The sequence below is a fragment of the Streptomyces europaeiscabiei genome (genome assembly GCF_001550375.1).
GTDB classification, from domain to species: Bacteria; Actinomycetota; Actinomycetes; order Streptomycetales; family Streptomycetaceae; genus Streptomyces; species Streptomyces europaeiscabiei.
Genome location: NZ_LRTR01000606.1, coordinates 1 through 50,677, shown reverse-complemented (window position 1 = coordinate 50,677; position 50,677 = coordinate 1). Strand labels below are relative to the sequence as shown.

General features: G+C 69.8%; 37 protein-coding genes and 1 pseudogene. 22 read left to right on the top strand and 16 right to left on the bottom strand.

The window, feature by feature from the left end:
* The 4 genes and pseudogenes from AWZ10_RS53010 to istB all read left to right on the top strand — a co-directional run.
* Nucleotides 1-222 (top strand): annotated as a pseudogene (locus AWZ10_RS53010) (hypothetical protein); the annotation flags it as partial.
* Between the two features lie 109 nt (nt 223-331).
* Nucleotides 332-616 carry a transposase family protein gene (locus AWZ10_RS55825; protein WP_319326210.1) on the top strand — a complete coding sequence of 95 codons (285 nt, stop codon included), beginning with the start codon at nt 332-334 and terminating at the stop codon, nt 614-616.
* Between the two features lie 10 nt (nt 617-626).
* Nucleotides 627-2,264 carry an IS21 family transposase gene (gene istA / locus AWZ10_RS29405; RefSeq protein ID WP_060892463.1) on the top strand — a complete coding sequence of 546 codons (1,638 nt, stop codon included), beginning with the start codon at nt 627-629 and terminating at the stop codon, nt 2,262-2,264.
* Nucleotides 2,261-3,061, top strand: coding sequence for an IS21-like element helper ATPase IstB (istB, locus tag AWZ10_RS29400; protein WP_060892462.1), 801 nt, complete (start codon nt 2,261-2,263; stop codon nt 3,059-3,061). The genes istA and istB overlap by 4 nt, the downstream gene beginning before the upstream one ends.
* A 65-nt stretch (nt 3,062-3,126) precedes the next feature.
* Here the strand turns inward: istB and AWZ10_RS29395 are convergent, their stop codons facing one another.
* The 7 genes from AWZ10_RS29395 to AWZ10_RS29365 form a co-directional block, all read right to left on the bottom strand.
* Nucleotides 3,127-3,690 (bottom strand): cysteine hydrolase family protein, encoded by a 564-nt coding sequence (locus tag AWZ10_RS29395; protein ID WP_060892461.1) that lies wholly within the window; start codon nt 3,688-3,690, stop codon nt 3,127-3,129.
* A 531-nt stretch (nt 3,691-4,221) separates the two neighbouring features.
* Nucleotides 4,222-7,413, bottom strand: a complete 3,192-nt coding sequence (locus AWZ10_RS29390) for an RICIN domain-containing protein (RefSeq protein ID WP_060892460.1) — start codon at nt 7,411-7,413, stop codon at nt 4,222-4,224.
* An 85-nt stretch (nt 7,414-7,498) separates the two neighbouring features.
* On the bottom strand, nt 7,499-9,265 hold the full coding sequence (locus tag AWZ10_RS29385; RefSeq protein WP_060892459.1) for an amylo-alpha-1,6-glucosidase: 1,767 nt from the start codon (nt 9,263-9,265) through the stop codon (nt 7,499-7,501).
* A gap of 106 nt (nt 9,266-9,371) precedes the next feature.
* Entirely contained in the window at nt 9,372-10,133 is a 762-nt protein-coding gene (locus AWZ10_RS29380) for a carbohydrate ABC transporter permease (RefSeq protein WP_240439246.1), read from the bottom strand.
* Nucleotides 10,134-10,213: 80 nt separating this feature from the next.
* Nucleotides 10,214-11,200: a carbohydrate ABC transporter permease gene (locus AWZ10_RS29375; RefSeq protein WP_060892458.1), complete on the bottom strand. Its 987-nt coding sequence runs from the start codon at nt 11,198-11,200 to the stop codon at nt 10,214-10,216.
* 37 nt (nt 11,201-11,237) lie between these two features.
* On the bottom strand, nt 11,238-12,482 hold the full coding sequence (locus tag AWZ10_RS29370; RefSeq protein WP_060892457.1) for a sugar ABC transporter substrate-binding protein: 1,245 nt from the start codon (nt 12,480-12,482) through the stop codon (nt 11,238-11,240).
* Nucleotides 12,483-12,683: 201 nt separating this feature from the next.
* Nucleotides 12,684-13,739: a LacI family DNA-binding transcriptional regulator gene (locus tag AWZ10_RS29365; protein WP_060892456.1), complete on the bottom strand. Its 1,056-nt coding sequence runs from the start codon at nt 13,737-13,739 to the stop codon at nt 12,684-12,686.
* 607 nt (nt 13,740-14,346) lie between these two features.
* On the opposite strand from AWZ10_RS29365, the gene AWZ10_RS29360 reads away from it, so the two are divergent.
* Nucleotides 14,347-17,010: a carbohydrate-binding protein gene (locus tag AWZ10_RS29360; protein WP_234360743.1), complete on the top strand. Its 2,664-nt coding sequence runs from the start codon at nt 14,347-14,349 to the stop codon at nt 17,008-17,010.
* 288 nt (nt 17,011-17,298) lie between these two features.
* On the opposite strand, the gene AWZ10_RS29355 is transcribed toward AWZ10_RS29360, so the two are convergent.
* Entirely contained in the window at nt 17,299-18,018 is a 720-nt protein-coding gene (locus tag AWZ10_RS29355; RefSeq protein ID WP_079104471.1) for a class F sortase, read from the bottom strand.
* Nucleotides 18,019-18,204: 186 nt separating this feature from the next.
* On the bottom strand, nt 18,205-18,657 hold the full coding sequence (locus AWZ10_RS29350) for a sortase (protein WP_319072110.1): 453 nt from the start codon (nt 18,655-18,657) through the stop codon (nt 18,205-18,207).
* Between the two features lie 687 nt (nt 18,658-19,344).
* On the opposite strand from AWZ10_RS29350, the gene AWZ10_RS29345 reads away from it, so the two are divergent.
* The 4 genes from AWZ10_RS29345 to AWZ10_RS29335 all read left to right on the top strand — a co-directional run bounded on the left by AWZ10_RS29345 (nt 19,345) and on the right by AWZ10_RS29335 (nt 22,752).
* Nucleotides 19,345-19,914: an AMIN-like domain-containing (lipo)protein gene (locus tag AWZ10_RS29345; protein WP_060892454.1), complete on the top strand. Its 570-nt coding sequence runs from the start codon at nt 19,345-19,347 to the stop codon at nt 19,912-19,914.
* Between the two features lie 351 nt (nt 19,915-20,265).
* The gene (locus AWZ10_RS52495; protein WP_060892453.1) at nt 20,266-20,448 is read left to right on the top strand and encodes a hypothetical protein; all 183 of its coding nucleotides are present in this window, start codon (nt 20,266-20,268) and stop codon (nt 20,446-20,448) included.
* A 175-nt stretch (nt 20,449-20,623) separates the two neighbouring features.
* Nucleotides 20,624-20,899: a hypothetical protein gene (locus AWZ10_RS51635; RefSeq protein ID WP_159058380.1), complete on the top strand. Its 276-nt coding sequence runs from the start codon at nt 20,624-20,626 to the stop codon at nt 20,897-20,899.
* Between the two features lie 206 nt (nt 20,900-21,105).
* A complete protein-coding gene (locus AWZ10_RS29335) occupies nt 21,106-22,752 on the top strand; it encodes a glycoside hydrolase family 27 protein (RefSeq protein WP_060892452.1) in 1,647 nt (548 codons plus the stop codon).
* A 323-nt stretch (nt 22,753-23,075) separates the two neighbouring features.
* Here the strand turns inward: AWZ10_RS29335 and AWZ10_RS29330 are convergent, their stop codons facing one another.
* Complete coding sequence (locus tag AWZ10_RS29330; protein ID WP_060892451.1) at nt 23,076-24,710, bottom strand: PucR family transcriptional regulator; 1,635 nt, start codon at nt 24,708-24,710, stop codon at nt 23,076-23,078.
* Between the two features lie 248 nt (nt 24,711-24,958).
* Between AWZ10_RS29330 and AWZ10_RS29325 the strand changes: the two genes are divergently transcribed.
* The 5 genes from AWZ10_RS29325 to AWZ10_RS29305 all read left to right on the top strand — a co-directional run bounded on the left by AWZ10_RS29325 (nt 24,959) and on the right by AWZ10_RS29305 (nt 31,886).
* Nucleotides 24,959-26,227 (top strand): aspartate aminotransferase family protein, encoded by a 1,269-nt coding sequence (locus AWZ10_RS29325; RefSeq protein ID WP_060892467.1) that lies wholly within the window; start codon nt 24,959-24,961, stop codon nt 26,225-26,227.
* Entirely contained in the window at nt 26,224-29,127 is a 2,904-nt protein-coding gene (locus AWZ10_RS29320; RefSeq protein ID WP_060892468.1) for an FAD-binding and (Fe-S)-binding domain-containing protein, read from the top strand. The genes AWZ10_RS29325 and AWZ10_RS29320 overlap by 4 nt, the downstream gene beginning before the upstream one ends.
* Complete coding sequence (locus AWZ10_RS29315; protein WP_060892450.1) at nt 29,124-30,563, top strand: NAD-dependent succinate-semialdehyde dehydrogenase; 1,440 nt, start codon at nt 29,124-29,126, stop codon at nt 30,561-30,563. The genes AWZ10_RS29320 and AWZ10_RS29315 overlap by 4 nt, the downstream gene beginning before the upstream one ends.
* Before the next feature lie 232 nt (nt 30,564-30,795).
* A complete protein-coding gene (locus tag AWZ10_RS29310; RefSeq protein WP_208618569.1) occupies nt 30,796-31,614 on the top strand; it encodes a phytanoyl-CoA dioxygenase family protein in 819 nt (272 codons plus the stop codon).
* Nucleotides 31,611-31,886: a hypothetical protein gene (locus tag AWZ10_RS29305; RefSeq protein ID WP_060892449.1), complete on the top strand. Its 276-nt coding sequence runs from the start codon at nt 31,611-31,613 to the stop codon at nt 31,884-31,886. The genes AWZ10_RS29310 and AWZ10_RS29305 overlap by 4 nt, the downstream gene beginning before the upstream one ends.
* Nucleotides 31,887-32,162: 276 nt before the next feature.
* On the opposite strand, the gene AWZ10_RS29300 is transcribed toward AWZ10_RS29305, so the two are convergent.
* On the bottom strand, nt 32,163-33,650 hold the full coding sequence (locus AWZ10_RS29300) for an APC family permease (RefSeq protein ID WP_079104470.1): 1,488 nt from the start codon (nt 33,648-33,650) through the stop codon (nt 32,163-32,165).
* Between the two features lie 87 nt (nt 33,651-33,737).
* Nucleotides 33,738-34,262: an amidohydrolase family protein gene (locus tag AWZ10_RS29295; protein ID WP_060892448.1), complete on the bottom strand. Its 525-nt coding sequence runs from the start codon at nt 34,260-34,262 to the stop codon at nt 33,738-33,740.
* 181 nt (nt 34,263-34,443) lie between these two features.
* On the opposite strand from AWZ10_RS29295, the gene AWZ10_RS29290 reads away from it, so the two are divergent.
* On the top strand, nt 34,444-35,058 hold the full coding sequence (locus tag AWZ10_RS29290) for a TetR/AcrR family transcriptional regulator C-terminal domain-containing protein (RefSeq protein ID WP_060892447.1): 615 nt from the start codon (nt 34,444-34,446) through the stop codon (nt 35,056-35,058).
* A 55-nt stretch (nt 35,059-35,113) separates the two neighbouring features.
* Nucleotides 35,114-35,677, top strand: coding sequence for an MBL fold metallo-hydrolase (locus tag AWZ10_RS29285; protein ID WP_060892446.1), 564 nt, complete (start codon nt 35,114-35,116; stop codon nt 35,675-35,677).
* Between the two features lie 562 nt (nt 35,678-36,239).
* Here the strand turns inward: AWZ10_RS29285 and AWZ10_RS29280 are convergent.
* From AWZ10_RS29280 to AWZ10_RS29270, 3 genes are all read right to left on the bottom strand, one after another.
* On the bottom strand, nt 36,240-37,256 hold the full coding sequence (locus AWZ10_RS29280; RefSeq protein WP_079104469.1) for an HpcH/HpaI aldolase/citrate lyase family protein: 1,017 nt from the start codon (nt 37,254-37,256) through the stop codon (nt 36,240-36,242).
* A gap of 10 nt (nt 37,257-37,266) precedes the next feature.
* Entirely contained in the window at nt 37,267-38,490 is a 1,224-nt protein-coding gene (locus AWZ10_RS29275) for a CaiB/BaiF CoA transferase family protein (protein WP_060892445.1), read from the bottom strand.
* 184 nt (nt 38,491-38,674) lie between these two features.
* Complete coding sequence (locus AWZ10_RS29270; RefSeq protein ID WP_060892444.1) at nt 38,675-39,601, bottom strand: LysR family transcriptional regulator; 927 nt, start codon at nt 39,599-39,601, stop codon at nt 38,675-38,677.
* Between the two features lie 202 nt (nt 39,602-39,803).
* Between AWZ10_RS29270 and AWZ10_RS29265 the strand changes: the two genes are divergently transcribed.
* From AWZ10_RS29265 to AWZ10_RS55515, 3 genes are all read left to right on the top strand, one after another.
* Nucleotides 39,804-41,243 carry a CitMHS family transporter gene (locus AWZ10_RS29265; protein ID WP_060892443.1) on the top strand — a complete coding sequence of 480 codons (1,440 nt, stop codon included), beginning with the start codon at nt 39,804-39,806 and terminating at the stop codon, nt 41,241-41,243.
* A 237-nt stretch (nt 41,244-41,480) separates the two neighbouring features.
* Nucleotides 41,481-42,812 (top strand): prolyl oligopeptidase family serine peptidase, encoded by a 1,332-nt coding sequence (locus AWZ10_RS29260; protein WP_244172579.1) that lies wholly within the window; start codon nt 41,481-41,483, stop codon nt 42,810-42,812.
* 396 nt (nt 42,813-43,208) lie between these two features.
* Entirely contained in the window at nt 43,209-44,486 is a 1,278-nt protein-coding gene (locus AWZ10_RS55515; RefSeq protein WP_060892441.1) for a poly(ethylene terephthalate) hydrolase family protein, read from the top strand.
* A 112-nt stretch (nt 44,487-44,598) separates the two neighbouring features.
* Here the strand turns inward: AWZ10_RS55515 and AWZ10_RS29250 are convergent, their stop codons facing one another.
* Nucleotides 44,599-45,651, bottom strand: a complete 1,053-nt coding sequence (locus AWZ10_RS29250) for a LacI family DNA-binding transcriptional regulator (RefSeq protein ID WP_060892440.1) — start codon at nt 45,649-45,651, stop codon at nt 44,599-44,601.
* Between the two features lie 114 nt (nt 45,652-45,765).
* Here AWZ10_RS29250 and AWZ10_RS29245 point away from each other — a divergent pair, with 114 nt between their 5' ends.
* The 3 genes from AWZ10_RS29245 to AWZ10_RS29235 form a co-directional block, all read left to right on the top strand.
* On the top strand, nt 45,766-47,658 hold the full coding sequence (locus AWZ10_RS29245; RefSeq protein ID WP_060892439.1) for an amidohydrolase: 1,893 nt from the start codon (nt 45,766-45,768) through the stop codon (nt 47,656-47,658).
* A 342-nt stretch (nt 47,659-48,000) separates the two neighbouring features.
* Nucleotides 48,001-49,317, top strand: a complete 1,317-nt coding sequence (locus AWZ10_RS29240) for a ferredoxin reductase family protein (RefSeq protein ID WP_060892438.1) — start codon at nt 48,001-48,003, stop codon at nt 49,315-49,317.
* A gap of 334 nt (nt 49,318-49,651) precedes the next feature.
* Nucleotides 49,652-50,677: FAD-dependent monooxygenase (locus AWZ10_RS29235; protein WP_060892437.1), on the top strand; the 1,026-nt coding region annotated here is incomplete at its 3' end.

Sequence of the window (50,677 nt, the reverse complement as noted above, 5' to 3'; positions counted from 1 at the left end):
CCCGACCCCCGACCCCCGACCCCCGGCACGAAGCGCGTCGAGCGCGTCGAGGAGAACACCACCGCCGACGGCACCAGGCGCAGCGCCGAGCAGATCACCAAGCTCGGCAATCTCGCTCCGGCGTCTGGCTTTATCCGTGAGTCCTGGGTTCTGGCACAGATCTTGGGGAGCCGTCGCAGAGCGTTACCCGGTGTTCGATTGCGAGGAGACGGGTTCGCGTGAGACCGCGTACGCCTTGCGGCCTAACGCCCGGAGTTGACGCTCCCTCAGCTACCTGCCGCCCGCTGCCGCAGCCGGTTGTGGCCGGTGATGGTGCTGGTCATGCAGACCGATGCACCGTTCTGGGACTCGCTGGTGTTCGACGGGCGACGATGTGGATGTCGAGGCGGTCACAGCCGCGTTCGGCACGGTCGAGGTGGCGGCGAGAGGCCGCGCGGCTGGCTCTGCATGTCCGGACTGCGACCGCTTCTCGGACCGAGTCCACGACCGCTACCAGCGCAGGCTGAAGGACCTTCCACTCGCTGAGCAGGGCTTCGTGATCCGGCTGACGGTCCGGCGCTTCATCTGCGGAGCGGCGGACTGCCCGCGCCGGACATTCGAGTGCTCTGCGTGGTGAGGGGGCGCCGGTGCCACCGAAGACCAAGGTCGATCTGTACGCGGCGATCCGCCGCGATGCCCGGGCGGGCATGTCGAACCGGGCCCTGCAGCGCAAGTACGGGGTGGGCTTCCGGACGGTGAAGGCGGCCATGGAGTCCGTCTGGCCGGAGCCGCGCAAGCAGCTGCCACCACGCAAGACGAGGCTGGACGTGTTCAAGCCGGCCATCGACCAGATGCTGCGGGTGGATCTGGACGCGCCGCGCAAGCAGCGGCACACCGTCAAGCGGATCTACGACCGGCTGCTGGACGAGCACGGTGCGGCGGAGGTGACCTATCCGATGGTGCGGGCCTATGTCGCTGTCCGCCGCCCGCAGATACGGATCGAGGCGGGACGCGGGCCGCTGAACGCGTTCATCCCGCAGACCCACCTGCCGGGGGCGGAAGCCGAGGTCGACTTCGGGGACGTGACGATCCGTCTGGCCGGTGAGCAGGTCAAGGTGTTCCTGTTCGCGATGCGCCTGTCTTATTCCGGCAAGGCGGTGCACCGCATCTTCGCCTCGTGCGGCCAGGAGGCGTTCTTCGAAGGCCACGTCCACGCTCTCAGCGTGCTGGGCGGCGTCCCCGGCGGCAAGGTGCGCTATGACAACCTGCGGGCCGCGGTCGCCCGGGTGCTGGGACTGTCGAGAGCGAGAGTGGAGAACGAGCGGTGGACCGCGTTCCGTTCGCACTACGGCATCGAAAGCATGTACTGCCGCCCAGGACTCGAAGGAGCCCATGAGAAGGGCGGGGTGGAAGGCCAGATCGGCTGGTTCAGGCGCAACCACCTGGTCCCCGTCCCGGAAGTCGCCTCCCTCGCCGAACTCAACGCGATGGTCGAGCGGTGGGATGTCGAGGACGACGACCGCCGTATCCGGTCGCGGCCCAGGACGATCGGCGAGTACTTCGCCGTCGAACGCCCGTTGCTGCAGCCGCTGCCGGACGAGCCGTTCGAGACCGGTCGGCTGTTCAGTCTGCGGGTGGACCGATACGCGCAGGTCAGCGTCCGCACGAACCGCTACTCGGTGCCCGTGGGGCTGATCGGTCGCAGCGTCCGGGTGATGCTGCACGCCTCCGAGGTCGTCGTCTACGACGGACGCAGGGAAGTCGCCCGGCACGAGCGGCTGATTGCCAAGGGCCAGGCCCGCCTGGAGCTGGACCACTACTTGGAGGCCCTGGTCCGCAAGCCCGGCGCCTTCCCCGGCGCGACCGCTCTGGAACAGGCCCGCTCGGCGGGCAAGTTCACTCCTGTCCACGACGCGTGGTGGGCGGCGGCCTGCAAGGCCCACGGCGACCGGGACGGGACCCGGGCGCTGATCGAGGTCTTGCTGCTGGGCCGGCACCTTCACCACGAGTACCTGGTGACCGGGCTCGCCGCCGCCCTGCGAGCCGGCGCTCTGACCGCGGACGCGGTCGCGCTGGAGGCCCGCAAGGCCGCCGAGGCCGACGACGTCCCGCCCGCTGCAGCAGACCCGGAGCCGGACCGGGCGAGGGTGACGTTCCTGACCGAACGGCGGCTGGCCCACCTGCCGCCCGGCAACCGGCCGCTGCCGTCGGTCGCGGCCTACGACCAGCTGCTGCGACCGAGGCGGCCGACCGACCGTTCCGCCGTCGAGGGAGAGAGGCCATGAGTACGTTCAAACGCCACCGCGGGCTGACGGAACAGGCTGCGGATGCTGCCGTCGACCAGGCGTGCCGCATGCTGCGGCTGCCCACCATCCGGGCCCAGTTCCCAGAACTTGCCGAAGCAGCAGCCCGTGATCAGATGTCGTATCGCGGGGTTCTCGCCGAGCTGCTGATGGCCGAGTGCGACGACCGGGCCCGCCGTCGCTCGGAACGACGGATCAAGGCTGCCGCCTTCCCCCGAGAGAAATCACTGCGGGCTTTCGACTTCGAGGCGAACCCCAGCGTGGACCCGGCGGTCATCCACACGCTGGCGACCTGCGAATGGGTCAAGAAGGGCCTGCCGCTCTGCCTGATCGGCGACTCGGGCACCGGAAAGTCGCATCTGCTGATCGCGCTGGGCACCGAAGCCGCGATGGCCGGCTACCGGGTCAAGTACACACTCGCGACCAAGCTGGTCAACGAGCTGGTCGAGGCCGCGGACGAGAAGATCCTGACCAAGACCATCGCCCGCTACGGCCGCGTCGATCTTTTGTGCATCGATGAGCTGGGCTATATGGAGCTGGACCGCAGGGGCGCTGAGCTGCTGTTCCAGGTTCTGACTGAACGTGAGGAGAAGAACAGCGTCGCGATCGCCTCGAACGAGAGTTTCAGCGGCTGGACCAAGACCTTCACCGATCCCCGGCTCTGCGCGGCCATCGTCGACCGGCTCACCTTCGGCGGCAATCTGATCCAGACCGGCACCGACTCCTACCGCCTGGCCCTCACCCAAGCCCGGGCAGCAGCACAGAACGCCGCCGGCTGACCTCCCCCGGCCGGCGGGAGGCGATGCCGTCTTGCCCCGCACGCGAGGGTCCGGACGGCCTCCCGCTATTGCGGTGCGATGGCTTTGAGCCAGTCCTCGACGGCGAGGACATCTGCCCACTGCGGGAACAGCTTTTCGGTGAGCATCGTGTGCACCTCGGGGTCGGTGTCGAGGCAGGCATCCGCCAGGACGGTGAGGCCGAAGTCCAGGTCGATGGCGTGCCACAGGGTGGACAGCACTACAGCGCTGGTGGCGATGCCGGTGAGAACAAGGCTGTCGATATCGCGAGCCCTGAGTACCAAGTCGAGGTCGCTGCCCGAGAACGCGCTCCCCCGCCTCTTGGTGACAACCACGTCGCCCTGCTGGGGCGCAACGTCGTCATGAATCGCGGTGCCAGGGGCGCCCTCGGTGAACAGGCCGGCCCGCACGGCGTTTGTCATTACCCTGTTGCGAGGGCTGACTTCCGGATCGCCCGGCCGTAACCCCATCACCACGTAGATCACGGGGATGCCGGCAGCCCGGGCACCGTCGATCGCTCTGCGCAAGCGCGGCAGATATCCGGAACCGTCGTCGGCGATGGCCACGACGTCCCGTTGGACGTCCATCACCAGAAGTGCGCTGTTCGCCATGCTTGCCGTCCCTTCTCCGTTGGGAAACAAGAGCAAGTCTGGTGGATCAACCGAGCCACGGTGGAAGTTTCGGAGATCCTCATCAGCGTCGCGCCGCAGTGCGCCCATGACCGGTGTCAGTTCTCATCGACATTTTCTTGCCCTGTGATCACCAAGTGCTGTCCAAACTCAGTGATAAGCGGTGTCGCCCGTCAGTTACGAAGCCAGGCGTCCGGGCTCCGGCGACAGCCTCAACGAGGCGGGCGTGTGGCTCCCGAAGCGCTGACCCACCCACCCCCTAGCAGGCTGGATGCGGTCGGCGGACCCAACGACTTCGAGCCGGCCGGTTCCACCGAGGCCCTCGACTGACCGACAACAAGCTGCAGCGCGCGCCTCGGCGACGGTGAGGCGGGAGGGCGAAGACGTACGGGACCCCGGTCTGCGCGTGGAGAGGGCCACGACCGGGTGCCGTGGCCCTCTCACGGGGTCCTGCAGGGGAGCAGTGATGCCTCTGTCGGCGTGGCCGGGAGACTCAGCGGGAACCGCTGCTGGTCACGCCTTGCCGAGCAGTCGCCAGATCTGGTTCTTCTTGGTGGTCAGGGCGCTTGCCGCATCGCATGGCCATTGGTGGACGAGGGTGCCGACCGCCGTGGAGATTTCCTTGACATCGACGCACTTGCCGCTGTGCGCGGCGACGAGCTGGTAGTCGTGGCTGTTACCGAGTGCGGTCACCGCGCTCAGCTTGAACCGCTGGTTGCTGCCGCCGTTGCAGGTCCACTGCTGGACGGCGGCGCCATTGGCCGTCGAGACGTCCGAGACGTCCAGGCACTTGCCGCTGACGTGGTTGACGACGGTGTAGGTGTCGGTCGCGCCGGTGACGGGGTGGAAGTCGAAGATCTGCTCCTCCCCGCCTCCGCAGGTGTTCTGCCGGTACTGGGTGCCGTTGGCGGTGGACTTGGCGGGGTCTTCGAGGCAGAGCCCGCTGTGCTGGGCGACGGCCGTGGACGAGAAGCCGGTCGAGGCGCCGATGTGGAGGTTCTGCGGTGCGAAGGAGATCTCGTCGAGGTGGGGCGCCGAGCTGGAGCGCATGGGCTCTCCGATGTCGCCGCCCCCGCCGGAGTAGACCACGCCGATGGTGGTGCCGTCCCAGTTGTAGAGCTGTGAGGCGGTGAACTTGACGGCGTTGGTGCCCTTGGTGAGGGTGACGGGGACGGTGTAGTCGTGGAACTGGTTCCAGTGCAGGGTACTGGCGAAGTTGACGCGCTTGGCGGAACCGCCGTTGACGCTGACGTCGGCGTGCTGGGCGTACAGGTCGGGGTTGTAGTGGTTGGAGGGCAGTTCCTCGGCGTTGGCGTAGCGCATGGTCATGGCGTAGGTGCCGGCCTCGGGTGCGTTGGCGTTGAGGGTGAGGGAGTTGGCGGTTCCGTTGTCGATGCCCTTGACGACGCCGCCGTTGGCCTGGCTGTAGGTGGTGTCGGCGGCCGCAGTGCCGGTGAGGATGCCGTTCTCGGCCTGGTAGGTGACGACGTTGCCGGTGGTGACGGCGTCGGTGGCGCTGAACGGTGTGACGGCCAGGCGGTCCAGGACGAGGGTGCCGCTGGTGCCGGTCACCTTGACCTTGTTGATGCCGCCGTTCAGGTGGACCCGGTTGGCGGAGGTGGACCAGGCCCCGGTCGTCGCTCCGGAGAGGGTCTGGTCGTCGGCGGCCTTGCCGTTGACGGTGAGGCCGGCCTGGCCGGTGTTGCGGAAGCGGGCCGTCAGGTCCGCGTATCCGTCCCGCTCGGAGTAGACCCAGAACGTCGCGGACTTGCCTGCGGTGAGGTTCACCGCGCCCGCGCCGGACTGCCCCTGGGCGGTGTAGCCGGTGGTGCCGTTGTCGGAGAGCGTGACTTGTTCGGCCTCGTAGAGCGTGGTGCCCTGGACGTCGGCGTCCTGGTACTGGAGGTCGATCTTGTCGATGATGGCGTCGCCGTCGGTCTTCGCGCCGTTGTCGCCGGTGGTGGCCAGGGTGATGGTGTGGCTGCCCGCGGTGAGGCGCACGGTGGTGTCGTCGCGGCCCCACAGTGCCCACTGGAAGCCGACCGGTATGTCGATCCTCTTCGAGGCACCGCCGTCGACCCGCATGTACACGTCCGTGGGGCCCTTGACCTGGGCGTCCTTGGAGTAGCTGTTGCCGAACACCGACAGTTTGTAGTCGCCGGTGGTGGGGACGGAGACGGGGAAGGAGATCACCGTGGTGGAGTCGGTGCGCAGGCCTCCGACGTCCTTGGTACCCGAGGTGGCGAACTTGTCGACTTTGCTGGTGGTTCCCTCGGTGTTGATGTTGTAGCCGCTGCCGCTGAGCGTGGCGTTCTCGGCCTCGTACGTGCCCGTCCAGGTGCTGTCGGAGGCGGTAGAGCTGCCGGTGCCGCCCGGGGAGACGATCACCTGGTACGCGGACATCGCGTCGAGGGTGAGGGGGACGGTGATAGAGCCGTCGGAGCCCACGGCGACGTCGGCGTCGGAGATCCGGGTCGGGGCGGCCGCCGAGCCGAGGTAGCCGCTGTAGCGGTCCTGGAACACGCTGACGTGCACGGTGCTGCCGAAGACCGCGGGGTCGATGTTGTTGATGACCGTGTCGGAGGCACCGCTGGTGCCGCCGCCGGCGAGGATGACGCGGGCCTGCTTCTTGGCCGTGTCCAGACTCGCCAGACCCTGAGGGGTGTACGCGGCATCGGACGCGGCGCCGGTGACCTTGACGGTGTTGCCGCTCATGGAGCTGTACCAGTTGTAAAGCCACCACTGGGCGTTGGGGGTGTTCTGTGCCGCCGCGGAGTCGCCGAGGTTGCCGTTGATGTTCCAGTACGGCAGGTTGCCGTCGACCTTCTTGTCCTCGATGGCCGCGATCCACTGGACCATCTGGCCGGGGTCGGTCAGGTGGTAGCGGTGGGCGTACTCGTTGAGGTTGACGGTGATCGGGGAGGTGATCCCCACGGCGGTCTCCACCGCGCGGTAGGCGTTGACGGTTCTACGGACGTCCGCCGGGCTGCCCAGGGTGTGCCAGGTCACGACGTCCGGCAGGCAGTTGTTGGCCTTGCAGTACGCGAGGTGGCCTCTGAGGGAGGAGTCGGAGTAGCCGGCGCTGTTGGGCCCCGCCAGCCGTGCCTGGGGCCAGATGTTCTTGATGAAGTCGTGGGTCTGGCGCCACTCGGCGTTGAAGTTGGCCAACGCGGTCGCGTTGGTGCGCATGCCGTTGAACCAGCCTATGTCGGGCTCGTTGTAGGGCACGAAGACGATGTGGTCCGCGTAGGGGCTGGCCTTCGCCTGCTCGACCTGGGTCTTCATGGTCGCCTGGTAGGCCGAGTAGCTCTCACGTTCGTAGCCGGCGCGGTACACGTCCGTCATGTAGATGAAGATGTCCTTGCCGCCGCTGTCCACGAAGGGCTTGGCGATCTCCAGCGCGTCCGAGCCGGGGTGCTGCTGTCCGTCCTGGTATTTGGTGTTGGTGGTCTGGAGCCCCATCCCCTCGATGAGGTTGTTCGTCGGTACGTCCGGGCCGTACAGGCCGTACAGCGCGCCGGATGCGCCGCCGTGGAAGGCTCCGGTGGTGGTGCCGAGATCGACGGTGAGGGTGGGGGTGGCTGCGGAGGCAGGCGTCGCCATCACGGCGGTGGCGCCGGCGATGACGGTGAGTGAGAGCAGCGACGTGGTGACGCCGTGGAGAAGGCGTCTCTTGGCCGAGCGCCTTTGCCCGATTCTTCGCATGTGCTTTCGTCCTTTCAGGGGGTACCGCTGGTTGTTGTCGAGCCGGCCCCCGTGGCGGACGTGTGGGTGGGTTGTCGCTCGCTGGTCAGGCGATCGTGGTGACGGTGGTGTCTGTCCCGGCCTCCGCGCGACGGTGGTGGTCTCGGGCGAGGAGGAGGTAGCTGCTGGCGGTCCAGGTGTAGGCACGGTCGCGTAGTCCCTGACCGGTCAGGGCGTCGAAGTTCTCGGCGAAACCGGAGGTTTCGCACAGGGCGCGGAAGCGGGCGCTGATCTCGTCCGCCAGACGTTCGTGCCCGGCGCGGCGCAGTCCGTCCTCGATGAGGACGGTGGCGGGGGCCCAGATCGGGCCGCGCCAGTAGCCGTCGGGCTCGTAGTGCGGGGAGCCGGGGTGCTCGGTTGCCAGGCCGAACACGGTGAGGTGGGCTTCGATCAGTTCGGCCAGCCGGTCGCGGACCTTGAGGGGCAGGCGGTCGCCGAGCACGATCGGCATCAGGTCGAGCAGGCTGGCGCTCTGGGCGGGGGCTCCGCCGAGGGCCGGGCGGCTCAGGAACCGTTCGCCGTCCCACAGTTCCTCCAACAGGGCGGCCTGGAGGGCGTCGGCAGTCTCGGTGCGTTGCCGGGCGTCGTCCGGGAAGCCCAGTTCGGCGGCCAGCCGGGCCAGTTCGTCGAGCTGGAGGATCAGCATGGCGGCGAGGTCGGCGGTGACGGCCACGCGGTCGGGGTCGAAGGTGGTGGCGTTGTCCCAGCCGCTGTCGTTGCCGTGCTGGTAGTGGGGCAGGGCGGCTGCGGGCGCACGCCGTGAGGTGAGCCAGAAGTCCGTCCAGTGGGTCAGTCTGCGGTACGCCTCGGCCAGTTGCGCCGGGGCGAGCGGTTCGGGGAGCCGTCCGCGCAGGTGGCCGAAGGCCCAGCCGTGGATGGGCGGTTTGACGAAGTTGTAGAGGACCTCGGAGTGGGTGACGGAGTCGGGCAGAGCGCCGCTCTCGTCCTGGTGGTCGAAGGGCAGCGCGAACTGGTCCCAGGCGAGGTCGGGACAGCCGGGGGCCAGGGCGAGGGCGTTGAAGCAGTGGTCCCAGCTCCAGACCTTGTCCATCCAGTGCTTGGACATCAGCACCGCGGGCCGGGTGACCAGGCCCGCCGGACGTACGGTCGCTGACCACACCACATAGGCGGCGAGTTCGGCGGCCGGGGTGCCGGACGAGCGCCACGGGGTGACCGTCTCGACGAACTCGGCGAAAGACCGTCGCGCGGCTTCTGCGACCTCGTCGAACGTCGACCCCGAGCGGTAGGGCGGTCGCGCGCTGTCGAGTTCCTCGACCGCGATCTCCCACGAACCGCCGGCCTCGGCGGTGACCGTGAGACCGCGGTCACCGGCGCCCAGGGTCTGTGCACCGGACACGTCGGCAACCGTGCCGGACAACAGGGTGATCCGGTAGCGGCGCCCGGTCTCGTAGGAGGTGAACATGTGAGCGCCGTCCACCGGGTCGCGGTAGAAGTAGATCCCGCTGAACGGGGTCAGGGTGTGTGCCGCCGCGCTGATTCCGAACCCGAGACCGGTGCCGTGCACGCGTACGGTGTCCGGCGACTCGTAGGCGAGGTCGATGCGCCCGCCCTCACCGGTCCAGCCGAGCAGGCCCGGTGTCGCGTCGACGCGGGTCGCGGCGCGGTCGCCCGTCGCCGCGTCGAGGGGGACGAGGCGCAGGACGGCGTGCATGCCGTTCTGATGCGAGACGAGATGGAGGTCCTCGGCGCGCGTCCGTTCCGCCAGCACGGGCGAGATGCCGAACCACGATCCGTGCGCGCTGAAGGGGATGTCGTGGACGGAGAAGTCCGGGCCGGACGGGACGGCGGTCATGAAGGCGGCACTCATTTCTTGAGCGGGGGTGGTCGGCGGTCTGCCGGGCGGGGCGACGGTGCGGGCACTGCGGCTCGTGAAGAGCGCGGCTCATGCGCGCGGCGGATCAGTCCTTGACGGCACCGGCGGTCACGCCGGCGGCGACGTAGCGCTGGGCGAGGACCAGGATCACCGTGGCGGGCAGGGAGGCCACGACGGCGGTGGCCATGATGGCGTTCCACTCCTGGTTGTTGTTGCCGATGTAGTGGTAGATGCCGAGCGTGATCGGTTCGTGCGTCCCGCCGTTGGCGAGGGTGCTGGCGAAGACGAAGTCGGACCAGGACCACAGGAAGGCGAACAGCGACACCGTGACCACGGCGTTGCGGCTCATGGGCAGGACGATGGACCAGAACGTGCGCAGGGCACTCGCTCCGTCCATCTGCGCGGCCTGAATCAGCTCGGAGGGGATGCCCGACATGAACGCGGTGAAGATCAGGACCGCGAAGGGGACGGCCAGGGTGGAATCCGCGACGATCAGGCCGGGGACGGACTGGAGCAGGCCGAGGCTGAGGTAGATGGCGTAGAAGCCCATCGCCATGATGATGCCGGGGACCATCTGCGCGACCAGCAGGAGGAAGCTGAGCACGCCCCCGCCGCGTGGGCGGAGCTTCGCCAGCGCATAGCCGGCGGGCGCGGCCAGCGTCACGGTCAGCACGACGGTGCCCAGACCGACGACCAGGCTCGTTCCGAGGTAGGGCAACTGCTGGTCGAGTACGGCGCGGTAACCCTCCAGCGTGCCGTGGGCGGGGAACAGGTCGGGTGGGGACTTGCGCATGTCCTGGTCGCGGGTGAAGGACACATTGAGCATCCAGTAGACCGGGAAGAGCATGACCGCGGTGAGGAGGACACCGACGGTCGTCGTGACCCACGTACGGTTGCGGCGCTTCAAGGTGCTGACGGCGGTTCTGGTCACGACAGTGCCTGCTTTCGCTGGACCTTCAGGTAGACCAGGCCGAAGACCAGGGCGGCGACCACGAGCAGGTTGCCGACGGCCGCGCCGGGGCCGAAGGCGGGCAGGAGGTTGCCGAAGCCGAGCTGGTAGGACCAGGTGGCGAAGGTCGTGGACGAGTCCGCCGGGCCGCCCTTGGTCATGATCCAGATGATGTCGAAGACCTTGAGCGTGTAGACCAGGCCCAGCAGCAGGGTGATGGCGGACACCGGGCGCAACAGCGGGAAGGTGATGCTCCAGAAGCGTCGCCAGGGGCCCGCGCCGTCGAGGGCGGCGGCCTCGTACAGGCCGGCCGGGATGGACTGCAGGCCGCTGTAGAGCACGACCAGGTTGAAGGGGACGCCGATCCAGATGTTGGCGATGATCACCGAGGTCAGCGACCAGGACGGTGAGGTGAGCCAGTTCACCGGTCCGATGCCGACGGCGTGCAGTACGGCGTTGACGATGCCGGAGTCGCTGTTGAGCATCCACGACCAGGTGGAGGCCGACACGATCAGCGGCAGCAGCCACGGCACCAGGAACAGGGCCCGCAGGATGGCGGAGAGCCGGAAGTGCTGGTTGAAGAAGACGGCGAGGGCGAGGCCGATGGCGTACTGGAAGAAGAGGCAGACGGCGGTGAACACGGCGGTGTGCAGCAGGGCCGGGGCGAAGGTCGGGTCGTCGAGGACGGTCCGGTAGTTGTCCAGGCCCGCGAACGGCGCGTCGCCCTGGACGAAGGAACGGACGGTGTAGTTCCGCAGGCTCAGGTCGAGGTTGCGGTAGAGCGGATAGGCGTAGAAGAGGACGAGGTAGAGGGTCACCGGGGCGAGGAACGCCCAGGCCGCCCACTGCGGGGAGGCGGGACGGCGCCGGGTCGTGGTGCCGGCCGGGGGTGGGGCGGTGGTGGCCGCCGCCCCGTTCCGGTCGGGCACCCGCCGGCGGTCCGGCAACGGTGTCGTGTGCTTCATCGGCTGGCCCGAGTCCTGGTTGCTTGACTTACTTGACCTACTTGACGGCGGACTGTGCTGAGCCGAGCGCGTCCTTCGGCGACGCCGACCCGCTGAGGGCGGACTGGACCGCCTTCCACAACTGCTCGGAGATCTTTGGGTACTTGGTGCCCAGGTCGTCACTGGTGCGTCCCTTGGCCGCCTTCACCGCGTCCACCCAGGGCTTGAGCTTGGCATCGGCCGTCACCTGCTTGTCCTGGACCTCGGTGGTGGGGGCCACGTAGGACAGCGTCGTGTCGGTTTCGAGCAGGTTCTCGCTGTTGGTCAGGCAGGACACGAGCTTCTGCGAGGTGGCGTAGCGGCTGGTGTCACCCTGCGCGGGGATGGTGACGAACTCGCCGCCCGTCGGCGCCGCCGCGTCGCCTCCCGAGGCACCCGGGACGGGGATGACCCCGTACTCGAAGCCGGCCTTCTCGGCATTGGCGAGCTGCCAGGTTCCGTTCTCGGCGAACGCGTAGTCACCGCTCGCGAACTCCTGCCAGCTGGTCGTCTGGGTGTTGTTGATCACCGAGTTGGGGGCGTAGCCCTTGTTCAGCCAGTTCTTCCACAGCGACAGCGCGGAGACCGCCTGGTCGGAGTCGAGCGCGGTCAGCTGGGCTCCGGAGCCCCAGTACCAGGGCAGGAACTGGAAGCTGCCCTCCTCCGTGCCGATCGCGGAGAACGTGATGCCCTTCTTCCCCGCCTTCTTCACCTTCGCCAGGGCCGCCGTCAGCGACTTCCAGTCCGTGACCGAGGAGATGTCCACGCCGGCGTCCTTCAGCACCGCCTTGTTGTAGTACAGGGCGAGGGTGTTCGCGCCGATCGGTGTTCCGTACGTCTTGCCGCCCGACTGGCCGGCAGCGAGGAGGTTCGGGCTGACCTTCGAGGTGTCCAGCTTGTTGTCGTCGGTCGTGGTCAGCACGCCGGCCTCGGCCAGGGTCGACACCACCGGGTTGTCGACGACGAGGACGTCCGCGGAGTTGTCCTGCTGCGCCGCAAGCAGCGCCTTGTTCGTCAGGTCGCTGGTGTCGAACGCGGTCCGCTTGATCTTCACTCCGGCCTTGGTGCCGCAGCCGTCCAGCAGCTTCGCCCACGCCGAGCCCTTGTTGAACTGCGGGTACGGGTCCCAGATCGTGTACGTACCGCCGTCCGCGGCCTTCGTCGCGGTATCGCCCGATCCGGAGGAGCACGCGGTGGCGCCGACGGTGACGGTGACGACGGTCAGGACTGCGGCGGTGAGACGCCGTCTGGCAGATGTGTTCATTGCAGGTCCTCATGGGTTTTGGCACAGGTGTGCCCTGGGATCGGCACAGGTGTGCCCTGGGACGGGTGATCGGGGGGTGCTGGGCCCGCCGAACCCGGGCGGTGAGCTGCCCGGTCGGCCGGTGCGGGGTGCGGGGTGCGGGGTGTGCGGGGTCCGGAGACCGGGATGTGGAGGGTGAAGGGGAGTGTGTGCGGGTGACGGTCAGAGATGCGTGGCGGCGCCGGGGTCCGCAGCGGGGTCGGCGGGCCTGGTGCCGGTAGGTCCGGTGCTCGCTCGCAACGAGATCGGTGGCGCGAGCAGGTGATGGCGGGCCGGTGCGTCGGGGTGGTCGAGCCGCTCCACGAGCAGCTCGACGGCGAGGCGACCCATCTGTTCCGCGGGCACCTCCGCCGCGGTGAGCTGCGGGGTCACCGTCTCCGCCCACCTGCTGGCCACCACTCCGGTGACGGAGAAGTCGCGTGGCACATGGCGGCCGGCCTGCGCCAGCCCCCGGTAGAGGCCGCCGAGCGCGGCCTCGTTCAGCGTGACCAGGGCCGTGGTGGCGGGGTCGTCGTGCAGGATCCGCTCCAGACAGGCGAGGCCGGAGGCGGCGTCGTCTCCGCAGCAGTACGTCCGGACGGTGAGCCCGCGCTCCGCTGCGGCCTTGGTGAAACCGTCCAGCCCACGCTGGGCCGACTCGTACCCGGCCCGAAGCAGTTGCTCGGGCCGGTTGACGAAGGCGACCCGCCGGTGACCCAGATCGGCGAGGTGGTGCACACAGGCAGCCGCCAGCGCCGTGTGGTCCAGGCCCACCCACCAACCGCCCTGCGGGTTCGCGGTGCGGCCGATGGCGACAGAGGGGAAGTCCACCGCGGTGAGATGGTCGAGCCGGTCGTCCTGCAGCCGGATCTCCATCAAAATCGCGCCGTCGACCCGCCGCTCGCCCAGTAGCCGCTGGAACGAACGGTCGCTGTCCACACCGCTCGGAGAAAGCAGCACGTCGTAGTCGTAGGCCGCGGCGGCCTCGGTGACGCTCCCGATGAAGTCCAGCTGCATGCCGGTGTAGTGGTTCCCGGCCGGCGGGAAGACCAGACCGATGGTGTTGGTCCGGCCATTGGCCAGGGCCCGCGCACTCGCGTTGGGCCGGTAGCCCAGCTCGTCGATGACCCGCTGGACCTTCTGACGGGTGTCCTCGGACACCGGACGCTTCCCGCTCAGGGCGTACGACACGGTGCTCCGCGAGACACCGGCCCGCTTGGCAATCTCACCGATGTTCACGGGCACTCCTTGCTGAAAGCGGTCGAATCGGTTCGATGATTCCAGAGAACAGGATCGGCCGACTACCCGACCATCGAACCGGTTCGCGTGAAGTGAAGGTAGGAGCAACCCGGACGGGTGTCAACGCCTCGCGACGAATCCTTCGCAACGGCCCGGAAACGTCGGCGTGCGGTGGTGTCCTGTCTGGTCTGCCTGGGCGTTGACCTGCTTACCAGCAGGTCGGGCGCCCGGTTTTCGCGGACGGGCGCGCCCTGAACCCCACCAGGAAGGCCGTGCGCGGCCGATGAGATCCGTGTCGGGGGTATTGCTGGCCCGTTTCCCCGGTGCTAGCTTCCTCGAACCGGTTCGATGATCCACCTGGGGCCACGACCGCGTGCCGAAGTGCCACCACATCGGAGCGCCGCGCGGCCCCTGTGCAGCCGCCGCTCGGAACTCCGCCTTTCGGGCAGGGCCTGCCGTGGAGTGGCCGTCGCACTCGTCATGGCGGCGGGTACCTCGCTGATGCGGCGCGCCACGGACCGGCCCCATACGTACGAAACGCTTCGGATCCAGAGTCCGAGAAGCCACGGAATCCACGGAGATGTCAGTGCGACAAGGAAAAAGAACGATGGCAGTCGGCGCCGCGGTGGCAGCCGTCGTCACCACCATGCTCGCCGTACCGTCCGCCGGCACGGCCCGGGCCGTGGAACCGGAACGGCTCGTCATCGATCTCGCGACCGACACCGGCGCCTTCCACGGGGGTGCCAGCGGCTCGTTGTACGGGGTCTACGGCGACGGAGTGCCGAGCCGCAACCTCATCGAGGGTATGCGCCTGCGCACGGTGTCCACCAAGGCACAGGACGGTCCGCAACACCCCGGCGCGGACGCGCTGGAAATCCTGCCGCCATTCGTGGACTCCGGCGGCAAGGACGTCTACATCTACATGACCGACATCTACCGGGGCTTCCCCTACGAGTGGCCCGGCGCGAACGGTCCCGCGAGGCTCGCCGACTTCCAGGAGAAGATCAAGAAGCAGGTCCGGCAGGTCCTGACCACGGGCGACTACAAGGACCACGTCGTCTATGTTCCCTTCAACGAACCCGAAGGGAACATGTTCGGAACCGGCGACTGGAGTTACGACAGGACCTCCTGGCTCAACGACCCGAAGGACTTCTTCGCGGCGTGGAAGGAGACCTACCACCTCATCAAGAGCCTGGACCCGGACGCGCGGATCGCGGGCCCGAACACCTCCCTCCTCTTCGACCAGGTCAAGGGCTTCCTGCAGTACGCCAAGGCCAACGACGTCGTCCCGGACGTGATGACCTGGCACGAGCTGTCCAGCCCCGCCGCGGTCCGCACCAGCGTCGCGAGGTACCGGCAGTGGGAGAAGGAGATCGGTATCGACCCGCTGCCGATCAATGTCAACGAGTACGGGCACAACTACCACCTCTCCGTGCCCGGCCAGGTCATCCAGTGGGTCTCCGCCATCGAGGAGTCCAAGATCGACGCCGACCTGGCGTACTGGAACATCGACGGCAACCTCAACGACTCGGCCGTCGACGCCAACAAGGGCAACGGCCAGTGGTGGCTGTTCAACGCCTACGGGCAGATGTCCGGGCACACGGTGAAAGTGACCGCTCCTCATCCGAACCAGCAGTACACGCTCCAGGGCGTGGCCACGCTCGACAACGAGAAGAAGCAGTCCAGGGCCCTCTTCGGCGGCAAGAGCGGTGACGCGAACGTCGTCTTCGAAAACATCGACCCGAAGCTTTTCGGGAAAACGGTGCACGCCACCGTGCAGGAGATCCCCTGGACCGGACAGGTCGGCGACTCAGCACAGCCCCTGCGGCTGGCCGACCAGGAGGTCGAGGTCGGCACGGACGGCGCGGTGACGCTGCCGATGACGGGCATGAATGCAATGTCCGCATATCAGGTCATCCTCTCCCCGGGCGGAAGCGGCTCGAAGCCGGCCACACCCTCGACGAGCTGGCGCAGGACGTACGAGGCGGAGAACGCCACCTACACCGGGGGCGGCTATTCCAAGAACGGGCCCGAGGGCACGCCCTCCGACGTGGGCAAGTTCGCCACGTCCGGTGACTACAACGTCGGCGGCCTGCGCACCGGCTCCGACGGCGTGCTCGCCTTCGACGTCGACGTACCGCAGGACGGCACGTACGACCTGAGCGTCTTCGCCAACTCCTACAACCTGGACGGCCGGGTCAAGGAACAGGGCCCCACCAACGTCTTCCTGCGCGTCGACGGAAAGGACCCGCAGGAACTGCGGATGCCGCTCGGCTACAAGTGGGTGGTCTGGGGCCACACCGACACCACCGTGAAGCTCACCGCCGGCAAGCACAGGATCACGCTCTCCGCGAAGGACACGGACCTGGGCGTCACCAAGGGCGACGCCATTATCGACAAGATCGACCTGGCACTGCGCGACGAGCACGTGACCCAGCCGGCGATCTACGAAGCCGAGTACGCCACCCTCACCGGAGCCCGGCCCGGCTACACCTACCCCGGCGCTTCGGGCCCGGGCGCGGTGGCTCTGTCCGAGGGCGATTCCGCGACCTTCTGGGTCTACTCACCCACCGACGGCGAGTCGACGGTGTCCGTCGACCACCTCGGCGGTGGCAGGGCAGCGCTGTCGCTGAACGGTGAGAAGCTCGACCTTCCCAAGATCGGAAACGGCAAGCCGCGTACGGACACGCTCAAGATGTTCCTGTCCGCCGGTATCAACAAGATCACTGTCACCGGCACCTCCCGCGAACTGGTGCTCGACCGGCTGCGGGTCGCGCCGTCCAGCGGCAGCCTGGTGACTGAGGTGTACCAGGCGGACGCCGGCACCCTGAGCGGCACCGCCAAGGCCACCGAGGCATACACCTTCGCCGAAGGCGGCAAGGCGGTCACCGACATCGGCAACGGAAAGGCCAACGCCCTCACCCTCGACGTCGTCGCCGAGCGTGCCGGACGGCACGCGGTGACCATCCGCTATTCCAACGCCGAACAGGCACCCGCCACCCACTACAACCCCGACCCGATCGCACGCCACGCCGACCTTTCGGTCAACGGCGGACCGGCCCGCCGGGTGCTGTTCCCGACCACCTTCCACTTCAACAGCTTCAGGGATCTGACCGTCCCGGTCACCCTGAAGAAGGGCACGAACCGGCTCACGTTCACAGCCGAGGAGTTGCCGGACTTCGACGGCGACTCCTACAACCAGTACGACCAGCGATCCGCTTACGCGCCGGTGATCGACCAAGTCGCCGTCACCCCGCTGACGGAGAAGTAGCAGCCCGAGCTTCTGGAGAACATCCAGGTGCCTGCCGAACCCTGGTCGGCAGGCACCTGGATGTCCACGGGTTCCGTACCCCGGAGAACGCGGCGGACGGCGCCCCGGCGGGGGGCCGTTGGCCGTTCGGTCGAAGTTCCGCAGGCCGTCGTCGTCGGAGAACGTCGTAGGTCAGGGGCGTCGCCGTCGATGTCGACAGCGCGCTCTGCTGCACCGGTGTGCGCGGCGCTCCGCCGGGGACAGTGATGTCCGGACGACCGCGGTGTTGCCGCCCACGCGAACGACCGATTATGTGACGGAGCTGCTTGTTTCGACAGTCCCGTTCCCTTGCTCGCCCTCGTCCTGCTCGCCCTCGTCCTGCTCGCCCTCGTCCTGCTCGGCCTTGGCCGGAGCCTCGGCCTGCTCAACGGGACCACCATCGTTCGACGCCGTGGTCAGCGTCGCGTAGACCACGACGTTTCCCTGGTAGCCGGTTTCTTCCGTGTATGGACCCCCACAGGTGATCACGCGCAGTTCGGGCTGGTGGGAACTGCCGTACACCTTCTCATCCGGAAAGGCCTCCTTGTCGTAGAGCTCCACGGCGTCGACCGTGAAGACGGCTGTCCGCCGGTCTGCCCTGATGATCTCGATGGTGTCGCCCTTGGACAGTGCCCCGAGGCGGTAGAAGACCCCGGGGCCTTCCGGCGTGTCGACATGTCCCGTCGTGACGGCTGTCCCCACTGCGCCGGGAGCCGTGCCGGCGCCGTACCATCCGACAAACCCTGGCATTTCTGCCGATGGTGGGCGCAACGCCCCTGTTTCATCGAGGGTCAGTTCCGTCATCGGTGCGTTCACGCCGATGGCGCGGACAAGCAGCCGGACCGGAGCCGACGGGGGCAGGGGCGGCACAGAGGGGTACTGGGCCGAGGCGGTGCTGCTGGGGCCGGGGTGTGCGGAGGAGGAGAAGGACTGCGCGGACGAGGGTTGCGGAGGCAGTGCGCCCCGGAGTGCCGTGGTCACCAGCGCCATGCCCGTCAGGAGAGCGCAGGCGAGGAATTTGGTGGAGAGGGTGAACGAGGAGGATGGATCGGCGGGCTCGTGCCAGGGTTCCATCGCTGTGCAGCCTCCGCTTCGCGGCCGAAGTGAGTGAAGGCGGGGTGATCCTGGAGCCCCCGGACCGACACGGGCCCGGGGGCCGGGGCGGCAGGCAGCGCGTCAAGCGCGGGCACCGGCCGGGCGGCGGTGCATCTTGATCGCTCCTCCGGCGGTGGCTCCGGCGAGCAGTGCCGCCCCGAGGGCAAGTTGCGTGCCCTTGTCGTTCGCTTCCCCGAAACCAGCGTCGATCGCGCCGCTGGGGTTGCTGGTGCCGACCGAGTACGTGTCCGTGATCTTGACTCGCGGTGGGCACTTCAGCGTGACCGTGTATTCGCCGGGCTCGGTGCCGGCCGGCACCTTGAACTCGCCGGTCAGTACACCCTTCTGGTCGCCTTGGAGGAGGTGAAAGCTGCCTCCTGCCCCAGCCTCGCCCTTCCCGTAGATCTCCGAGCCACAAGCTGTGGTGCTGACCGTGACGGTGGAGCCTGGGGCGGCGTTGCTCGGGCTGATGTGCATACCTGGATCACCGGTGGGGCCGTTCGCGGCTGCTGCGGGCGGGCTCGAGAGGCCCATGGCACCGAGAATCAGACCGATGCCGATGCCAGCACACTTGATACGCATGAAGTTCCTCCGAGGAAGCAGTGGCCGGCCGGAGTGCGCGGCACCTTGTTGTGCTCCGCTCATGAGGAAACCGACAGACCGTCAGGGCTGCAACACGCCATACGGACGGATGGGTCATTCGGCCAGGCCCAGCGAGCGCACTCTTTTGATCATTTATGCAGGTGAGCGCTTTTGGGAGCGAGTTCGGAAGAACGCACCGCACGGGCGACACGGAGACCGGCGTCCGTCGCCGAGGTGATGGGCAAACAGCGCAGGATGCCTGTGGCTGCCTCTGCCGTGATTCATCCACCTGCGCGGCGTGTGACCGTGAAGACCCGTGGATCGGCGAAGCCCTCGGAGAGCAGGACGGCCGGGTGGCGGCGCGGGCGAGGCGGTCCTGTCAGTCGAGAACGTGGTCCGGCACACGGAGGTCGGACGGATGCTGCCGGCTGCGCTCCCGGCGGACGTCGAGGCTGGTGGTGAATCGCAGGGCGACGGCCCCAGGGAATCGAGGCAGACCACCGCGTCCACCGAGGCGACAACCTGGCCACGCCGCCGGCCGGGTTGGCCGCACCAAGGGCGTCGCGATGAACATGCAACCTTTGGGGCGGCTCGACTGTCTCCCCTGATGTCGGACATTCACGCCCTTGGGGGAACAAGATGACAGGAAGCAGAACAGCCTGGGTGACCGCGGTCCTGGTGACCGCCACACTGGGCGCCGTCGCGGTGCCGACCGTGGCCACAGCGGCCCCCGCCCCGCGGGCGGCGGCCGCCTGCCCGACCGGCTGGGGCAGCCTCAGCAAGGTGGACTTGTCCAGTACGTCGGGCGAGTACATCACGAATGCCAGGACCGGTCGCCACGACTGCTATGACCGGTTCGTCGTCGATGTTCCGGGCGCGTCCGCCGACCAGCTCGGGTACACCGTGAGCTACGTCGACCGGTTGATCCAGGACCCGACCGGCGACCCCATCCCGGTCCGCGGCGGCGCCATCCTGGAGGTGGTCGTCAGGGCGCCGGCCTACGACTCGGGCATGCCCACGTACCCCGGCCAGGCGGGACAGCCTCTGCCGGGTGTGAACCTCACCGGGTACCGCACCTTCCGGGACGCAAAATTCGCCAGCTCTTTCGAGGGGCAATCACAGTTCGGGCTCGGGGTCCGCGCCCGGCTCCCCTTCCGGGTGCTGCAGTTGGACGGGCATCTCGTGGTGGACGTGGCCCACACCTGGTGAACCACCACGGCCGACCGGCACCGCCATCTCTGACAAGGGGCCTGACCGTTGGGCCTGGCGTACGCGGCAGCGTCGCCCGCAGACGCGCCGTCCACCGCTCCGGCGATGGGGCCAGGACCTTTGCGCGGATCAACGACGACCAGCGCCGGTGGGGCCGGACGGGCGAGGTCGACACTGGCGATCCGTGCGTCCGCGGCCGGGTCTGCCTCGGAACCAACGGGAGCGGTGTGCGGTACCGGGAGCCCGTCTGGTGCCCGACCGAGTGACGCGACACGAGGCCGTCTGCTCCCAGGCGGCGACTACCGCCCGGAACGGTGGCACGAGGAGACCTGGCCAGAAGGCGTCCGGCCGATGAAGGTGGCCGGGGTCAACTGGGTGCGGCCCCTCCGTCCCGCCTTCCAGATCCGGCTGCACCGGCCATCCGGCGAGGAGCACGGCTACCGCCGTTCCGTCGGTTTCGCCTCGGGCGTCGCCCGGGCGGACTGCGTCGAGACCGGACCGGCCAGGTCTTCGTCTCCCGTGCCGACGACGTGATCGTCCCGTACGTCACGGGACCCGGACGCCCCCTCGACATCGCCCTGGATCACGGTTCTCTCAGCGCCCCGTCGGACTGGGTGCCGGCCACGGAACCGTTCTCGCCCTCGGGGGCGTACTGCTGAGCCTGCGCGCCTGCTACCCCGAGGGCGACCGTGCCTTCGCAGGCGTCACGTTGCTCGCGGCCATCGGTGGTACGGCGGCGCCCGCCCCGCCGAGCGCGCACATTCTCGGCGTCCGGTCGTCCGGCGCGTACAGCACGTCGTACGACATCTGGGGCACCGGCCACCAGTACGAGATCGCGCTCTGGTCGATCGGTGTGGTTGAGGGATCCCGTCAATACGGCTCGCACTCTTCGTTCGAAGCGTCGAATTATTTCGCTGTTCTGTGCGGCGATGGAGGCAATGTCGAAGGAGATTTTGGATGGCAGACGGAGTTGACAAGCTCGTGAACCCCCCTAACATCCCTGATGTCGGCGATCCGAAAGTGGATCGAAATTCCGAACCACTCGAAGTGTCATGTACCTGCCACTGATCCAGAGTGCGGCAGCAGTCATCCGCTGTCTTGTGCCGCCTGCCGATGACCGCATCACCCGCCAAGCCCCTCGCGAGCGCCGTAGGTGTCCAGCCGACGGTGCCGCCCCGAAAGGAGCCCACGGTGCCCAGACGATCAGGCAGACGACTGCTTCGTCTCTTCGCGGCCGTCGCGCTGACGGTCGCCGCGTCCTTCACGGCCGCGGTCCACTCCACCGCTGCGGCCGCGCCCGGCAGCCCGGCACTCACTCCACCGCTGGGCTGGAACAGCTGGAACAGCTTCGGATGCGGGGTCACCGAGGCGCAGGTCCGTCAGGCCGCCGACGCGATGGTGTCCTCGGGCATGCGGGAGGTCGGCTACCGGTACGTGGTGGTCGACGACTGCTGGTTCGACCCGCAACGTGACGCGGCGGGCAACCTGCGGGCCAATCCGACCAAGTTCCCGAGCGGCATGAAGGCCCTCGGGGACTACATTCACGGCAAGGGCCTCAAGTTCGGCATCTACCAGGTACCGGGCGAACGCACCTGCGCGCAGACCACCGGCGCCTATCCCGGGTCGACGGGCAGCAGGGGACACGAGACCCAGGACGCCGCCACCTTCGCCTCGTGGGGCGTCGACTACCTCAAGTACGACTGGTGCTCCTCCAGCGGTACCCGCGACGAGCAGATCGCGCGCTTCACGTTGATGCGCGACGCCCTGCGCGCCACCGGTAGGCCGATCGTCTACAGCATCAACCCCAACAGCTTCCACGCCATCACCGGCGCCACATACAACTGGGGCGAGGTCGCCGACCTGTGGCGGACGACCGAGGATCTGCTCGACATCTGGCAGAACGGCAACACCAACAGCTATCCGATGGGCGTCGGCAACGTCCTGGACGTCACCGCCCCGCTGGCGGCGCAGTCGGGCCCGGGGCACTGGAACGACCCCGACATGCTGGTCGTCGGCCGCCCCGGCCTGTCACTGACCGAGTCACGCTCGCACTTCGCCCTGTGGGCGCTGCTGAGCGCGCCGCTCATGGCGGGCAACGACATCCGAACCATGTCGGCCGACGTGAGCGCGATCCTGCGCAACCCCCGTCTGCTGGCGGTGAACCAGGACCCGCTGGGCGTGGGCGGGCGCAGAGTGAGAGACGACGGCGGCACCGAGGTGTTCGCCAAACCCCTGTCCGACGGCTCGGTCGCGGTGGGCCTGTTCAACCGGGGAGGTGGCGCGGCGACGGTCACCACCACGACGGAGCAAGTCGGCCTGTCGGGAGGGCCGTTCACCCTCACGGACCTGTGGACCGGTGGTACGGCGAGCACGTCCGGACAGATCTCGGCGAGCGTCCCCGCGCACGGCGTGGCCGTGTTCCGGGTGAGTGGGGGCAGCCCGCTGGCCGCCACCACCTCGCGTCTGCGCGGCAACGCCTCCGGCCGCTGCCTGGACGTGGACAACGCCTCCACCGCGGCCGGGGCCTCGGCACTGATCTGGGACTGCCACACGGCCGCCAACCAGCTGTGGACCACGTGGGCCGGCGGCGAGATCCGCGTCTTCGGCGACAAATGCCTCGACGCCTACAACCAGGGCACCGCCAACGGCACCCGGATCATCACCTGGTCCTGCAACGGCCAGAACAACCAGAAGTGGACCGTCGGCTCCGACGGGACGATCCGCAACGTCCACTCCGGACTGTGCCTCGACGTCGACCGGTCCGGTACCACCAACGGAACCCCGCTGGTCCTGTGGACCTGTAACGGCCAGGCCGGCCAGAAGTGGACGCGTGCGTGAGGGACGTTGCGCCCCGGCCGGCGGCTGAGCCGCCGGCCGGGGCCCTCGGAGGTGGGCAACCAGGGTGGCCTCCATGGTCGTCGGCAGGTCTTCCTGGCACCTGGAGGCAACGCTGCTCCAACGGACCGCTCGCCACCCTCCCCTCTCCGGTGCCAACCCACTGACATCCCAACTCCGGTTGCCGTATTCGACGCCGCCGGTCGTGCTCGGCCCGGGCGCGGCTCCCTGTCGTCTCGGCTCAGCACACTGGCCCCACAGCCCAGCACCGCGTCCGGCCGGGCCGGTGGTCGCAGGAGCGCGCCGAGGTCGCGGTTCGATCCGCGTCAGTGAGCTCGCAGCACATCGAGTGCCGTGAGAGCCGCGTGGAGTTCGGTGCGCTGCTCGCCGGACTCCAGGTCGCGGTCGAGGAGACGCTCGATGGTGCGCAGGCGTTGGTACATGGTTTCGCGGGAGAGGCCGCCCCGGCGTGCGGCAGTGGTCTTGTTGCCGGCCGCTTCGAGGTAGTGGCGCAGGGTCGTCAACAGATCGGTGCCGTGCTGGGAGTCGTGATCGATGAGTCTTCCGAGCTGCTGTTCGGCGTACTCCTGGATCCGGGTGTCCTCGCGGAGGGCGTACAGCAGGCGGCGCAGGCCGATGTCGGACAGCTCGTGGAAGGACCGGTCCGGGGGGAGGGGCTGGCCGGGCGGGGTGGCCTCGGCGACGCGGGCCGCCTCGCGGAAGGAGCGGACGGCGTCGGAGAGGTCCGTGATCTCCGAGCCGACGCTCACCACCGCCTGCGGGGCCAGACTGAGTGCGGTGCTGCACAGCCGTTCGACGACGGGGCGCCAGGGTTGGGAGGGACGCAGAGCCAGCAGGATGCCGAGGCGGTCGGGGGACAACTCGCCGACGAGGGCCGGGATGCCTGCCGTTCGGAGTTCCTGGAACAGACGGCTCTCGGGCTCGGTTCCCCCTCTGCCCGTGCGGAGGTCCACCAGGGTCGCGACGAACCGGCTTCGGTCGGTCGGCAGACCCAGTGCGGCGCAGCGGGCGCGGGCGTCCTCGGCGGAGCGGTGGCGCTGGTCGACGAGGTCGCGCAGGGCGTTTCGGTGTGCGGTGCGTTCCCAGGGGGTGGAATGGATGAGGCGGGCGACGGTCAGCGCCATCGCGGTCCTCTCCAGCACGGTGATGTCCTCCGGCCCGAAGGCGGGACCGTCGGTGCGGGCCGGGAGCATGACCACACGGCCCCAGCGCTCGCCCTGGTACTCGACGGGTGCGGTGAGCCAGCCCCCCGGGCCGTATGTCGCCGTGTGGTCGTCGGCCCCGTCGGCCCCGTCGGCTCTGGAGCGCTGTTCCCAACCGGTGAGCGCCTCCTCCACCGTGCCTCCGGACGGTTCGCAGATCAGTGCCTGGTGCACCAGGTTCTCCAGGACCACCGTGCGGCCGCACATCTCCGCCGCCGCGCGCACCACGTCCTCCGGGCCTGCACCGCGCAGGGTCAGGGCGGTGAACACCTCGTGGATGCGCTGGGTGCGGCGCATCGCGTCCGCCTGGTTGCCGAGCAGGAGCGCGTGCACGACCTGGGTGACCTCCAGGAAGTTGACGTCCTTGGCGAGCGTGACGAGGGGAAGGCCACGCAGGCGACAGGCGTCGACGAGTGCGTCCGGCGGGCGGTGATAGCGACGTACGAGTTCGATGACCAGCGCCGCGGCCCCGATGCCGGCGAGTTCGTCGACGTACCGGCGCACGCCGGCCACGTCGTCCGGGAGCGGCATTCCGGTGGTCAGGACGAGTTCGCCGCCCTTGAGGAAGGACGCGGGGTCGGTCAGTTCGGTGATGTGGACCCACCGGACCGGCCGGTCCAGCTGGGGCACACCGGTGACGACCTGGGGCTGTCCGGCGGCCAGGACGGGAAGAGCCAGGACGTCGGCGACGGTGACTGCGCGGGTGGGCCCATGGCCGGCCGGGTGGTTGTCGTTCACGGTGTCTCCATGGGGTCCCCTGGCGAGCACGGCTCCGTGTCCGCGAGTGCCCGGTCACTGTGACAAGCCTCGCTGACCTGCGCAAGAGCGGTCCGTGAGCCATCGGAGCCCGGCATGCCCCCCGATGAGGCTGACACAACGTCCGGATGCCGGGGCCCGGCCGGACAGATCGCACGTTGGCGCACCCCTGGTCCGCGGAGATGCTCGGGATACCGCAGCAGACCGAACACCGAGGCCGGGAGTCGAACATGACCGCACTGTCGCCGCACCTTCGCCAGGCCACGCCCGTGGTGGCGGTCCGGGGCGAGGGCGTCCATCTCTACGGCGAGGACGGTCGCCGCTACCTCGACTTCACCGCCGGTATCGGTGTCACCAGCACCGGGCACTGTCACCCCAAGGTCGTGGCGGCGGCGCAGGAGCAGGTGGGCACGCTGGTGCACGGCCAGTACACGACCGTCATGCACCAGCCCCTGCGGCAGCTCGTCGAGAAGCTGGGCGAAGTGCTGCCGGCCGGGCTGGACAGCCTGTTCTTCACCAACTCCGGCAGCGAGGCCGTCGAGGCCGCGCTGCGGTTGGCCCGCCAGGCCACCGGCCGCCCCAACGTCATCGTCTGCCACGGCGGCTTCCACGGCCGTACGGTGGCCGCCGCCTCCATGACCACCTCCGGCACCCGCTTCCGGTCCGGCTTCTCCCCGCTGATGAGCGGTGTGGTCGTCACCCCGTTCCCGTCGGCCTATCGCTACGGCTGGGACGAGGAGACCGCGACCCGCTTCGCCCTGCAAGAGCTGGACTACACCCTCCAGACGATCTCCTCGCCCGCCGACACGGCCGCAATCATCGTCGAGCCTGTGCTCGGCGAGGGCGGCTACGTGCCTGCCACCCGCGCGTTCCTGGAAGGACTGCGGGAGCGTGCGGACCGCCACGGCTTCCTCCTCATCCTCGACGAGGTGCAGACCGGTGTCGGCCGCACCGGCCGCTTCTGGGGCCACGACCACTTCGGCGTCACTCCGGACATCCTCGTCACCGCCAAGGGCCTGGCCAGCGGCTTCCCCCTGTCCGGCATCGCCGCCTCCGAGGAGCTGATGGCCAAGGCGTGGCCGGGCTCGCAGGGCGGCACGTACGGCGCCAACGCCGTGGCCTGCGCGGCGGCCGTCGCCACCCTCGACGTCGTACGCGACGAGAAGCTCGTCGAGAACGCCGACACGATGGGCAAGCGGCTGCGGCACGGCCTGGAGGCGGTGGCCGACCGTACGCCGGGCATCGGCGACGTACGCGGCCTGGGTCTGATGCTGGCCACCGAGTTCGTCACCGAGGACGGCAGCCCCGACCCCGAGACCGCCGCCCGCGTGCAGCGCGCCGCGATCGACGAGGGCCTGCTCCTGCTGCTGTGCGGCGCGTGGAACCAGGTCGTGCGGATGATCCCGGCGCTCGTCATCGACGAGGCGGCGGTGGACGAGGGCCTTCAGGCGTGGGCGACCGCGGTGGGGGCCGGCACCTCGGGAGCGGCAGGACGATGACGGACACCACCACGGTCCTGGAGCCGCTGGTCGCGCGGCTCACCGAGACCGCTCACGGCCTGCGCGTGGAGACGGGCCCGGGCTCCACCGGTCCCTACGCCTACGACGCCTCCAACTACCGGGTCCCGCCGAGGGCCGTGGTGTTCCCCCGCAGCGCCGACGACGTGGTCGCGGTGGCGCGGGCCTGCCGGGAGGCGGGCGTCCCCGTCACCGCGCGTGGCGGCGGCACCAGCATGGCCGGCAACGCGGTCGGACCGGGTGTGGTCCTGGACTTCTCCCGGTACATGAACCGGATCCTGGACATCGACCCGGTGGCGCGCACCGCGCGGGTCGAGGCCGGGGTGATCCTCGACGCGCTGCGCGGAGCGACCGCCCTGCACGGGCTCACCTTCGGCCCCGACCCCTCCTCGCACAGCCGCTGCACCCTCGGCGGCATGATCGGCAACGACGCGTGCGGAAACCGGTCGGTGCGGCACGGGCGTACCAGTACGCACATCGAGGCGCTGGAGATCGTGACGGCCGACGGCGTGCGAGCCGTCGCCGACGGCAAGGGCCTGCGCGCGGCCGACCCGAACGACCCGGACGCGGTCCGTCGCGTCGCCCGCCTCGAAGCGGACGTCCGACGCCTGATCGACGCCAACCTGGCGCCGATCCGCACCGAGCTGGGCCGCGTTCCCCGTCAGGTCTCCGGCTACCAACTGCACCACCTGCTGCCCGAACACGGCTTCGACATGGCCCGCGCTCTGGTGGGCACCGAAGGCTCCTGTGCGGTCGTCACCGCCGCGACGGTCCGCCTGGTGGCGACCGCACAGGCTTCCACGCTGCTGACGCTCGGCTACGACGACGTCGTCGACGCCGCCGAGGACGTCCCCGAGATCCTGCGCCGGCACCCCACCGCCGTGGAGGGCATGGACGAGGCCATCGTCGCCACCATGCGCGCCCGCCGCGGCCCGGACTCCGTGACCGGACTGCCCGAGGGGCGGGCCTGGCTGTACGTCGAGCTCGACGGCGACGACCAGGCGGCGGTCGACGCCCGTGCCGCCGAACTGCTCGACGTGCTCAAGGCCCAGGGCCGGATGACCGGCGGACGGGTCGTCGAGAGCCCTGCCGAACGGCGCTCGCTGTGGCGGGTCCGCGAGGACGGGGCCGGGCTCGCCGCCCGCCTGGTGGACGGCGGGGAGTCGTGGCCCGGCTGGGAGGACGCGGCGGTCGCGCCCGAGAACCTGGCCGCCTACCTGCGGGACTTCCGCAAGCTGCTGGCCTCCCACGGCCTGACCGGGGTGCTGTACGGCCACTTCGGCGCGGGCTGCGTCCATGTGCGCATCGACTTCGACCTCGCCACGCACACCGGCCGGGCTGCGACCCGCCGCTTCCTCGGCGAGGCGGCCGCGCTCGTGGTCTCGCACGGCGGCTCGCTGTCGGGCGAGCACGGGGACGGACGGGCACGCGGTGAGCTGCTGGAGGTCATGTACAGCCACCGGATGATCCGGACCTTCGCCGCCTTCAAGGAGATCTTCGACCCCGAAGGGCTGCTCAACCCCGGTGTCATCGTGGCCCCGGCCCGACTCGACGCCGACCTCGCGCTGCACACACCCTCCGATGTGCTGCCCGTCGAGAGCCTCTTCTCCTTCCCCCACGACGAGGACGGCTTCGCGGGCGCGGTAGGCCGCTGCGTCGGCGTCGGCCGGTGCCGCAGCGACACGGGCGGCGTGATGTGTCCCAGCTACCGGGCCACCGGGGAGGAGACCGACTCCACCCGGGGCCGGGCCCGGCTGCTCCAGGAGATGGCGCGGGGCGACCTCGTCCAGGACGGCTGGCGCTCGACGGAGGTGCGCGACGCCCTCGACCTGTGCCTGTCCTGCAAGGCGTGCTCCAGCGACTGTCCGGTCGGCGTCGACATGGCCACGTACAAGGCGGAGTTCCTGCACCAGCACTACAAGGGCAGGATCCGGCCCCGCTCCCACTACTCGCTGGGCTGGCTGCCACTGACCTCGGCCCTCGCCGGATACGCCGCCCGTCCGATCAACGCGCTGCTGCGCGGACCGCTCGGCACGCTGCTCGCCCGGCTCGGTGGCGTGACCACGAAGCGCCGGATCCCGGCCTTCGCCTCCCGGCACGCGCTTCGCCAGGCCCTGCGCAAGGCGAGGACCGGCGAACCGGCGAAGGCCCTGCTCTTCGTCGACAGCTTCACGCGCGCCTTCCGCCCCGAGGTGGCGGGCGCCGCGAGCCGCGTGCTCGCCGACGCCGGCATCCCCTGCACGGCGGAGGACGGACTGTGCTGCGGCCTGACCTGGGTCAGCACCGGCCAGCTGTCCACCGCCCGCCGCATCATGTCCCGTACGGTCGCCCACCTGGACAACGGCGACGACCGGCCCATCATCGTGGCCGAACCCAGTTGCGCCGCCGCCCTCAAGCGTGACGTGCCCGAACTGCTCGACACCGAGGCCGCCCGGCGCGTCGCGGCCCGCGTCCACACCCTCACCGGCGCCCTGACCGACCTGGCCGCGCCGGACTGGACCCCGCCGGAGCTGCCGGAACAGGTCGTCCTGCAGACCCACTGCCACGAGTACGCCACCTTCCAGAGCCGCCACCCCCGCGACCTGCTCGGCCGCCTCGGCGTGCGGAAGGTCGACGAGGCGGAGGGCTGCTGCGGACTCGCCGGGAACTTCGGATTCGAGGAACAGCACTACGACACCTCGATGGCCGTCGCCGACCTGGCCCTGAAGCCGCGCCTCGACGCCATCGACGCCGTCGGCGGGGCCGTGCCGACAGTCGTCGTGGCCGACGGTTTCAGCTGCGCCACCCAGATCGACCACCTCGCCGGTGACCGGGGCATCCGGGCCCTGCACCTCGCGGAGCTGCTCGACCCCGCCGCCGATCAACCAGGAGGAACGCCATGACCGACACACCCACGCAGTTGTTCATCGGCGGGGCCTGGGCGGACGCCGCGGACGGCGCCACCATGCCCGTCGACGACCCCGCGACCGGTGACATCCTCTGCCATGTCGCCGACGCGGGCGCCAAGGACGCCCAGCGTGCGGAGGAGGCGGCCGTCCGGGCGCAGGAGGAGTGGGCCCGTACGGCGCCCCGGGTCCGTAGCGAGATCCTGCGCCGGGCGTACGAGATCATCGTCGAGCGCACCGACGAGCTGGCCCACCTGATGACGGCCGAGATGGGCAAGCCGCTGGCCGAGGCCAGGGGAGAGGTGGCGTACGCGGCCGAGTTCTTCCGCTGGTTCTCCGAGGAGGCCGTGCGTATCGACGGCGGACACGGCGTCCTGCCCGACGGCCGCAACCGGATGCTGCTCTCCCGCCGCCCGGTCGGCCCCTGTCTGCTGATCACCCCGTGGAACTTCCCGCTGGCCATGGGCACCCGCAAGATCGGCCCGGCGATCGCCGCCGGCTGCACGATGATCCTCAAGCCGGCCCCGCAGACCCCTCTCTCCAGCCTGGCTCTCGCCGCGATCCTCAAGGAGGCCGGGCTGCCGGACGGCGTGCTCAACGTCGTCACCACCTCCCGTGCGGGGGAGGTGTGCGAACCGCTCCTGCGCGGCGGGCGGATTCGCAAGCTGTCCTTCACCGGCTCCACCAACATCGGGCGCCTGCTGCTCGCCCAGAGCGCGGAGGCGGTCGTGCGAACCTCGATGGAGCTGGGCGGCAACGCGCCGTTCATCGTGTTCGAGGACGCCGACCTGGACAAGGCGGTCGACGGCGCGATGGTCGCCAAGATGCGCAACATGGGCGAGGCCTGCACCGCAGCCAACCGCTTCTTCGTCCACAGCTCCGTGGCGGAGGAGTTCGGGCGGCGCCTGGCCGAGCGCATGGGCGCTCTGGTCGTGGGCCCCGGCACCCGGGACGGCGTCGACGTCGGCCCGCTGATCGACCGGACCGGACGGGCCAAGGTCGAGGAACTGGTGGCCGACGCGGTGGAGCGCGGCGCCCGGGTGCTCGTCGGCGGCCGTACGCCCGAGGGGCCGGGCTGCTTCTACCCGCCGACCGTGCTCACGGACGTCGCCTCCGACAGCCGCCTGATGGACACGGAGATCTTCGGCCCGGTCGCGGCGATCCTCACCTTCGACGACGAGGACGAGGTGATCCGCCGAGCCAACGACACCCCCTGGGGCCTCGTCGGCTACGTCTTCACCGAGGGCCTGGACCGCGCCCTGGGGGTCAGTGAGCGTCTGGAGGTCGGCATGGTCGGCGTCAACACCGGCCTCGTCTCCAACCCGGCCGCCCCCTTCGGCGGCGTCAAGCAGTCCGGGCTGGGCCGCGAGGGCGGTCGGGTCGGGATCGAAGAGTTCCTTGAGTACCAGTACCTCGCGGTGCCCGTGCGATGACGGCGGCGGCCCCGCCCTGTTGCACTCAGTAGGTGTAGAGATGCAGTTGCGGCAGGTCGGGCGGCCGGGAGGCGTCGTGGTTGGTGGAGACGCCATAGCCCCGATGACGGTGCCGACCACGGCGGGCGGCACGTCGAGCCGTGGTGTCACGAGCTTCACGAGGATGGAAAATTACCAGTACTGGAAGATTTCAGCCCACGACTGAGCCAGGCGGGGCACGTACGTTCGTCGCATGTCAACCAGCAAGCAACTCCTGACATCGGTTCAGGTGGCGAGTTTCGTCGCGCAGGGATTTCTGCGCCTGGACGGAGTGGTCCCGCAGGAGATCAATGAACGGGCCGTCGCGACCCTGACCGAGGGCCTGCCGGACGTGCCCTACGGCACTCCGCTCAGCAAGGCGTTCGCGCAGGACACCTTCGTCCACGACCTGCTCGCCCTGCCGGTCGTCGCGGGCGCGGTCGAGAGCCTGGTCGGCCCCGAGCCGACCGTCGACCACCATGCGGTACATGTACGCGAGCCGCACGAGGGACACGCGCAGCCCCTCCACGGGGACGCGATCATCGACGTACGGCCGGACGCGTTCGACATCCAGCTCATGTACTACCCGCACGAGGTGACCGCCGAGATGGGCGGCACGCTCAGCGTGCCCGGCAGCCATCTGCGCAGGATCAACGAGACGGACGTCGGCCGCGTCCAGAACCTCAGAGGGCAGACGCGTCTGACCTGCCCGGCGGGCACGGTCGTCCTCCTGCACCACGGCATCTGGCACGGCGGCCGCCGCAACGACACCGCACGCCGTCGCTACATGTACAAACTCCGTCTCAACCCGACCGTGCCGCAGGTGCGGCTCTGGGACACCACCGACCTGCACGCCCCGGCCGTGACCGCCGAACTCGACATGTACTTCCCCTGGTACGAGCAGGCCACCGCCCGGCTGGAGATCTACAACCGGGTCCTGCTGTGGCGGGCCCTGACCGGCAACGAGTCGTTCGACGTCGAGTACTGGGTCACGCGCGTCAGTAACCGGCCGGCCCTGAGGAGTCACGCGTGAGACAGCAGGTTCTGGTCCTGTACCTCTCGACATCGGCACTCGACTCCGACGTCGTGGGCTGGTCCCGGTACGACGGGACCGGCCGATCCCGTCCGACGACGGGTGACAGCGACGAGCCGCCCTACGCCACCGGGCTCGCCGCGCTGCACGACGGATGGCGCCTGTTCCAGGCGTCCCAGTTGCTGCCGCCGCAGTCCGGCCACGAGTACGACGTCTCCTTCCTCAAGCACGAGTTCTTCTTCGAGAAGTTGGAGGAAGACTCTCGCCCCTGACCCGGTACCGGACTGCGCCCGAGCGGTCCCGGATCAGTAGCCGGTCACGCGATCCGGGGCACCGTTCACCACGCTGCTCGCGGCGGACAGGACACGGGAGTCCGCGGCGCGGGGCTGAGGGGACGGGGTCGCGACGCGGTGAACGTCGCACCGGTCGCGGAGAGCGCCCGCCGTGAACCGGCCCGCGCCGTGTCGCGTGAGTCGACGTCGACTCCGCACCGGGCGCGGCAGGCCCCGTCGCGGATCATTCGTCCCGCCACGGGGCCCGCCCGTCGGTCACACGGAGTCGACGTCGGTGGTGGCGAGCCTGGCGTAGACCTCCGGCCGCTTGCGGCCCATCCGCACCGCGAGGACCGCGCCGATCGTGAAGACGATCGGGGTGAGCGCGACGAGCGTCCAGTTGACGGGGGGCGGGGCGCCGGTGAAGAGACTGAGGCGGGTGCAGACCAGCACGGTGATCACGGCCAGGAGGAGCGCGGCGGTCGCGGGTGCGGCGACCGTGCGCAGGCGTCCCGCTCCGCCGACATCGGGGTTGCGGCGGAAGAAGGCGACCACGGCGCAGGCGGCCAGCGTCTGCAGCGCGAGGACTCCGACCACTCCAGGGGTGTTCACCCACAGCAGGAACTCGTTGTACGGGTGCGCGCCGATCGCGGCGAAGACGGCGGTGACCACGGCCGCCAGCACGGTCTGCGCGATGCCGGAGATCCAGGGCGAGCCGTGCCGGGGGTGGATGCGGCCCAGGAGGGCGGGGGCCGCGCCCTCGACGGACAGCGCGTAGCCGTAGCGGGTGATGGCGTTGTGGAAGGCGAGCAGGGAGGCCAGGAGGCTGCTCACGATCAGGACGCGCTGGAGGTCGGTGGCCCAGTCGCCCACGTAGCGGGTCATCGCGGTGAAGAACATCTCTGCGGGGTTCTGCGCCGCGGTCCCGACGGCTTTGTCGTCGCCGAAGGCCTGGACGATGACCCAGACGATGAACGTGTAGAAGAGGCCGAGGAAGCCGACGGCCAGGTAGGTGGCGCGGGGCACCGTGCGGTCGGGATCGCGGGCCTCCTCGCGGTAGAGGACGGTGGCCTCGAAACCGATGAAGGCGGCGATGGCGAGGCCCAGCGGTGCGCTCATCTTTGATGTGAAGACGTTGGAGGGGGCGAAGGAGGCCAGGCTCAGGCCGTCCGCGCCGCCCTCGACGAGGATCGCGCCGGCCAGCAGCACCAGGATGGCGGTCTCCGCGATCAGCAGGGCGGCGAGGACCTTGGCGCCCACGTGGATCGACCGGAAGCCGAGGAACCACACCACGGCGATCGCGGCGAAGGCGTAGACCGGCCAGGGCAGGTCGACGCCCAGGAGGTCGTTCGCGGTGCCGGCGGCGAAGAAGCCGAAGGCGCCGTAGGTGCCGATCTGCAGGGTGTTGTAGGAGAACACCGCCAGCAGTGCCGCTCCCAGTCCGGCAGGGCGGCCCAGGCCCCGGGCGATGTACGAGTAGAAGGCGCCCGCGTTGCGGATATGGGGCGTCATGGCGGTGAAACCGATCGCGAACAGGCACAGCACGACGCCGACCGTCAGATAGGCGACCGGGGCGCCGATGCCACCGAAGAGGATGGCGAGCGGGGCGATACCCGCCATCACGGTGAGGGGGGCGGCGGCCGCCACGACGAAGAAGACGATGTCGGTGACGCCGAGTGTGGCCCGCTGCAGTTGGCCGGTCGGCTCCGTCCCGGCAGCCGCTGGGGGCTGCTGCGGAGCGTGGGAAGTTCGGGGCTCGGTCATGGAGGTCTCCGCGTGATGCGCGAGGTGACAGGTGGATGTTGCTTGCTGACCCTGGTGAGCGGTTCGGCCGCGGAAGGTGCCGTGCGGCTACCGTCCCTGGGGAGGAACGGGGAAGAGGGCGTCGAAACCGTGCGTGGGCCGTCCGGCGAGCCAGGTGCCCAGGACGGGTAGGTCTGCGAGGTCGCGTGGCGCGGTCCCGACCGGGTCGGCGGCGAGAAGCACCAGGTCGGCGCGTATTCCGGGGCGCAGGACGCCCCACTCCTCCTCCTCGAACGCCTGGTGGGCGCATCCGGCTGAGTAGGCGGCCAGGGCGGTCGAGATGTCGATCCTCTCCTGGGAGAGCCAGCCGCCGTCGGGGATCCCCTCGGGCGTCTGACGGGTCACCGCGGTGGCGATGCCCCGCAGTGGTTCGAGATCGGTCACCGGCCAGTCGCTGCCGAGGGAGACGCGTGCGCCGGAGGCGAGCAGGGCGGCGATCTGGTACTGCCGCGCGCCGCGTTCCGGGCCGAGCGCACTGATCCTGCCTCCCGTGACGGCGAGTGCGTCGACCACGGGGCGCTCGGCGGCCCCGGTGCTGACGGTCCCTCCGGTGAACACGATGTCGGCGCGCATGGCAGTGACGCCCTTCCGTTGTACGGCAACCGAACTGAAACCGATTCGGTTTCGGTAATGTAGGGGTCACCCGAACGGCCGGGAAGAGTTTTACTGAAAGTCATTCGGTAAAATTCCGATGACGTCGTGCAGGGGGCCGTGCCGCCTGCGCGAACGGGGAGACAGACGAAGAGGAGCCCTTGTGCCAAGGCCGCGCACCCCTCTGCTGGACCGCCGACGCATCGGTGCCGCAGCGCTCAGACTCGCCGACGACCAGGGCGTCCTCACCATTCCCGCCCTGGCCAGGAAGCTGGGCGTCGCCCCCTCCGCGCTCTATCACCATGTGTCCGGCCGGGACGAGATCGTCTCGCTCATGAGGGAGGAGCTGGCCCTGGAGACCAGCCCCGGCGACTGGGACTCGTCACAGCCCTGGGAGCAGGCCCTGGAGGAATGGGCCCGCTCCTACCGCACGGCCTTCGCCACGCACCCCGGTGCGGTACCCCTGCTCGCCACCGCACCGCTCGCCGAACCCTTCATGCACGCGATGTACGAGAAGGTCGCCGAACTCCTGCTGACCGCCGGTTTCAGCGCGAGCCAGGTCATGCCCCTGATCAACGCGATGGAGAGCTTCGTCCTGGGCTCCGCCCTGGACCTCGTGGCCCCGTCGGTGATGGTCTCCGACGTGACCCGCGAAACCGCCCCGCACCTCACCGCCGTACTCGAGGACACCCCCACCGACCATCGCCGCGCCGAACTCGCCTTCGACGTCGGTCTTCGCGCCCTGATCACCGGCTTCCGGGCACTCCTGCCCCGGTGACCGGCTCGTACGGCCCCACACCCATCACTCAACGCCTCACCGGAGGAGCTCCTTCATGCCCGCCTCGTTCCACGTCCTGACCACCGGCTACGCCGACACGCGGGTGGCCGGCACTGTCACCCTGCTCGTCGACGGCGAGACCGTCGCGATCGTCGATCCCGGCATGGTCGCGGACCGCCGGCTCATCCTGGATCCGCTGACGCCCCACGGACTGGCTCCCGGGGACGTCACCGACGTGATCTTCAGCCACCACCACCCGGACCACACACTGAACGCGGCCCTGTTTCCCGAAGCCCGCTTCCACGACCACATGGCCATCTACCACGACGACGTCTGGGAGGACCGGGACGCCGACGGATACCAACTCTCCCCGTCGATCACGCTGATGACGACCCCCGGTCACACCGCCGAGGACGTCAGCACCCTGGTGACGGTGGACGAGGGCCTGGTGGTCCTGACCCATCTGTGGTGGACCGCCGAAGGGCCGGCCGACGACCCCTTCGCGCCCGACCGCGATCGACTGCGGGCGGCCAGGGAGAAGGTTCTGGCTCTCGGCCCGGCCCTGATCGTGCCGGGACACGGTGCACCCTTCGTGCCGTCGTCGTCGACGCCCCTGTAGCCCGGCTCGGCCCCCAGGATCGTCGGACGGCTGGCCTGCCGCGGCCGACCGAGCGCCGTGTCCCTCGGCGGGGTACTGGAGGCAGCACCCCGCGGCGAGTGACGCAGCGCCGTGCCGGGGTGCCGTGACGCAGCGCCGTGCCGGGGCGCGGCCGGAACGAGGCCGGACCCCCCCTGGACGATGGGCCCGACACGAACACAGGAGCAGGGAACAGCCGCACCCGACGACTTGGCGGTCGGCATCGACGCTCGCGGAACCGTCATGATGTCAAGGGCCGGAGCCGGGCGACGGCTCGGGCACGAGCCGGAGGAAGTGACAGGTCGGCCGGCCACCGACCTGTCCGCCGCAGAGCTGCGCTACGCCGTACGGCACCACGCGGCGCCAGGGAGCCATGGACGGGTGATTCTGGCGCTGCGGAACCGGCACGGAGACCGCGTCGCCGTGCCACTGCGGGGCGCGCCGCTGGTGGACAGGACGGCAGATGAGCCCGGGGGTGTCCGTGGTCCGTCCCGGGCGCATCCGAGCGAAGGTGTAGGGCCAGGCGACACGCGTCGGCCTGAGGTCAGAGCGAGCGGGGGTGAGTGTCCGTCAGGGGACGCTCAACGTCACCGGTCCGCGGCCTCGACGCGGAACTCGTACGTGCCACGCGAACCTGTGCCCCGTGTCGTTCGAGCACAAGTCGGGCCGTACGGGCCATGGCCTCGTCGACCATCTCACCTTGGAAGGTCACAGCGCCCGTCCCTTGTCTCTGTGCCGCCTCGACCGCCGCGATCAGCCTTGCGGAGCGGGCGAGTTCGTCGGGGCCGGGAGAGAACACCTCGTTGATCACGGGGACATGTGAGGGATGGATCGCCATCATGCCCTCGTAGCCGAGGGAGCGGTTCTGTTCGGCGAAGGCACGCAGCCCCGGCAGGTCGCCGATGCGCGTCCACAGTCCGCTGACCGGGCACGGCACTCCGGCCGCCCTGACGTCCAGCAGAACGCGGGAGCGCAGTCCGACCGTTTCGGTTCCCTCAGGGCTCCAGCGGTAGCCGACGGCACGTTCCACGTCACCGCCGGGGGCGCTGAGAGCGCCCAAGTAGGCGATGCGCGAGGCGGCTCGGGCGATGTCGTAGGCCGCGCGCAGGCCGCGCGCCGTCTCCAGCAGGGGCACCAGGGCGACCCGCCCCGGCGGCAGGCCCTGTTCCTGTTCGCACCAGCCCAGCAGCCGGTCGGCAAGCTTCACGTCCTGGGCGGAGCGGACCTTGGGCAGGACGACCCCGGCGAGTCCGGGCCGTACCACCGCCCGCAGTTCCTCGGCCCCTGCCCAGCCGTCCAGCGGGTTGACACGGACGAACAGTGCCATCTCTCCCGCCTGGTCGGCCGACGCGGCGGCGGCCCGTGCGACGGCGTCGGCCACCTGTGCACGCGCGGCAGGCTTGCCGGAGTCGGGCACCGCGTCCTCCAGGTCGAGGACGGCCGCGTCGGCGCCCGCCGCCCGGGCCTTGGGCAGCCAGTCGGTTCTGGTGCCGGGGACGAAGAGCAGGGAGCGCAGCGGGGGCCGGTCGATCACTCCCGCGTCCACCTCGCCAGGGCCCATCGAGGACTCCTCAGATGACATCGCTCTTCTCCAGGTCGGCCAGCTCGTCCGCACTGAGTCCGAGCCACTGCCCGTAGACCAGGTGGTTGTCCTGCCCGAGGGCGGGCCCCGTCCGCCAGACCCGCCCGGGGCGCTGCCGGAAATGCGGGATCACCGCCTGCATACGCACCGGACCGAGATCGGGATCGTCGACGGTGACGATGTCCTCGCGTTCGGCGTACACGGGGTCGGCGGCGATGTCAGCGGCGTCGAACACCCGTGAGGCCACGACTTCGGCACGGGCGAACTCCTCCAGGCACTCGCCGCCGCCGCGCTCCGCCACCCAGTTCCGCAGGTTCTCGTCCAACTGTTCGCGCCGGTCGTACTGTTGCTGAGCCGTGGTGAACTCCTTGCCGGGGAGTTCCAGCAGGCGGGCGATGTTGCGGACCGATCGCAGCGTCGCGGAGGTCACCGTGATCCACTCGCCGTCACGGGAGCGGTAGGTGTTGATCACGGCCCCCGGGGCGACCGCCAACCGGTTGCCGGAGCGTTCGGGTACGCGTCCCAACTGGTCGTGGACGATGACCTGCCACTCGACCAGACGGAACAGGGACTCGAAGAGAGCGAGGTCGATCCACTCGCCGTCGAACCCGGGGTCGTGGTCGCGGCGGTGGAGTGCGGCCAGGACGGCGTAGGCGCCCATCAGGCCGGTCACGGCGTCGCCGTGCGAGAAGCCGGTGTGCACGGGCGGGCCGTCGGGAAAGCCGGTCAGATGGACGACTCCGCTGCGCGCCTCACCCACCTTGCCGAAACCGGGGGCGTCCGCCTGCGACGAGGTGGCGCCGAAGCCGGAGATCTGCAACAGCACGGCCCGGGGGTTGATCCGGTGCACGGAGTCCCAGTCGAGTCCCCACGTGCGCAGGCGTCCCGCGCGCAGGGTGACGATGACGACGTCCGCCCAGGCGACGAGCCGGTGGGCGACCAGCCGGCCGGCCTCGTGGTGCAGATCGAGGGTGACCGAGCGTTTGTTGCGGCCGGCGACCTTGAACCACAGGGGAACACCATCACGCTGGGGCCCCATGGCACGGGCCGCGTCTCCGGCGCCGGGGGGTTCTACGTGTACGACGTCGGCCCCTTGGTCGGCCAGCATCGACCCCGCCAGCGGACCGGCCACCACATGGGCGAACTCGACCACCTTCAGCCCGCGCAGCTGCCCGCTTCCGGGGGCGTTCCGCTCGTCATCCGAATCCGACACCGCTGAGCTCCCTTGCCCTGCCGTTCCGCGTGGGTCCCCGACAGCGCCGTCCGCGTTGATGCGGCACGGCTACCGCCGTTGTCTTCAGACTGCCGGAGCGCAGAAATGCTTGTCGAGCAACAGAAGGCCATCAATCAATGCGAAAAACGCATGAATCGAGAAGGGCCGGTAGCGGCACGCGGCCTCAAGCCCACGAGACCCCGGGCGGAAGTGGACGCGCCTGGAGGCGGAACTCCTCGAGCGTCTCCAGGAACCGCTCCGTCACGGCCGGAAGCGTGCGCCGAGCGCGCAGCGCGACGTCCAGGCGCCGGTGCACCACGGGGTCCACCAGAGGACGGCAGACGACGGGACCGGCACCCATCAGCGGGAGCACCAGGGCGGGCATCGCCGACACCCCGAGGCCGGCGGTCACCAGTCCCCCCACGGTCGCGATGCTGCCCGCCTCGGCCGCCGGCACCGCGTGCGCGTCGATCTGGGCGAACGCCGCGTCGGTGAATCGGCGCACGCTCGAGTCGCGCCCGACGGCCAGGAACGGCTGACGAGCCAGGTCGTCCCAGGCGATCTCGTGGCGGTCGGTGAGCGGGTGGCCTTCCGGCAGCACCGCGACGAAGCGGTCCCTGACCAGTGGGCGGTGCTCCAACTGCTCCGGCGGGTTACCGACGGTGGTGATCGCGAAGTCGGCGTCGCCGGACAGGACCCGGTTCAGTACCGACCGCTCCAGGCCGTCGAGGAGTCGGACCGCCACCTGTGGCCGCCGCTCGCGGAAGTCGGAGATCACCTGCGGCAGGAGCACCGCCGCGACGGAGGGAAGAGTGGCCACGGCGACCGTTCCCGACTCGCCGAGCAGGTAACGCCTGAGCTCCTTCATACCCGCCCGGTGAGCGGTGACGACCTGCTCGGCGACACGCAGTGCCTCGACGCCCGCCGCGGTCAACTGCACGTTGCGGGTGTCCCGTTCCAGGAGCTGGACGCCGAGTTGTCTCTCCAGATCCGCGACCGCGCGGCTGAGCGAGGACTGGGACACGTGCATCTCCGCGGCGGCCGCGGTGAAGCTCGCGGCCCGCGCTACGGCGGTGTACGCCGCCAGTTGACGCAAGGTGGTGGCCTCCATGGCCGACGAGCATAGGGCGCTTCCGCTTGGATTGATGCGCTTAACGCATGGACAGATCTCGGTTTGATGCTGGACACCGATCCGTCAGTGCTCCGAAACTCTCGCGTAACACCTCGGCCTGCTTGCCCCCCGCGCAGCCCAGCTCAGCCCTGCTCCTGCCCATCGCCGCCGAGGGCCCGTCCCCAAGAAAGCGAGCGCCGTCATGCTGGCAGCCCTGGGCTTCGCCACGATCGCCGTCCTCCTGCTGCTCACCATGACCAAGCGCGCCTCGGTACTCGTCGCTCTGATCCTGCTCCCGGTGCTGGCGGCGCTCATCGGAGGTTTCGCGGGCGATCTCGGCGAGTTGATTCTCGGTGGGCTGTCCAGGGTGGCCCCCACCGGCATCATGATCGCCTTCGCGGTCCTGTACTTCAGCCTGATGGTGGACGCCGGGCTCTTCGATCCTCTGATCCGCGGTCTGTTGCGCGTGGCGCGTGGCGACCCGTTGCGGATCACCGTCGCCACAGCCGTCCTCACGCTGTGCGTGGCCCTGGACGGAGACGGTGCCTCCACCTTCCTCATCACCGTCTCCGCACTGCTGCCGGTCTATCAGAGGCTCGGTATGAACCCCTTGGTGCTGTCCGGAGTGGTCTGTCTGGGCGCGGGCGTGATGAACATGGTCCCCTGGGGCGGCCCGACCGTACGCGCCATGGCGGCACTGAAGCTGGACAGTTCCGAGGTCTTCACCCCCGTACTGCCCACGATGGGCCTCGGCGTCGCCTGGGTCCTGGTGGCCTCCTACCTGCTCGGCCGCCGGGAACGCAACCGTCTTGCCGCGCTGTCCCCGCACGGTCCGGCACCGGACGCGTGCGAGGGCGAGGACAAGGGGGACGACCGTGAACCCGCTGCTTCTGCGCCGGTCACGGCGACCACGGAACCCGAGTCGAGTCGGCACGCCACCGCCGCGACGGCCGACGGGGAGCGTCAGGCACGCGGGGCTCCCGGGGACGGGCCCGGCACCGTCCGGGTCCCGCCGCTGCCGCGCACCTGGCTGAACACCTTCAACCTCCTTCTCACCCTCGCACTCGTGATCTGCCTGATCCAGGAAGTGCTGCCCCTTCCGGTGCTGTTCGTTCTCGGGTTCGCGATCGCGTTGCTGGTCAACCACCCGACCTGGGAACAGCAACAGGCGCTCCTCGACAAGCACGCCAAGAGCGTGGTCCTGGTCACCACGATGATCTTCGCGGCCGGGGTCCTCACCGGGATCCTCAGCGGCACCAGGATGATCGACGAGATGGCCGAGACACTCGTCTCCGTCGTCCCCGACTCCTTCGGCTCGCACCTGCCCGTCGCGGTGGCCGTCACCGGCATGCCGCTGAGCCTGGTCTTCACCCCGGACGCCTACTACTTCGGCGTACTGCCCGTACTCGCCGAGACCGCGCAGGGTTTCGGCACGGACCCGGCCGAGGTCGCCAGGGCTGCCATTCTCGGCCAGATGACCACGGGGTTCCCGCTCAGTCCGCTCACCGCGTCCACGTTCATCCTGGTCGGCATGAGCGGAGTGTCGCTCGGCGAACATCAGCGCTTCATCTTCCGCTGGGCCTTCGCCACCACCCTGGTCATGACCGTCGGTGCCCTGCTGACCGGTGCGTTCCCCCTGTGACCGGTGCCCCCGGCCTGGCGGAGTGCCCCCGGCCGGGGGCACCGAGCAGCCACCGCACCTGGCGCTCGAACCTCCAACGTGTCGCCTGCATCCGGGAGTCCGGAGCTGGGGCGAACACCGCCACACACACCAGGCACCCGGTCCGGGTGCCCCACAAGACCGAGACGAGGACGCATGGGACGGATCACCAGACGTACGGCGCTCGCAGTGACAGCAGGTGCGGTCGCGGCGCCGGCCGTGAGCACGGCAACCGCCGCGGCCTCCGACACCACGACAGCCACAGCCCAAGGACGACAAGCGACCTCCGGGCACAACCCGGTCCTGCGAACGGACCTCGTCACGCGGGTGACGCCGAGGAACAACTGGCTGGTGACAGCCGTCGCCGTCCAGTACTCGTATCGCATCGACCTACGCGGCGGGGTGATCCCGTCCTCGGCCTTCCAGGTGAAGGCCACCGTGGGCGGACAGACAGCGGCGCGTACAGTGACCCGGGTCTACTCCAGCACCACCGCCGAAGTGGACGACCGATCTCACCCCGGGCGGCCGGGGGACCGCCTGATCATCGAACTCGACCCGAACGACTCCAACGCGCGGGCCGCGGGCACCGACCCCTTACCGCTCGACCGCGGCTACTCCGTCAGGCAAGTGGCGGACGTGCGTACCCCGGAAGGCGAACCAGTGCTCAGGGCCGGTCCGTTCGCGAGCCGGAACGACGACGTCATCACTCCCGTGGCCGACGACTTCGCCGCCGGTTCGTTCACCGACTCCGCAGGTTTCGAACTGGACTTCCGGCTGTACCGGCCCGAGGGATTCTTACGGAACCCGCAGGCGCGCAAGCGGTACCCACTCGTCGTCACCCTGCATGGCGGTGGTGAAGTCGCGGACAACAACATGACCCAGCTCACCTCCAACCGGATCGCGGTCACGTTCGCCAAACCGGAACGACAGCGCCGCGACCCCGCCTTCGTCCTCTCTCCGCAGATCCCCCTGCCCCGTCCCATGGACGGACCCGACGGCACGGACTGGACCGACGCCAAGGTCCAGGGCGCGCTCATCGAACTCATCGACACCTTCGTGAGCGAGCACTCCCGAAACGTGGACGCGGCCCGGCTCTATCTCGTCGGCCTGTCCTCGGGCGGGCGCGGCATCTACAGCCTGCTGGCGAAGCGCCCCGACGTGTTCGCGGCTGCCCTGCCAACGGCCGGCTGGGGCGACTCGGCCGCCATGGACCGGATCACGCACATCCCGATCTGGGCCGACCACTCCGTCGACGACCCGGTCGTCCCCTACCGGGAGGGTCGGTTCGGCAAGCCCGGCACCTGGACACTGATGAACGCGCTGGAGAGCGCCGGTGCCCGGGTCAGCCGTGGGGAGTGGGCCAACGATCTGCCGAAGGCACAGTTCGAGGCCCGGTCCCGGGCACTCCTGCGGCAGGCCCGGACCACACGCAGTCACGTCTTGTTCACCAGCTACACGCCCGGAACGACACCGGTGAACCCCCACCTCGCATGGGCCCAGACGTACGAGAACGACGTGGTCATCGACTGGCTCTTCGCACAGTCCCGGTAGCCGGTAGCCGGTCGCCCGCGGCTGTGATGTGGTCCACCACCGTGGTGGCACAGCCCGGATCGACCAACGGCACCGACCATGGCGTCGGCCTCGGCACGTCGGCATCGGCGCAGCCTCAGCCCACGGCGATCGTGCGCGCCCACCAGTTGTCGGTAACAGGGATGACCCGCTCTTCAACCGCTTCGGCCCGCCCCGATCAGGAGGAGGTCCATCGATTTGCCCAGTTTCCGCACGGTGAGGGTTCACCTTCCGGCGTACTCCGGCAGTGTTCACAGTGCGGTGCGTATCTCGCCTGTCCAGTCACCGTGCTCTCACCGCTTCTCCGGAGGTATTCCCGTGAGTCCATCCAGTCCTTCATCGAACACGACCGGGCAGTTACGGAGCCGGCCCCGTGCCATGACGGCTCTGATCGCCCTGACAACGGTCATCGGCCTGGCGCTGGCCCTGCTGACAGCCGTCGCCCCGCCGACGGCGGCGGCCGCCGCCGACCTGCTGTCCCAGGGCAGACCCGCGACCGCCTCGTCCACCGAGAACGAGTCCACCTCCGCGTCTGCGGCGGTGGACGGCAACACCGGGACGCGCTGGTCGAGCGCGTTCGGAGATCCGCAGTGGCTGAGCGTGGATCTGGGCACCACCGCCACCATCAGCCAAGTCGTGCTGCGCTGGGAGAGCGCCTACGGGCGCGCGTTCCAGATCCAGACCTCCGACAACGGCACGTCCTGGACCACCATCCACTCGACCACGACCAGCACCGGCGGCGTGCAGACCCTCGACGTGGACGGCAACGGCCGGTACGTCCGCATCCACGGCACCCGGCGCGGCACCGCCTACGGCTACTCGCTGTGGGAGTTCCAGGTGTACGGCTCCGGCGGCGCCACTCCTCCGGGCAACGGGATCCCGGACCCGACGACCGCTTCCCTCGAAGCCGCCAACGGGCCGCTGACCACCGCCACCTACACCGTTCCCGGCCCGACCGGGTTCGGCTCCGGCACGGTCACGTACCCCACGGACAGTGGCTCGTATCCGGGCGTCGTACTGATGCCGGGCTATCAGGGCACACAACAGAACCTGCAGTGGCTCGCACCCCGCCTCGCCTCCTGGGGCTTCGTCGTCATCAACGTCGGAACCAACACACTCACCGACGATCCCGAATCGCGCGGCCGCCAGATCACCGCCGCCGGCACCCAGCTGCTCGCGCTCGGCAACGCCACCGGCAACCCGATATCGGGGAAGGTCAACGGCACGCTGGGCGCGGTCGGTCACTCGATGGGCGGCGGTGGCGTCATGGCGGCGCTGCGGGACGACTCACGCTTCCGGGCGGGCGTGCCCACAGCCCCCTACCTCCCGAACACGAACTTCTCCGCAGTCACCGAACCCACGTTCTTCCTGACCTGCCAAAGCGACCCTGTCGCCCACGGCAACACCTACGCGCTGCCCTGGTACAACTCCATGTCCCAGGCCGAGAAGCTCTACATCGAGGTTCCCGGAGACCATCTGTGCCCGATGACGGGCTCCGGCAACAAGGCCAAGCAGGGCAAGTGGATCGTGTCGTTCCTCAGCCACTGGCTGCGCGCCGACACCCGCTTCAGCCCGTTCCTGTGCGGTCCCCTACGTGACGCCGACAAGAACAACACCTCCCTGGTCACGCGCTGGATGGACACCTGCCAGTTCTGACCGGCCCGCTCGGAGCGCTCCGCGGCCCGCCCACGCAGCGCTCCGAGCCTGTCGCCGGCCGACCGAACGGCATGGCGAGGCCATGCCCCGCCGACGCGGTCCGGGCCTGCGGTCAGGGTGAGCCGTTCTCTCGCCGTACCGGGCGTCGTGTGGACCGGCGAGGGGTCAGGACCGGCTGCACGAGCCGATGCCGGTCCACACCGCAGCGGGCGTTGACGAGAGCGATCAGCAGGTCGACCGCTTCGTCGCTCACCCGGTCCGGGCGGAGACCCAGCGTGGTGACGGGCGGGGTCGTCGTCGCGTAATCCGGATCCTCACTGATGCACGCCACCAGCAGATCCTGCGGCACTCGAAGCCCGTGGTGCCGGGCGGCGGCGAGGATGTTGTGACCGGAGTCGGAGTAGGCGCCGATGACGGCGTCCGGTCGTGGATCGCGGTTGAGCAACCGGCTGACAGCGTCCCGTTCAGCCGTGAAGTAGTCGGGCAGCGAGGCGTACTCCTCGACGAGGGCGGGCAGGTCGTGGTCGGCACACCAGGAGGCGTAGGCACGTCCGATCAGGTGTGGGTACTCGTCGTCGTGCACGGGCTGGGAGAGTGCGATCCGCCGAGCGCCGGCCTCAGTGAGGTGGTCGAGCAGGAGGCGCAGGCCCGCTTCGTAGTCGGGGTCCACCCACGCGTCGCGCCAGTGCGGCTGGGGCGGGCGGCCGTCGGTGACCATCGGGACACCCCGCTCCCGCAGGATGGAAGACACCGGGTCATCGGCCCGTGGCCCGACGTGGATGACGCCGTCCATCGGCGTGTTGAGCCACATCCACGGTGACAGGGAACTCGGCATCACCATGAGCATGTAGCCGCGCTCGTGCGCCGCCGACATCGCGCCCAGCGTCAGTTGTGCGTAATAGGGGATCTCCATGTACGAGACGGGAAGGTCACCGTACGTCGTCATGGTCAGGCCGAGCACTCCGGTGCTCCCGCGGGCCAGGGCCCGGGCCGCGCTGGCCGGGGCGTGACCGACCTCGCGCGCCGCGGCGAGCACACGCTGCCTGGTCGCCTCGGACAGTCGTCCGGTGCCGTTGAGCGCGTTCGACACCGTGGCCGTGGACACCCCCGCCCGTGCCGCCACGGCGCCGAGCGTGGGACGCCGCCAGACACGCGAACTCGTCATGTGTTACCCCATGCACCCCAACAGCCCCATGAAGGCTTGTGGTTAACACCTTAATCACTCAGCGTACCCGGCGACGGCAGTCGGCACGACTGCTGCCGGGTGAGGAGTTATCAGATGTCAGATGTTCGCGACGGCACCTCCTCGGCACCCACGGACGGCCCGCTGCACCGGCGGACGTTCCTGGCCGTGGCCGGGGTGGGTGCCCTCGCGGTGGCCGGTGCCGCCCCGGTCGCCCGGGCCGCGACCGGCCGGACCCCGGTGCGGGTGGCCACCGTGGCGCTGAACGGACGGGTGTTCACCGCGGCCCAGGGCGGCGCGCCTACGCAGGCGGTGGCCGTCGGCAGTGACGGAAGAATTCTCGCGGTCGGAAGAAACGCGGACATACGCCGTTGTATCGGCCCCCGCACGGTCGTCATCGACCCCGACGGCGGTACGGTCATGCCGGGCATCCAGGACGGGCACATGCACCCACTCGGGGCAGCCGTGCTGTCCCTGAACCCGTCGCTGGGAAACGCGAGTATGACGGTTCCGCGGTTCCGCGCGAGACGCCAGGAGATGCTGGACGCCACGGCGGCGCAGGAACCGGACGGCTGGCTCCAGGTGGCCGACTGGAACCCCGTCGGCCTGCTGCCCTCGGGCACCGTCGCCGACAAGTCGCTGCTCGACTCGTTGAACACCAGACGACCGATCTACCTGCAGGGTTCCGACTTCCACAACAGCCTCGTCAACAGCAGGGCACTCGCCCTCGCGGGAGTCGACCGCACGACCCCCAACCCCGCGGGCGGACAGATCGTCCGCGGAGCCGACGGGGAACCGACCGGTCTGTTGGTGGACGACGCCCAAGAACTCGTCAACCGGGTGATCCCTGCGCACAGTCCCGCCCTGATCCTCGCCGCGCAGATCAAGATGGCCGGCGCGCTCCTGGCCGCGGGCATCACGTCCTTCCTCGACGCCGCCGGCGGCGAGGATCTCGTCACGACCTACGCCGAGCTCATGGCCAAGGGCCTGCTGCCGCAGCGCGTCACCCCCGCGCTCGTGATCGACGCGGAACTCGCCAAGAGCCCCAGGGCGGCGGCAGAGTTCCTGCGCGACGTGCGCAGGCGGTTCGCCGGGCCGGCCGGGCTGCGGCTGACCACGGCCAAGGTGTTCCTCGACGGCGTGATGGAGTTCCCGGCACAGAGTGCCGCCCTGCTGGACCCGTACCTGGACGCCCAGGGCAGGCCGACCGACAACCGCGGCCCTCTGCACGTCAGCGACCGGGACTACCGGGCCCTCGTCCGCGCTCTGGACGCGGACGGCTGGCAGCTGCACGCCCACGCCATCGGCGACCGCGCCGTACGCACGGCCCTGAACGCCTACGAGGCCGTCGCCCGCCCAGGCTGCCGTAGCCGACGGCACACCATCACCCACCTCCAACTGGTGCATCCCGACGACTACCGGCGCTTCGCCCGCGCCGGAGTGGTGGCCAGCATGCAGTTGCAGTGGGCGCTGCCCTCCTCGTTCACGAACGACGCGCTGCGGCCCTTCGTCGGGCCGGAGCGGTACGCGCGCCTGTACCCGGCTCGCAGCCTGGCCAAGGCGGGGGCCGTGCTGGCCGGTGGCTCGGACTGGCCGGTCGACCCGCTGCTTCCCTTCACCCAGATCGCCACCGCGATCGACCGCAGCAACCCCGAGGCGAACCAGCCGCCTCTCAACGCCCGCGAAGGGCTGACCCGGTCCCAGTCGTTGGTCATGCACACCGCGGGCGCGGCGCACCAACTGCATGACGGGAACTCGGGAACCGTTCGGCCGGGCCGACGGGCCGATCTGGTCGTCCTCGACCGGGACATCACCAAGGTGCCCGTGAAGGAGATCCGCGACACCAAGGTCCAATACACCCTGGTCTCCGGACGGGTGGTCCACGAGGCGGGATCGGAAACGGGCCGGGCCCGAGCCGCGGACGCGCGGCGCATGGGAGCGCTGGGCGCCGGGCGCGCATCGGGTGGTTCCTGTTGTCTAGGTCACTGACCCGCGCATCACGTCGGCGTCATCGGCGCGTAGGGCTGCAGACCCGCTGGTCCGGCTGTCTGCGGGTGCGCGAGGGTGACGTCGAGGAAAGGGGAGGGCGCCCCGCGAAGTGATCGCAGGGCACCTCATGAGGCACGTGGGGTCCGCTCGACCGGCGTGCCGATCGCGGAACAAGAACAGTCGAGGCCAAGTAGGGTCAACTTCTCGCCATGTTCCGTACTCTTGCCCCGCCCAGGGGCGCCGTATTTCAGATCGGGACGCTCGGGTCCCGCGACCGCGCGGGTACCGGGCAAGTACGTCACATGGACAAGAGGGGAAACGGTGGAGGCGACAAGTACACAGGTGCGACAGGGCACCATACCTCCGGTCGTCGCGGCGCGTTGGGCGCTGTGGACGTTCGTCATCGTCAACTTGGTGATCGTGGAGGTTCTTTTCCTCACCGCAGGTACCGGCAAGAACGGGGTGCTCACGGTCGCCAAGTTCTTCGGCCTGCACGCCGCCGTGCTGATGCTGTTCCAACTGCTGTTGGTGGCCCGTCTGCCGTGGCTCGACCGCCGTATCGGCATGGACCGGTTGACGCTGTGGCACCGGTGGGTCGGCTTCACCCTGCTGTGGACCCTCCTCACCCACGCCGTGCTGGTGGTGCTGGGCTACGCGCGGCTCGATGACGCGTCGATGACGAAGACGTTCTTCGCGCTGGCCGGAGTGCCGGCCTCCCTGCTCGGAATGCTGGCCGCGGCGATCGTCGTCGTGGTCGCCGCCGTCTCCGCCCGACAGGTGAGGCGGAGGCTGCGGTACGAGACGTGGCACGGAGTGCACCTGCTGCTGTACCTGGCGCTGGGGCTGGCGTTCGTCCACCAGTTGCAGGAGACCACGACCTTCAGCTCCTCCACGCCCGCGATGATCTACTGGTGGGCCCTGTGGCTGTTCGCGTTCGGTGCCCTGGTCACGGGGCGGATCGTGATGCCTCTGTGGCGCAACGCCTATCACCGGTTCGAGGTCGTGGCCGTGGTGCCGGAGTCGGACGACGTGGTGTCGGTGCATGTCACCGGCCGCCATCTCGACAGGCTGCCGGCCAGGGCGGGCCAGTTCTGTATCTGGCGGTTCCCCGGGTACAACCACTGGTGGCTGGCCAATCCGTTCTCGCTGTCGGCGGCACCTGACGGCCGCACGTTGCGCCTGACGGCCAAGGCGGCCGGCAGCGCCAGCGCCGGCCTGCGGCACCTCCCGGTCGGGACCCGCGCGTTCGTCGAAGGACCGTACGGGGCGTTCACCTCACTGCACCGCACCCGGCCCGGCGCCCTGCTGATCGCCGGCGGGGTCGGGATCACACCGGTTCGAGCCCTGCTGGAGGAGGAACCGGCGGGCGACGTCGTCGTGCTCTACCGGGTGCGCAGCGAGGACGACGCCGTGCTGGTCGACGAGGTACGAACTCTGGTCGCGGACCTCGGCGGGCGCCTGCACCTGCTCACCGGCCGCACCGGGGAAGGCAGCCCACCGTTCGAGCCGGAGAGCCTCCGTGCCCTGGTCCCCGACATCACCGAACGCGACGTGTACGTCTGCGGCCCGCCCGCGATGACCTCGGCCGTGCTCAGCGCCCTGCACGGACTGAAGGTTCCCCACCTCCAGGTGCACGCCGAGCGGTTCGGTCTGGCCTGACCGCGCCGAGGCTCCGGTGGGCGCGCCCACCGGAGCCTCGGCGCAGATCCGCGGGCGCCGCGGCCCTGGAGGCAGACCCGCGGAGAGCCCCGGCGGCGTTGCTCGGCGAGGAGACCCGGAAGCCCTGGTCCTGGGCCGGGACCGGGCCGGCGTCTTGGCCGCCCGCAGCCTCTTCAGCAGCACCGGGTGCAGCTCGTCAGATTGACAGGCACCTGTCGACATGCTGCTATGGGGCGCTGTTCAGCCGGACCCGCGTCGCGTCGCATGCCACTCGGGCACCGGATCGACGGCCACTTGACCGGGGGCGGCGCCCCCGAACGCAGAGCGAGGACCCATGCCGCAGCGCGCCGCGACCGTCGTCGGCGGCGGGATCGGTGGGCTTGCTGCGGCCGTGGCCCTGCATCGCCGGGGCTGGCGCGTCGAGGTGCTCGAACGGTCCCCGGAATTCACTGAGATCGGCGCCGGTATCTCCCTGTGGCCGAACGCGCTGCACGCGCTTGAGGCGCTCGGTCTGGCCGGCGCTGTCCGGGCACTCGGCGCCGTCGAGGCCGTAGGCGGCGTACGGGACCGCCAGGGCCGCTGGCTGTCCCGTACGGACAACGCGGAGCTGGCGCGCCGCTTCGGCCATCCCCTGGTGGTCCTGCACCGCGCGGACCTGTTGAGAGTGCTCACCGAGGCGCTGCCCGCCGACAGCCTGCGGCCGGGCAGCGAGGTGTCCGTGGTCCGCGACGGCGGCCATGGCCTGGTCGTCGATCACCGCAGGGGCGAGTCCCGGCCCGACCTCGTCGTCGGCGCCGACGGGCTGCGCAGTGTGGTCCGCCGCGCCCTGTGGCCCGACGCCACCGGCCCTCGGTACGCCGGTTACACGGCCTGGCGCACGGTCACCGAGCCCCTCGCCGAGCCCCCTTCCGAAGGGGCGGCGATCTGGGGCCGCGGAGCGAGGCTCGGCTACACGGCGCTACCGGGCGGGCGGATGTACTGCTTCGCGACCGCCTCACTGCCGGCGGGAGCGGCCTCGGGCTCGTCCGAGTACGCCGAACTGCTACGCCGGTTCGGGTCCTGGCCGGATCCCGTCCCCACGCTGCTGGCCGCCGTCCCCGCGGACACGGTGCTCCGACACGACCTGTACGACCTGCCCCCGCTGCCCTCCTTCGTCCGCGGCCGGGTCGCACTGCTGGGCGACGCGGCCCATGCCATGACCCCCAACCTGGGCCAGGGTGCGTGCCAGGCGCTGGAGGACGCGGTCACCCTCGCCCACTGCCTCGACGGCACCCCGGACGTGGCCGCGGCGTTGCGCTCGTACGACCTGCTGCGCCGCCCGCGGACCCAGGCCGTCACACGCCGCTCCGCCCGGCTGGGC

What these genes read in the sequence shown, in the direction of transcription:
- AWZ10_RS55825 (WP_319326210.1), top strand. Translation starts at nt 332, where the DNA reads ATGCACCGTTCTGGGACTCGCTGGTGTTCGACGGGCGACGATGTGGAT.
- istB (WP_060892462.1), top strand. Translation starts at nt 2,261, where the DNA reads ATGAGTACGTTCAAACGCCACCGCGGGCTGACGGAACAGGCTGCGGAT.
- AWZ10_RS29395 (WP_060892461.1), bottom strand. Translation starts at nt 3,690, where the DNA reads ATGGCGAACAGCGCACTTCTGGTGATGGACGTCCAACGGGACGTCGTG.
- AWZ10_RS29390 (WP_060892460.1), bottom strand. Translation starts at nt 7,413, where the DNA reads ATGCGAAGAATCGGGCAAAGGCGCTCGGCCAAGAGACGCCTTCTCCAC.
- AWZ10_RS29385 (WP_060892459.1), bottom strand. Translation starts at nt 9,265, where the DNA reads ATGACCGCCGTCCCGTCCGGCCCGGACTTCTCCGTCCACGACATCCCC.
- AWZ10_RS29380 (WP_240439246.1), bottom strand. Translation starts at nt 10,133, where the DNA reads ATGCTCTTCCCGGTCTACTGGATGCTCAATGTGTCCTTCACCCGCGAC.
- AWZ10_RS29375 (WP_060892458.1), bottom strand. Translation starts at nt 11,200, where the DNA reads ATGAAGCACACGACACCGTTGCCGGACCGCCGGCGGGTGCCCGACCGG.
- AWZ10_RS29370 (WP_060892457.1), bottom strand. Translation starts at nt 12,482, where the DNA reads ATGAACACATCTGCCAGACGGCGTCTCACCGCCGCAGTCCTGACCGTC.
- AWZ10_RS29360 (WP_234360743.1), top strand. Translation starts at nt 14,347, where the DNA reads ATGGCAGTCGGCGCCGCGGTGGCAGCCGTCGTCACCACCATGCTCGCC.
- AWZ10_RS29355 (WP_079104471.1), bottom strand. Translation starts at nt 18,018, where the DNA reads ATGGCGCTGGTGACCACGGCACTCCGGGGCGCACTGCCTCCGCAACCC.
- AWZ10_RS29350 (WP_319072110.1), bottom strand. Translation starts at nt 18,657, where the DNA reads ATGGGCCTCTCGAGCCCGCCCGCAGCAGCCGCGAACGGCCCCACCGGT.
- AWZ10_RS29345 (WP_060892454.1), top strand. Translation starts at nt 19,345, where the DNA reads ATGACAGGAAGCAGAACAGCCTGGGTGACCGCGGTCCTGGTGACCGCC.
- AWZ10_RS52495 (WP_060892453.1), top strand. Translation starts at nt 20,266, where the DNA reads ATGAAGGTGGCCGGGGTCAACTGGGTGCGGCCCCTCCGTCCCGCCTTC.
- AWZ10_RS29325 (WP_060892467.1), top strand. Translation starts at nt 24,959, where the DNA reads ATGACCGCACTGTCGCCGCACCTTCGCCAGGCCACGCCCGTGGTGGCG.
- AWZ10_RS29320 (WP_060892468.1), top strand. Translation starts at nt 26,224, where the DNA reads ATGACGGACACCACCACGGTCCTGGAGCCGCTGGTCGCGCGGCTCACC.
- AWZ10_RS29315 (WP_060892450.1), top strand. Translation starts at nt 29,124, where the DNA reads ATGACCGACACACCCACGCAGTTGTTCATCGGCGGGGCCTGGGCGGAC.
- AWZ10_RS29310 (WP_208618569.1), top strand. Translation starts at nt 30,796, where the DNA reads ATGTCAACCAGCAAGCAACTCCTGACATCGGTTCAGGTGGCGAGTTTC.
- AWZ10_RS29300 (WP_079104470.1), bottom strand. Translation starts at nt 33,650, where the DNA reads ATGACCGAGCCCCGAACTTCCCACGCTCCGCAGCAGCCCCCAGCGGCT.
- AWZ10_RS29295 (WP_060892448.1), bottom strand. Translation starts at nt 34,262, where the DNA reads ATGCGCGCCGACATCGTGTTCACCGGAGGGACCGTCAGCACCGGGGCC.
- AWZ10_RS29285 (WP_060892446.1), top strand. Translation starts at nt 35,114, where the DNA reads ATGCCCGCCTCGTTCCACGTCCTGACCACCGGCTACGCCGACACGCGG.
- AWZ10_RS29280 (WP_079104469.1), bottom strand. Translation starts at nt 37,256, where the DNA reads ATGGGCCCTGGCGAGGTGGACGCGGGAGTGATCGACCGGCCCCCGCTG.
- AWZ10_RS29270 (WP_060892444.1), bottom strand. Translation starts at nt 39,601, where the DNA reads ATGGAGGCCACCACCTTGCGTCAACTGGCGGCGTACACCGCCGTAGCG.
- AWZ10_RS29265 (WP_060892443.1), top strand. Translation starts at nt 39,804, where the DNA reads ATGCTGGCAGCCCTGGGCTTCGCCACGATCGCCGTCCTCCTGCTGCTC.
- AWZ10_RS55515 (WP_060892441.1), top strand. Translation starts at nt 43,209, where the DNA reads ATGACGGCTCTGATCGCCCTGACAACGGTCATCGGCCTGGCGCTGGCC.
- AWZ10_RS29250 (WP_060892440.1), bottom strand. Translation starts at nt 45,651, where the DNA reads ATGACGAGTTCGCGTGTCTGGCGGCGTCCCACGCTCGGCGCCGTGGCG.
- AWZ10_RS29245 (WP_060892439.1), top strand. Translation starts at nt 45,766, where the DNA reads ATGTCAGATGTTCGCGACGGCACCTCCTCGGCACCCACGGACGGCCCG.